We start from the raw sequence: 56,904 nt of genomic DNA on the forward strand, positions 1-56,904 counted from the left end.
GCCGGACCGAGGATCCGGAACCGCCGCGAAAAACACACCCAGACCGCCCATGCAGGATCTCCCGTGCTCCAGGAGACCTCAAAGAATCCAGTTCGCCCTGCGCCGAAAGACCCTCCTGCCAAATGCGATTCCCCTGCCCGTGCGGGAGAGGGTTGGGGTGAGGGACCCTGTTTTTCCGGAAAACTCGCATCCCTCACCCTGTCCCTCTCCCGCACGGGAGAGGGGACCCGCGCCACATTCGGGGATGTGTGAGTCCGATAGCCCGCAGAGGGGGAGGGAGCGCGCGTCAACGGATGGGCCATCCCGTCGCCCACACCCTTCCCATCCCGCAAAAAATCGGGAACGATCCCCGCCGCCTTCCCGCCCCTGGACCGGTGCCCTTGAGTCTGGACGATCCATCGCCGCTCGCCCGCGCCGGCCCGGAGGGTTTTTGGCCGATCGATCCGGACTTGCGCGTCACGAGCCTGCCCGGGCGCCAGCACTGGCGGTTCGCAGGGGGGTGGCCCATCGCGGCCGAGGTTGGGGGAATCGTAGTCCCCGCTGACGATGCCCGGATCGCCCATCTGGGCATCCGGCGAGACCAGCACGGCCGGGCGTTCCCGGCTGCCTTCGCCCGCTCGCCCGAGACCGGCGCCGCCCTGGGCCCTCCGGTCCCGGCCTCGGCCCCGGACATCCTCGATATCGACCCCACAAACGTCGCCGCGGTGCCGCTGCCGAGCGGTGTGCCCGCGCTGGTCCGGGCCGGACATCCGGCGGCGCTCTACCTGTTCCAGGAGAATCTCGGCGCGTTCGAGGAATGGAATGGCCAAAAGTTCGTCGGCCTCGGGCGGCTGCTGCCCGATCCGGTGGGCTCCGGCCTGACGGCGGGCCGCCGGGGCATCGCCTACGCCACTGCCGAGGCGCTGGTCAGCGTGATTCTACCCCAGCTTGGAAGCCGCCTCGTCCATGCCGAGGCCCGGACGCTAGGTCTGCGTTTCCTGTCGGCCCCATGCTGGCGCCGTGGCGACCTCCTCGTCCTCGGCGAGCGGGACGGGCGCCTCGTCCTCTGCCGGACAGACGCCGAGTCGAACGCCCTCGACCTGCGCGATCTCGGCCGCTTCGCTCCGGATGCGGATTTCGCCGGCCCCTGGACCAACCGCCTCGGCGATTGTTTCTGGACCGGCCCGGGCGGGTTCGTCACCTGCCGGACCCTCGGCGACGAGACCAGAATCACCCCCTGGCCCGCGGGCTTCGCGCCGATCATCGCCCAGGCGCCGTGGCGCGACCGCGCCGACCTGCACCACCAGCTCGGCATGATGGAGGGCCGCTATCACCTCGCCGCGCTGGCTGCGGATCCGGCCCTGAACCGCCTCGACGGGCCGCATCTCGCGGCCGGGCCCGGCACCTATTCCGGCGCGGAGCGGTTCGACGTGCCGTGGCAGGCCGCCGAAGAGGTGCTCAACCTCGGCGCCCATGCCGGCAACCTGCTGGTGCCCCGGCTGGCGCTGGCTCGCGACACGATCCTGCTCGCCCTCGACATTCCCGGCCCCCGCGGCGGTTTTTTGCGCGGCGAGAGCCTGCCGGCGCCGGTGACCGGACACGTCCTCCACCACGCCCACGGCGCCGGCCTGCGTCGGCTGCCGGTGGGTCTCGCGGTGTCACGGATCGGCGACGCGCGGGCGCTGCTGCACGACGGTGTCCTCTACCTGTGGAGCCGGTCGGAATGCCGCTGCCACGCCCTGCGGCTGCGCGCGGCATGATGGCGCTCCTTCGGGCCGTGCTGGCCCTCGTTCTCCTGCTCGGCGGCCGCGCCTGGGCCGAGGCGCCGGTGCGGCAGGTGTTTCTGGTGCAGGATTCCGGCTGGATGGAGCCGTTCCTCACCGCCGAGGGCTCGCAGTTCCGGCCGCTGGTGGAGGCCCTGGCTGCGGCGGCCCGGATCCCGGGGGCCGACATCGCCGTGGCGACCTTCGACCAGGACGGGCAGGTCCCGGGCCGGCCCTCGCCGCGCATCCTGTACGAGGGCACCTACGACGCCGCGCGGGTCCGGGCGGCGATCGCGGCGATCGACCTGCCGCGCAAGGCCGGCAGCGCCGCCTATGCGGACGCCGATTTCAACGGTGCGCTGCTCGGCGCGATCCGCACCGGCCTGCGCGGCCGGGACGGGGTGATCTGGATGGTCACCAACAACAAGAACAGCCCGGGCAACAGCGCCGAGGTGGAGCGCAACACCGCCGCCTTCTACGCGGCCCTGCGCGAGTCCGACGCGATCAGCCGGATCGTCGCCTACCCGGTGCGAATGCCCTTGAAGGGTCGCAACTTTTCCGAGGGCGGCTTCGTCATCTACGGCATCGGCTACGGCGCGGCCGGCGGCCGGGCCCTCGAAGCCGCCGTGACCGCGCCCGGCCTGAAGGCCCTGTTCAGCCATCCGCCCGTGAGCTTGAAGCCGGTTCTGGCCGGCGGCCTGAATCTGCGCTTCGACCGGCTCGACACCGGCGGCTTGCAGGCCGGCCTGGAGAACGGCGTGCTGGTGGTGAGCGGGGCGGACGCCACCGCCGGCACCGCCCTGCGGCTCACCGCGCATCTGCAGAACGGCCTCTACCCGCAGCGGGTCGCTGCGGCCCGGCTGGCCCTGAGCTGGAGCGAGGTCGGCACCGAGGCCGGGCTGGCGCAGGCGGCGGTCTCGCCCGCGGAAATCGCCGACCTGGCGCCCCAGGCCGAGAGCGGCCCGCTCGCCGTGGTGCTGACCCTCCCGCCGATCCCGCGCCCCACCGGCCTCGCCGGCCTGTTCTCCGATGGGCGCACCGTGGATGGAACGCTCACCCTGCGGCTGGCGGACTTGCGCCTGGCACTGGATCCGGCCTTCCTGGAACGGGTGCGGCCGATCTTCGGCAGCGGGTTGTTGTCCGGGGACCAGATGGGCGGGCCGGTTGGGGATGCGCGCGCGGTGGAGGGCCGGTTGCCCGGCCTGTTCCGCGACTATCGCGGCGTCTCGGAAGCCGCGGTGAGCCTGCCGGTGCGGATCGAGGCGGCGTTCTCGCCCTGGCCGCTGATCGCCGCCGCCTCCGGCGCCCTGGCACTAGCCGGCGCAGCCGGTCTCGGGGCTCTCGCGCTCGCCCGGGCGCGGGTCCAGACCGTGATGCTCGGCACCGTCCCGAAGCGGGTCAGCCTGCGGTCCTACCGCACCCAGACCCTGCGCGCCCCCGACGGCAGCCGCTGGCAGGTGCGGGCGGGGCTGTGGGGGCCGGCCCGCGCCACCCGCCTTCAGGAGCCCGGACCCGGCGCATGATTGTTTTGTACATTGACCGCGTGGGGACTGCCGGACTCGTGCGCGCCCAGGCCCGGACCGGGCAGGATTTCACCATCCCCGCCCCGCAGAATCCGGCCCCGCAGGCGGATCCGCTCCAGGCCGCGCCGCCATCCTCCGGGACGAGCACCGGGGCGAACCCGTTCAGCACCCTCGAACGGGGGCCGACCACAACGGAATTCGCGCTGGGCGCCGCAGCCCTGGTGGTGCTGGCGGTGCTGTTCCTGTTCGTCCGCCAGGGCGTGCGCGCCCACCTGATCAACCGCCGCGCCACGCTCGACGCCGCCGACGGCGCCAGCTGGATGCTGTTCTCGGCGCTGATGCTCACCGCGTCGATCCTGGTCAGCGCCACGGTCGGCCGGCTGTGGCAGGCCTGGGCGGGGCTGGCGGCCGGCTTCGCCCTCTGCCTCGTGCTGTTCGGCGCCGCCCTGGCGCTGTTCCTGCGCGCACCCGACCGGAGGCGCTGAGACCATGGCTGATGCCCGGCCCGCCGAGACCGAGACGCTCCTGAAGGTGCGTCCGACCGTGTTCGTGGCCCTCGGCGGCACCGGCATGGAGGTGCTGCTGCGCCTGCGCCGCCGGATCCTCCAGGCCGACTGGAACGGGACGCGGATCAGCGCCCTCGACCAGTTCCCGGCCGCGTCCTTCCTGTATTTCGACACCGACACCCTGGAGGCCCGCGAGGCCGGCCGGGCGGCGGCCACCGACGCGCTCTCGGCCAAGGTCGCGTTCCGCGAGGGCGAGACCCTGCAGAAGGCGGTCAATCTCGCGCGCTACCAAGCCGAGCGGCGCAGCTACCCGCATATCGATTCCTGGCTTCCGGCCCGGGACCTGTCCCGCATCGACGCCTCCAAGGGCGCCGCGCAGATCCGAGCCATCGCGCGGCTGCTGTTCTTCGACGAGGTCCGCAACTTTCAGGACCGGCTCACCGCCAAGGCCGGCTCGGTGCTGGCCAACGTCTCGAACGAGGCGCAGCTGCGCGCGCTGGGCCTCGACACCTCCACGGACCTGCGCGTCGTCGTGGTGGCGTCGGTGGCCGGCGGCACCGGCTCGGGGGCGGTGATCGATGCCGGCTACGCAATCTCCTCGCTCGAGACGCCCAAGCGCCCGGACGCGGTCGACCTCTTCCTGGTCCTGCCCTCGGGCTATGTCGGCGCCAACAAGGACAGGGTCTTCGCCAACGGCGTCGCGACCCTGTCCGAGCTCGAATACGCCATGCGCGGCAATCCGGAGCCGCCCTATGTCGAGAGCTGGGGCGACCACGCCCGGGTCGCCCGCGGAGTCGAGCGGCCGTTCAGCGACGTCTACCTGTTCGACACCCAGAACCTCGCCGACCAGCGCACCGGCGCGATCGGCGACCTCTACGACATGATGGCCGACGTGCTGTTCGAGGATTTCGGCAATTCCGAATTCTCCGGCCGCAAGCGCTCGACGGGGGTCAACCAGACCCAGCACAAGATGCGCAAATGGGCGCCGCCGAGCCCGGACCGCGCCGGCCGCGCCGCCCTGTTCTCGCTGAACTACTCGGCGCTCGGCCAAGCGGTGCTCGCCACCCGCGGCAGCCTCGAATTCGAGGAGCACGCCGCCCGGGCCGGTCTCGGCATGGTCGAGGCGTTCTTCGGCGTCGCCCGGGGCCAGGGAGAGCGCCACATCCCCACGGTCGAGGAGCGCGACCGCTTCGCCGCCGACCGCCTCGCCCTGCGCTTCTCCGCCTTCGAGGCCTTCCCGAAGGTGCTGCGGCCGGCCCCGCCCGGGATTTCCGAATACGACCTCGTCGGCACGCTGCTGCAGCGGGCGGACGGCTCGTCGATCCAGGAATCGGTGGCGCTCGGCGTCGAGGAGGCGGTGGACGCGATCAAGACCGAGATCGCCAGCCCGCGGGACTGGGCCCCGAACCTGCGCAAGGAGGCGGAGCGCCTGCGCGACGACATCCTGGGCCGCACCGGCTCGGGCGCGGCCTACGGCCCCCGCGGCGCCGAGGTGCTGGACGTGCGCGCCAAGCTCGAGGCGGCCTGGCTGTCCGACCGGGACGGCGCGCTGCCGGCCGCCCTCTACCGCCTGCTCGACGACCAGGAGCGCGGCGGCCTCGACTACGCCCGGGCGCTGATCGAGGGCGTGAAGGACCTGATCGAGGCCGATGGCGGCGCGCTGGCCCGTCTCACCGCCGCCGCCGACACCTATGCGAGGCTCGCCGACGAGATGCTGGCCGAGCATTTTTCCGCGTCGCTCAGCCGGCTCGATCAGGTCCGCCCCGGCCTGATCTTCTCCCATCGCCGCGACGCCGAGCGCTATTTGGAGCAGGCAAGGGAGGATCTGCGCGGCTCCTGCGTCCTGCGCATCCGCTCGGTGGCCGCCCGCGAGGCGGCCGAGCTGCTGCGCCGGGTCTCGGCCAGGCTCGGCACCCGGACCGGGCGCGACCCGGAGACCGGCGCCGCCCGCTACGACGGCCTGCTCGGCGCCCTGAACCAGGGCCACGAGGATGTCGGCCGGCTGATGCGCGAGCTGCGCCTCGACATCGCCGAGATCCGCAACGCCATCGAGCGCCCCTCGGGCGGCACCTTCCTGGTCCTGCCCTCGGGCGACCTGCCCGAAAAAATCGCCGTCGCCCCCGCCGAGCAGCTCGCCTGGGCCCGCGAGGCGTTCCGGGCCTATGGCGGGTCGCGGGCGATCTTCGCCCTGCTGCGCGAGGAGGAGACCCGGGCCGACCTGCTCAACGCCGTGCGCGACATGGCCCGACGCCGGCTCGGGCCGTACCGCGCCCGCATCCCCTCGGCGCTCGATGCGCTCCGCGAATTGCCCCCCGCCAAACAGCGCGAGACCCTGGAGCTGATGCTGCTGCGCTGCATGCCCTGGATCTACGCGCGGTTCGACGCTTTCAGCCCGGGCGGCGACCAGTTCAAGACGATCCTGGCGGTGGAGGGCTCGCGCGCCTTCCAGGCCGAGTTCGGCCCGATCCTCCGGGCGAGCCTGCCGCCAGTGCTCGGAGCGGGCGAGATCGGCTTTCTCGAATCGAGCCAACGCGGCCGCATCGTCTGCTACTGCGAGCTGTCCGGTGTGCCGCTCGACGTGCTCGGCCCCCTGCGGCGCGACTGGCGCAATGCCTACGCGCAGGAGCTCGACCGCCTCGACGCGATCCCGCTCCACAACCACAAGGACTATCTCCGCTTCCCGGACCCGGTCGCCCCCTCGGCCGAGGAATCCGATGCTTTGCGCGAGACCCTGTCGCTGTTCCTGCGCGCCGGCTGCCTCGGTCTGCTCCAGCGCGCGCCCGAGACCGGCCTGTGGCGCTTCGCCTTCGAGCCCGGCGACTGGCGCAGCGTCGGCTCGGAGCGGACCCTGCGGCGCAAGCTGTTCGACCGGGTCCAGCGTGCGGCGATCGCGGCCCAGCTCGCCGAGGCCGAGGCGGCCCTGTCGCCGGTCCAGAACCTGGCGATGGCGGCCCTGTTCGCCTGGACCGCCAAGCGCGCCTACGCGCCCCGGCGGGAGACGGTGAATTTCGACGCCGAGGCAAGGGTCGGCGGCATCGGCCACGCGGTGGCGGATGCGCTCAGCCGGCGCTGGCGCCAGGGCGCTGTCGAGGCCGGCGGCCTGCCGGGCGATCCGGACCGGCTGTTCGACGCGCTGCTCGCCCACATCGAGGCCTGGACCAAGCCGATCCCCGGCAGCCTCGCCGACGTGCCCGCCGAGGAGGCCAACCGCGATCCGTCCGACCCGCCGGCCCTGCGAGCCGTCGACAAGCGCGTGATCGAACCCGCCGCCTTCACCACCGAGGCCCTGCTCCGCCTGACCAACCCGGCCGCCCCAGCCCCGCCGCCACCGCCGCCGGCGGCTCTGTTCTACGTCTACCGGGACACGGTCGAAGGCCCGTTCTCGCTCGCCGAACTCGTGGCCCAGGCTCGCGCCGGCACCCTGAGCGCGGCCACCCAGATCCACCCGCAGGGCGGAGCCTGGATCGCCGCCGGCGACCACCCGGCGCTCGCTCCGCTGCTGGCGCCACCGCCTCCGCCGCCGGTTCGCTGAGAGCGTTTTCGGTTGGCGAGGGTGGTTGGTCGAAGGGTTCACACCAGCCACCACCGTCATTGCGAGCGCAGCGAAGCAACCCAGGGACGCGCCACATCCTGGGATCGCGCGCTGCCCTAGGTTGCTTCGCTGCGCTCGCAATGACGGGAGAGGCGCTCAGTTACGCATCGCCACAACCTGCGCCCGCGCCGCCCGGATCGCCGAACGGGCGAAGCGGCCGTTCGCCAAGGCGGGATCGGGCTCACCGCCGGCCAGCACCATGCGCCGGAGCGCGGTGAGCGCCGGATCGCCCCAGGCATCGAGGAGGCGCCCGAAGGCGGCGTGGCGGGCGGCGTCGAAGCCGGCCCGGCGGCCCGCCGCGTCCTTGGCGGGGTGGGCCGGATGCAGGGCCGCGCAGGGCACGAGGCCGGGCGGGATCGGCGCGGTCGCGGCATGGGTCCGGCCGAGGCGCAGGAGTTTGGGCAGGATGTGGGTGTGCGGCCCGGGGGCGCTCGCGCGCCCTTCCGGCGGGATCGGCGTGTACACTTCGATCCGGCCGAACCGGGCCAGGAACACCCGGTGGGGGCCCGCCGCGAACAGGATGGGGCCGACCGGATTGCCGGGGGCGAAGATCGGCCGGCCGGCGGCGGCCCGCAGATCATCGATCAGGCCGGGATCGGCCACGCGCACGCAAGCCTGAACCGCCCGGAGCCCGAGCCCGAGATCGAACAGGATCGCTCCGCGATCCTGCGCCCGCACAGCCGCGGCGTCCGGCCCGAGTTCGGTCAGCACGGCGCGCCCGCCCATGGCGCAGGCCGCTTCCGGCAAGCACAGGGCGACGGCCTGGCTCCAGCCGCCGGTGAAGCCGGTCTCGTAGGCGAAGGGCACCAAGTCCGGCGTTGCGGCGAGCAAGATCGCGCCCCGTGCCGTCGCCAACCCGATCCGCCCGTCATCGCGGAATGTGACCGGCTCGGCCGGGTCCCGGGAGAAGGCGGCTACCGCCCCGTAGGCGCCGAGGCTCCAGGCGCAGGCCGGGTCGGCGAGATGGTCGCGCAGCAGGGACTCCACCGATCCGCCCGTCATCGGCGCCCCATAACCCAAGACCAATCCTCGCGAAAACCGCGCAGGCGCGCATCCCCGCAGGTCGCACGCCTTGACACGGCCGGCGAATGACCGGAAGTCGCGGGTCGATCATCGAGGTCGTTCTCGGCGCGGCGGGCGCGATGCCCGGGACGACCGGGGCGGAGATATCCGCGGGGAGGGACGCGCTGGCATGGACGTGATCGACACCGAGATTCCGGACGTCAAGCGCATCAAGCTAAAGCGCTTCGGCGACAGCCGCGGCTGGTTCTCCGAGACGTTCCGGGCCGACACGATGGCCCGGGCCGGGATCACCACCCCGTTCGTGCAGGACAACCAGTCGTTCTCGGCCCCCCAGGGCACGATCCGCGGCCTGCATTTCCAGATCGCCCCGCAGGCCCAGGCCAAGCTGATCCGCGTGCTCCAGGGCGCGATCCTCGACGTCGCGGTGGATATCCGCAGCGGCTCGCCGACCTTCGGCAAGTTCGTCGCCGTGACCCTCGACGCCGAGAACGGCGAGCAGCTCTACATCCCGCACGGCTTCGCCCACGGCTTCTGCACCCTGACCCCGGACGTCATGGTCGCCTACAAGGTCGATGCCTATTACAGCCCCGAGCACGACCGGGCCTTGGCCTGGGACGATCCCGAGATCGGGATCCCGTGGCCGGTCTCCGGCGAGGCCGCGATCCTGTCCGACAAGGACCGCCGCGCCCCCCGGCTCGCCGCGCTCGGCCAGGTGTTCTGAACAGCGTTCTGAAGCGATGTTTCCGGCCGCCAAGCGGCCGGGCCGTATTTTCGTCACGCCGGGCGGTCTTTAGCTGCCGGCAGCCCATGTCTTTACGCGAACGATCCGAGGGGGACACGCCATGCGCATTCTGGTGACCGGAGGCTGCGGCTTCATCGGCTCGGCGCTGGTGCTGCACCTCGTCAACGATCTCGGCCACGAGGTCTGCACCCTCGACGCGATGACCTACGCGGCCAACCCGATTTCCTTGGCGCCCCTGGCCGACAACCCGCGCCACCGTCTCGTCGAGGCCGATATCTGCGACCGCGCCGCAGTGCAGGCCGCCATCGCCGATTTCAAGCCGCAGGCGGTGATGCACTTGGCCGCCGAGAGCCATGTCGACCGCTCGATCACCGATCCGGGTGCGTTCGTGCGCACCAACGTCATCGGCACCCAGACCATGCTGGACGGCGCCCGGGGCTATTACGAAGCCCTGCCGGAGGCGGAGAAGAAGACCTTCCGGTTCCTGCACGTCTCCACCGATGAGGTCTACGGCTCCCTGCCCCCGGGCGCGTTCTTCACCGAGGAGAGCCGCTACGATCCGCGCTCGCCCTACTCGGCCTCGAAGGCCGCCTCCGACCACCTGGCGCGGGCCTGGCATGAGACCTACGGGCTGCCGGTGCTGGTGACCAACTGCTCGAACAATTACGGGCCGCGGCACTTCCCGGAAAAGCTGATCCCGCTGATGATCCTCAATGCCCTCGAGGGCAAAAAGCTGCCGGTCTACGGCGATGGCTTGAACGAGCGCGACTGGATCCATGTCGAGGACCACGCCAAGGGCCTCGTCGCCGTGCTGGAGCGCGGGCGGGTCGGCAACACCTACCTGCTCGGCGGCCGGGCGGTGCGCAACAACCTCGCGGTGGTGAAGGCGCTCTGCGCGGCCTTCGACCGGCTGCGGCCGGAGCATGGCCCCCACGAGAAACTGATCAGCTTCGTCACCGACCGGCCGGGCCATGACCGGCGCTACGCGATCGATTGCACCAAGGCCGAGACCGAGCTCGGCTGGCGGCCGCAGAAGACCTTCGAGCAGGCGCTGGAGGAGACCGTGGCCTGGTATCTCGACAACGAGAGCTGGTGGCGTCCGATCCGCGAGGGCCGCTACACCGGCGAGCGCCTCGGGCTGACCGGCTGATGGACATCCTGGTCCTCGGCGGCGCCGGACAGGTCGGCACCGAGCTGCAGGCCCTGGCCTGGCCCGCCGGCGTGTCGGTGCACGCGCCAAGCCGGGCGGAGCTCGACATCACCGACCCGGGCGCCGTCGCCAAGACATTGGACGCGCGGGATTATCGGGCGGTGATCAACACCGCCGCCTACACCGCCGTGGACAAGGCCGAGTCCGACGTGGTCGAGGCCTGGCGCCTCAACGCGCTCGCCACGGCGATCCTGGCAGGCGCGACGGCCGCGAGAAAAATCCCACTCGTGCACGTCTCGACCGATTACGTCTTCGCCGGCACCAAGCCCGAGGGCGCCTACGCCCCGGACGAGCCGATCGACCCGCAGAGCGTCTACGGCGCCAGCAAGGCCGCGGGGGAGCTCGCCGTGCGCACCACCAACCCGCGCCACGCGATCGTGCGCACCGCCTGGGTGGTGAGCCCGCACCGGGGCAACTTCGTCAAGACGATGCTGCGGCTCGCCGGCGAGCGCGACGCCCTGACGGTGGTCAACGACCAGCACGGCTGCCCGACCTCGGCGTCCGACCTCGGCGCCGCCCTGGCGGTGATCGCCCAACGGCTCGCCGAGGACCCGGACGCACCCACCGGCACGTTCCATTGCGTCAATGCCGGCGCCACCACCTGGCACGGCTTCGCCGAGGCGATCGTGGCGGGCGCCGCCCGGCGCGGCGGCCGGTCGATCCCGGTCACCGGCATCCCGACCTCCGCCTATCCGACACCGGCCCGGCGGCCGGCCAATTCGCGCCTGTCCACCGACAGCCTGACGGCGGCCTACGGCATCGCGCCGCGGCCCTGGCAGGCGGCGCTCGACGACATCCTCGACCGGCTCGTGGGGCCGGTCCGAGAGGGAGCTTCCAAGCCATGAAGGGCATCGTTCTGGCCGGCGGATCCGGCACGCGCCTGCATCCGGCGACGCTGTCGATCAACAAGCAGCTGCTGCCGGTCTACGACAAGCCGATGATCTACTACCCGATCTCGGTGCTGATGCTGGCGGGCATCCGCGAGATCCTGATCATCTCCTCGCCGGAGCACCTCGACAACTACAAGCGCCTGTTCGGCACCGGCGAGCAGTTCGGCCTGCAGTTCAGCTACGCGGTGCAGCCGCGGCCGGAGGGTCTCGCCCAGGCCTTCGTGATCGGGCGCGACTTCGTCGGCACCGACGACGTAGCGCTGATCCTCGGCGACAACCTGTTCTTCGGCGCCGGCATGAGGGAGCTGCTGAACCAGGCGCGGGCGCGCAAGGACGGCGCGACGGTGTTCGCCTACCACGTCGACAACCCGCAGGCCTACGGCGTGGTCAATCTCGACAAGACCGGGCGTCCGACCAAGATCGTCGAGAAGCCGCAGAACCCGGAATCGACCTGGGCGGTGACCGGCCTGTACTTCTACGACAACCAAGTGCTCGACATCGCCGCCGCCGTGAAGCCCTCGGCCCGGGGCGAGCTGGAGATCACCAGCGTCAACGAGGCCTATCTCCAACGCGGCCAGCTCTACGTGGAGCGGATGTCGCGCGGCTATGCCTGGCTCGACACCGGGACCCATGACAGCCTGCTGGAGGCCAGCGAGTTCGTCCGCACCCTGCAGAACCGCCAGGGTCTCCAAGTGGCCTGCTTGGAGGAGATCGCCTTCCTCCAGAACTTCATCACCCGCGAGCAGCTGATCGCCCGCGGCGAGATGTTCGCCAAGACCAATTACGGCCAGAACCTGCTGCGGCTGGCCCGCGAGAGCGAGGACGAGCTCGCGCTGCGCTAGGCCGGGGTCGCCGCGCCGAGCCTCTCGGAAGCAGACGGCTCCCGAGAGTCCTGAACCGTGCGGAAAAACCTACTTTGGGCTGCACCCGATGCAGATGCCCTGAGAAATCTTGTCGTCCTGGATCTGCTCCCGGGTGCGGGTGCGGCGATCGTCCGCGGTCGCGGCGCCGGCGCCGGAGGCCGGCGGCATCGTCTGGCCGACCGACGAGGTGTGCGGCGCCGTGATGGTGGAGGTCGGTCCTCCGCCGGTTCCGGTCTGAGCCTGCGCCGAGGCGGCCGTCGCGGCGAGCATCGGCAGCAGGGCCGAGAGGCCGAGAATCGTGATGGTGCGGGTCATCTGTCCGGATCTCCTTGATCCGACCTAACGCGAGCGTGACCGCCCGGTTCGTGCGTCCGCACGAACTCTCCCTTTGTTCGCCTTTGCAGACCGGGCGCGGCGCCGTATCAGGGGCCGCCCAATCCCGATCCCGTGTCGAAACCCCGGAGCCGCCGCGACGATGCGGGACCCCAACGCGATCGACTTCTGGCGCGGCTTCGCCCTGGTGACGATTTTCATCAACCACATCCCGGGCAACACCTTCGAGCGCTACACCTTCTCGCAATACGGCATCTCGGATGCCGCCGAGCTGTTCGTGTTTTTGGCAGGCTGGTCGATCGGCATCGCCACGCGCGGGCGCGACGGGAAGCCGGAGCCGGCCGTCAAGAGCGTGGTCCGGCTGCTCGCCCGCACCGTCGAGGTCTACCGGGCGCAGCTCACCGTGATGCTGCTGGCGCTGGCGCTCATCGCCGGCGCGGCACTGCTGCTCGACAACCCGCTGATCCTCGAATGGCACAATGCCGGCGGCTTCTTCGCGGACCCGATCCAGTCGGTCTGCGGCATGGCGCTGATGACCTACCAGCTCGGCTTCTTCAACATCCTGCCGCTCTACGTGGTGCTGATCGGCATCGCGCCGATCTTCGTGCTGGTCGGCCGCGTCAGCCTGATCGCGTCGGCGGCCCTATCCGGCGGCCTCTATCTCGCCAGCCTCGTGTTCGAGTGGAACGTCCCGTCCTGGCCGGGGGAGGGGGACTGGTTCTTCGATCCGTTCTGCTGGCAGGTGCTGCTGGTGCTGGGCTTCGTGCTCCAGGGCTGGAACCTGCGCTCCGACACCCTGCGCCGTTGGTCGCGGAGACTGATTCCGGCGGGGCTCGCCATCGTCGTCCTCGGGATCGTGCTCGCCGTGACGGGTATCCGCCCGGATCCGCTGATGGTGCCCGAGCCGCGGCTGCTGTTCACCTTCGAGAAGACTTACCTGACACCGGCGCGGCTTCTTCATTTCCTGGGGGTATTGCTCGCCTTCGCGCCGCTCTACGCACTTCTGGCTCCCCGAATCGGAGCTGTCGGGCGTTATCTCAGCCAGCTGGGCCGGAATTCCCTGGCGGTCTTCTCCATGGGCTCGATCCTGAGCCTGATCGGGCAGCTCGTGCGTTTTCAGACCGGCGGCGGCGTGCTGGTCGATATGCTGGTCGCCGGAAGCGGCCTGGTCGGTCTGGGGTTCACCGCATGGTTCGTCGAATGGCGCACCCGCAACAAGTCCTCGCGGCCTCGGCCGTGACGCGCGTCCGTCGCTCCGGGACCCGCTGGGCGCTGGCCGCCCTGATCCTGGCCGCGCTGGAGCCGGCGGCGGCCGCGGAGCAGCCGGTGGATACGGGTGACCAACCCAGCCTGTCGCAGGAATGCCGGGTCCCGGGCGCGCAGCTCTACACCATGGCCAAGCTGGGCGCGGTCCGGTCCGCCCTGGGCGAGAACCGCCCGCTCAAGATCCTGGCGATCGGCGGCAGCGCCGCGCCGGGCGCCTCGGCCTCCTATCCCGCCAAGCTCGAAGCGGCCCTGGAACGGGCGCTGCCCAAGACCGACGTGACCATCGACCATCGCGGCCTGCCGGGGGAGATCGCCTCCGGGGCCTCCGAGCGCCTGCGCACCATGGTGGCGGAGGCCGAACCCGACCTCGTGGTCTGGCAGGTCGGCACCCACGACGCCATCGCCCGGGTCGATGCCGACGCCTTCGCCAGCTCGCTGAGCGAGGCCGTGGCCTGGATCCGCTCCCACGGGATCGACGTGGTGCTGGTCGACCCGATCTACACCGCCAGTATGGCCGCGGACGTCGATTACAACCGGATCGTCGACGCGGTCCGGACCGTGGCGGCCCAACAGGAGGTGCCGCTGGTGCGGCGCTACGAGGCCCTGCACTACCTGTCGAGCCGTACCGAGAAGGGCGAGGGGCACATGCTCGGCCGCCAGTTCCGGCTCAACGATCTCGGCCTGCGCTGCATGGCCGAGCACGTGGCGCTGACCATCGCCACCTCGCTCGCGCGGACCGAGGCGGAGCCGGCCCCGAAGATCGCGCCGGCCGCGCCGCCCTTAACCGAGCCGCAACGCGCCCCGGGCTAGACCGTAGAACCCGAGACCGTTCTCCTGCGGTCACTGGAACATCGCCCAAGATATTGGTTCTCGGACGATGTTTCGGCGGGTTTGACGGGTCATCATCTGTTTCCGATCCGGCAGCCGCCGTTCGGGATGATGCTCCAAAGCCTGGCGCGGAGCGCGTGGTGTCAGCGACAGCCCTCCCGGCCCTCAGCAAGCTCGCCGCCGCTGGCCAGCGCCTCCATGCCCTGCGGGAAGGCCCGGCGCGGGCCGCACTCACGGTCTTCGCCATCCGGGTCGGCGCGGCGGGCTTCGCCTACGCGGCGCAGGTTTTAGCCGCTCGGCTGATGGGCTGGGACGCCTACGGGGTCTTCGCCTCCGTCTGGGTCTGGACCGCGATGCTCGGCCACACGCTGACGCTGGGGCTGTCGCAGGGCGCCTGCCGGTTCGTGCCCGGCGACCAAGCGCGGGGCGATCTCGACCTCGCCCGCGGCTATCTCCGAGCCGGCACCCTGGTGACCGGCGGGGTGGCGCTCGGCGTCGCCGGCCTCGGCGCGGCCCTGCTGTGGCTGGAGCCCGGCCTGTTCGCGCCGGCCTACCGGGCACCGATCGCCGTCGCCGTGTGCGTGATGCCGCTCTTCGCCCTTCAGGATTATCTCGAGGGGGTGGCGCGCAGCCAGAACTGGGTCGGTCTCGCCATCGCGCCGCCCTACCTGCTGCGCCAGAGCCTGATGATGGCCTGCATGATCGGCGCCGTCCTGCTCGGGGCGCCGCCCCGGGCGGAGGTCGCGATGGCCTGCATGCTGGTCGCCGCCGCGATCGCCACCGCGCTGCAGGCCGGCCTGCTCCTGGCGCGTCTGCGGGCGGATCTGCCGGCCGGACCACAGCGCTATCAGTGGCGGACCTGGCTCGGCACCAGCCTGCCGATCGCCGGAATCGATCTCGCCAATGCCGGCTTCACCTTCGTCGACGTGATCGTGCTCGGCGCCCTGGTGAGCCCGGCCGAGCTCGGCCTGTATTTCGCCGCGACCCGGATCCAGCAATTCGTGGTGTTCGTGCACTTCGCCGCCAGCGCGGCGACGCTCCAGCGCTACAGCGCCGCCCACGCCCAAGCCGACCGGCCCATGCTCGCCGACCTCGTGCGCCGCCAAGCCCGGCTCACCGCGGGGGCCACCGCCCTGGTCGGCGGTGCGATTGTCGCGCTTAGCCCCCTGCTGCTGGCGATGTTCGGCCCCGGGCTCGGCTCCAGCGTGCCGATCCTCGCCGTGCTGGTCGCCGGCAGCGTCGCGGCGAGTCTGTTCGGGCCGGGCGAGGATCTGCTGACCATGCTGGGCGGCGAACGCCGCTGCGCCGGCATCACCGCCGCCATGCTGATCGTCGCCACGCTCCTGTGCCTTTCGCTGATCCCACCCTTCGGAACGCTCGGCGCCGCATTCGCCGTAGCGCTGGCGACGATCGTGCGCGCTGGGCTCCTCGCCCGCGCCGCCGGCCGCCTGCACGGGCTGCCGACCCCGATCTGGTCCGCGGGAGCGATCCGATGAGTGTTCTCGCTTACGCGCCGCCCGAAACGGTCGGCGGCCTGTCGGTCACCGTCGGCCCGGCGCCTGATCCGGCGGCCTGGGATGCGCTGTTCGCCTCCGCCGCCGCGCCGCATCCGGATTACACGCATCACGTCCTCGCGGCGCACCGGGAGGCCGGGCTGCTGCCCGAGGGCCTGCACTTCGTCACGATCCGCCGCGGCGGCGCTTGCGTCGCGCTCCTGCCCTTCACGCTGCGGCGCGACCTCACCGGTCTCGGGAGCCGGGTGGCACGGCCGTTCCTGTCGCCGCTGGTGACCGCCACCGCGCCGCTGGTGATCGATGGCCCTGGGCGCGAAGCGGCGGTGGACGCCCTGGTCGCCGGCCTGGCGGAAGCCGGCCGGGCCTGGCGCTGGCCGCTCCTGCCCACGGAAGACGGCGCCGTCCCGGACATGCTGGCGGCGATGCGGGCGCGCGGCTGGGCGATCGGCGTCGTGACGTCCTTCGAGCGGCCGATGATGGTGCGCCGGGCCGATCACGACGCGTTCCTGGCCGGGCACCCGAACCGGTCCCGGTTCAAGGATCTGCGCCGCCGCACCCGGCGGCTCACGGAACTCGGTACGGTCGCCCATGTCAGCGCCGCGGGCGGTCCGGAACTGGCCGGGCTCGTGGCCGACTTCCTCGTCCTCGAGCGGAAGGGCTGGAAGGGGCAGGCCGGCACCGCGATGGCCTGCCGGCCGGACATGGCCGCGCTCGCCCGCGCGCTGTTCGCCGAGGCGCCGGGCCCAATCGGCATCCGGGCGGATGCCTTGACCCTCGACGGGCGGCCGATCGCGATCAGCCTCGCCCTGGTGGGCGGCGGCACCGCGACGCTCCTGAAGACCGCCTACGACGAGGAGCTGCGCAGCCACGCCCCCGGCCTGCTGCTGGAGGCCGAGATCGTGCGCGCCTGCCACGAGACCGGTTTTGCGCAACAACTGGATTCGGCGACCCTCGACGGCTCGGCCCTGGAGAGCCTCTATCGCGACCGGACTCCCGTGGCCGAGATCATCGCCCTGCCGCCGGGGGATCGCAGCCTCTCCCTGGAACGGCGCCTGCGGCTGGCCCGGTTTGAGCACGAAGCCCGCGCCGCTGCCAAGCGGGCGCTGCGGCGGCGCTGACCACCGATCGGCCGCACGGTTTTCGACGGAGATCCAGATCACCCCCTTATCCTGAGGTGGCGGCGCGGAGCGTCGCCCTCGAAGGAGTCTTCCAGCCGGCCGCGCGATCCCTGGAAGCCTCCTTCGAGGTCCACTGACGCGGCCGTCTCAGGATGAGGGGAGGGCGGGACGCCTCCCGGCAGATCCGTGTCTATCGGTTGCGGTACGGCCCCTCGCCCTGGACCTGGTCGTAGACGCCGTGCCCGGTCCGGGCCCGGTAGGCGCGGCCGGCGATCTGGCCGGGGGTCGGCGGCGTGCCGGGCTGGGCGAAGCTCGTCTCCGGGCGATAGGCCGGGCCCCAGCCGATCTCCTCGTCGCCCGCCGGGTCCTTGCCGGGGAAGCCGGTGGCGTAGCCGACGCTCTGGGCGAAGGCCGGGGCGGCGGAGAGCCCAAGCAGGGCCGCGAGGGTGAGGCGGAGGGTGGTCCTGGAGCGCATGGATCGTCTCGTCGAAGGTCGATCCGCCGTGCGGATCCTCTGACGGGGAAACGCCGATCGGGGACGCGCGTTCTCGGGGGAGGACGCCGTCGCTTGGCGACAGCCTCTTCTCCCACAACTTATCGCGTGCGCCACAGACTGGCATCTCTGGCACGGAGGACGTTTTCCGGCGTAAAGACCCATATACGGCAGAAGCTGGAGACGCTCCATGAAAGCCAAGGTGATGCCTGATGGGCGGATGAGTCTGCCCGCCGACCTTCGCAAGCGGCACGGGCTCGGCAACGGCGGCGAGGTCATCGTCGAAGACATCGGGGACGCCATCGTGCTCCGGACGCTGGATCAGGTTGTGGCACGCGCGCAGGACCTGAGCCGCAGGCTGATCGGCGGCAAAGTCGGCGCCTCCGTCGAGGACTTCCTGGCCGACCGCGCCAGCGAGGCCGAGCGCGAATGACACGCTTCGTCCTCGATGCTTCCGCTCTCCTGGCGCTCCTGCTCGGAGAGCGGGGGGCTGATAAGGTCAAGGCTGGGCTCGACGGTTCTGTCATGACGACCGTCAACCTCGCTGAGGTCGTCAGCCACTACGCCAAGCTTGGCGCTGTGCGCGACGATATCGAGATGCTGCTGCGGCCCCTGCCGATCCGCCTGTTTCCCGTCGATGCGACGTTGTCCTACGATGCGGGCCTGTTACGTGCGATTACGCTCGAAGGCGGCCTGTCGCTGGGGGACCGATATTGCTTGGCTCTGGCGAAGCGTGAAGGCGTGCCGGCTCTCACCGCGGAGCGGCGCTGGCCAGACATTGCCGGGGCCGCCGGTGTCACGATCGAGCTGATCCGCTGAGGCGGAACTCCTTGGATTTGACGCTTGATCGGGCTGTGTCCGTTGTAGGATCCCCTTCGCGGATGCAGCGCGGGGATGATCGCTCGCCGGTATGGGCCTGAGCCGTCGGGCGGGCTCGATCCGCGGCAGTGAGAGACGATCTCAAGCGGCGACCGACCGGCGCCCGGTTAGGCTCACGGCATCCCGCGGCGCGGCGACGGCACGGACGGGCCGCTCCGTCTGCTCGGGCGCCGGGGCCGGCAGGCGCACCAGGACGACGGTGCCGACCGTTTCCTCGGAGCGGATCCGCAGGGAGCCACCATGCAGCTCGACCATCGAACGGGTGATCGCGAGCCCCAGCCCCGAGCCTTTGTGGCTGCGGGTCATTTGTGCCTCGACCTGAGTGAAGGGCCGGCCGAGGCGGGCGAGGTCGGCGCGGGGAATGCCGATGCCGCTATCCTCGACGAACAGGTGGGTGCTGGCGCCCGCCCGACGGACGCGGACCGCGACGCGGCCACCGGCCGGCGTGAACTTCACGGCGTTCTGGACGAGGTTGGCCAGGATCTGCTGCATCGCGCTCGGGTCGGCCAGCAGGTCGATCCCGGGCTGCACGTCGAGACCGAGGGTTATCCCCTTTTCGCGGGCGGCCGCCTCGACCAGCCCGAGCGCGGACGTCACGGCGGCCTCGGCCGGGATCGCCCGCGGGTTCAGCCGGACCCGGCGCGCCTCGAGCCGGGCCATGTTGAGGATGTCGTCGATCATCGAGAGCAGGTGCGAGCCGCTCTCGCGGATGTCGCGGCAATACTCGGTGTAGCGTGGGGTGCCGAGGGGGCCGAGAACCGCGTTCTCCATCACGTCGGCGAAGCCGATGATCGCGTTGAGCGGCGTGCGCAGCTCGTGGCTCATATTGGCCAGGAACTCGGACTTGGCCTGGCTGGCGGCCTCGGCGGCAGCCTTCTGGTCGAGATAGCGCTCGGCTAGGTCGGCGAGCTGCTGGGTCTGGAGTTCGAGGGTGCGGCGGGAGCGCTTGAGGTCCTTGACGGTCTCGATCAGCTCGCGCTCGGACGCCTGGAGCTGCTCCTGGTGGCGCTTCAGGCTGGTGATGTCGGTCCCGACCGAGACGTAGCCGCCGTCCTTGGTGCGGCGCTCGCTGATCTGGAGCCAGCGGCCGTCGGTGAGCTCGGCCTCGAAGGTCCGGGATGCCATGCCCGGGAGGGCGAGGCCGGCCTCGGGGGATTCGCGTCGCACCTGGGGCAGCACGCCCCGGCCCATCACGTCGGTGTAGCTCCGGCCGGATTGCGCGTCCTCGGGGCTGAGGGCGTGGAGGTGGCGGAACTTGGAATTGCACAGCACCAGCCGGTTGCCGGTGTCCCACAGGACGAACGCCTCAGAGATCGCCTCGACGGCGTCGCGCAGGCGCATGTCGGAGGCCGCGTTGGTCTCTTCCAGGGCGCGCTGCTCGGTGATGTCGGTGGCGATGCCGACGAGGTGGCGCCCGCCATCGTGGGCGTCGGGCATGACCTCGGCCCGGGCGCGCAGCCAGACATAGGCGCCGTCGGCCCCGCGCATCCGGAAGGCGTGGTCGACGCAGGTCTGGGCGGCGGCGAGTCCGCGGGCGAGGCTGTAGAGGTCGCCGTCGTCGGGATGGACCAGGGCGTTCACCGCCCCGAAGGAGAGGTATTCGTGCTGCCGCTGGTAGCCGAGCAGGGCGTACATGGAATCGGACCAGTAGATCCGGCCCCGGGCGATGTCCCAGTCCCACAGCCCGCAGGCGCCGCGGCGCAGGGCCGTCTCCAGCCGGCCGCGGATCTGCTCGCGGGCGCGGTCGGCCCGGGTCGCCTGCCGGCTCTGCAGCCCGTAGGCGAGGCCGACGCCGACGATCACCAGGATCGCGGCCGCGACCAGGACGATCTGGTCCCGGGCCCGGGCGCTCCAGCCGCGCATCAACGGCTCGATCGGCTGCAGCACGGCGACCTGTCCGGCGCCGTCGGGCAGGCTGTGGATGGCGGCGAGCACGCTCTCGCCGCCGGGCAGGTCGAGGGCCATGGCGCCGGCGCGCTCGCCGAGGCCCGAGAGCGGCTCGCTCTCGCCCAGCACCTGGGCCAGGGTCGTCGTATCGGCGGGAAGGGGCGGGTGAGCGGCGGCGATGCGGGTATCAGGCCGGACCAGGAGGAGGCGGCGGCCCGGATGGCGCTCGCTCTCCGGCATCAGGCTGCGCAGGTCGGAGGCCCGGCCGCCGGCCGGCGCGATCGCCCGGGCGGCCAGCCGGGCGAAGCCCTCGACCTCGGCCTTGGCGCCGGCCAGGATCTCGGCCCGCTGCCCTTGGATGTGGAGCGCAGCGAGGCCCACCAGGCAAGCGAGGAACACCGCGAGGATGCCCGGCACGGCGTAGCGCAGCCACCGCTCGACCAGACCGAGCCGCGGATCCCGGACGCGCATCGGCCAGGAAACGGCGAGACTCGATTCCGCACGCGCGGAGAAGGAAGCGGAAGCCGCCTCCGGCATGGCCGAACCTCACCCGTGGGAGTTGCGATCCGTTCGCCGCGTCTCGCGCCCCCCGAATCTGATTGAATACAACCATCTTCGGGGGGCGCTTGTCCACGGATTTTTTACCATTCGGGCTTGACGCAACCCCTGCGTTACGACTCGGCCACAGAATCGTTTTCTACCGCAGGTTCAATATCTTAGCCGCCTCCAAGGGTGCGCGCGACGATGTCGGCGGAGTCCCGCGAGAGGGCCGGGATCGCCTTGATCCGATTAAGCATTTCGCCGGCTTTGCCGGCCCGCGATTTTTCCAGCCGCCGCCAGGATCCGAAGGCCGTCAGGAGCCGCGCAGCAACCTGTGGGTTGGTCGAATCGAGGGCGGCGACCGTGTCGGCGACGAGCGAAAAACCCGCTCCGTCGGGCCGCGCGAACTGAGTCGGGTTTCCGAATGCGAAACTTCCGACCAGGGCTCGCACCCGATTCGGGTTGGTCATCGTGAAGGCCGGGTGAGCCTTGAGGCGGTTGATTCGCTCCAGGGTCCCGGGTTCGGGGATCTGCGCCTGGATGGCGAACCACTTGTCGAGGACGAGCGGTTCGTCGGCGAAGCGTTCGGCGAAGGCCGCGAGCGCGTCCTCCCGGGCTTGGCCCGGGATCAGCGCCAGGGTGCCGAGCGCCGCCAGCCGGTCGGTCATGTTGGTGGCGTTCGCCAGGCGCTCCCCGGCGCGCTTGGCGCCGGCCTCGGGATCGCCGGCGGCGATCAGGTCGAGGGCGGCGTTGCGCAGGGACCGGCGCCCGGCCGAGGCCGCGTCCGGGCTGTAGGCCGCGCCGTCGGCCGGGGCGAGGGCGGCGTCGAGGTGCTCCAGGCGCGGCCGCAGGGCACGGCCGAGGCGTGCCCGCAGGTCGAACCGCGCCCGGTGGATCGCGTCGGGATCGACGTCCGCTTGCAGGGCGTCGGCGGCCTCGCCCTCGCTGGGCAGGGCCAGGACCAGCGCCGCAAAGGCCGGGTCGGAGAGTGCCTCGCCGTCCAGGAAACGCCCGAGCGCCTCCGCGAAGGCGTCGGCCCGGGCGGGATCGGGATCGAGGATCAGCCGCAGGGCGACGTCCTGCGCCGCCTGCCAGCGGTTGAACGGGTCGCTGTCCTGCGCCAGCAGGCGCATGCGCTGGGCGTCGGTGAGGTCGAAGTCGAGCCGCACCGGGGCCGAGAAGTCGCGCAGCAGCGAGGGCACCGGTTCCTCGGTGACCTGCGCGAACACGATCTCGGCTTCCGCACGGTCGAGGACGAAGACCCCGTCCCGCACATTCGGGCAGGTGGCGCCCGCGAGCGGTCCCGCGGCACCGACGAGGCCGAGGGCCACCGGGATCACCAGGGGCGGCGCGTCCTGGCCGCCCTCGCCGGGCAGGCTCTGGGCGAAGCGCAGGGTGCAGCGGGCGGCACCCGGATCGTAGGCCATGGTGACGGACAGGCGCGGCGTGCCGGGCCGCTCGTACCAGCGGGCGAAATCCGAGAGGTCGCGCCCGGTCACCGCCGCGAAGGCGGCCAGAAAGTCCTCGACGGTGGCGGCGCGGCCGTCATTGTCGGCGAAGTACCGGTCCATGCCGGCCCGGAACGCCTCCGGGCCGATCAGCGTGCGCAGCATCCGGACGATCTCGGCGCCCTTGTCGTAGACGGTCGCCGTGTAGAAGTTGTTGATCTCGGCATAGGCCCGCGGCCGCACCGGGTGGCGCAGGGGGCCGGCATCCTCGGGGAACTGGCGCGCCCGCAGGGACCGGACCTCGGCGATCCGGTGGACCGGCCGGGAGCGCATGTCGGAGGAGAATTCCTGGTCGCGAAAGACCGTCAGCCCCTCCTTGAGGCAGAGCTGGAACCAGTCCCGGCAGGTGACCCGGTTGCCCGACCAGTTATGGAAATACTCGTGGGCGATGATCGCCTCGATCGCGGCGTAATCGCCGTCGGTGGCGGTCTCCGGGCTTGCAAGCACATATTTGTCGTTGAAGATGTTGAGGCCCTTGTTCTCCATGGCGCCCATGTTGAAGTCGGACACTGCGACGACGTTGAACACGTCGAGGTCGTAGGGGCGGCCGAAGGCGGTCTCGTCCCACTTCATCGAGCGGATCACGGCATCGAGGGCGTAGTCTGCGCGGGCCTCCTTGCCGGGCTCGACATAGACCGCGCAGGTGACGACGCACCCCTCCATCGTGGTGAAGCGGGTCTCGACCTGGCCGAGCCGGCCGCCGACCAGGGCGAACAGGTAGGCGGGCTTCGGGTGCGGGTCGTGCCAGACCGCGAAATGCCGGTCCGCGCCGACGGCACCGGACTCGACGAGATTGCCGTTGCCGAGCAGCACCGGCGCCTCGGTCCGATCGGCCTCGATGCGGGTGGTGTAGACCGCCATCACGTCGGGGCGGTCGAGGAAATAGGTGATCCGGCGGAAGCCGTCGGCCTCGCACTGGGTGCAATAGACCCCGCTGGAGCGGTAGAGGCCCATCAGCTTGGTGTTGGCGGTCGGGTCGACCTCGGTGACGAGACGTAAGGTGAACGGCTGCTGCGGCGGGGCGTGCAGGCTGAGGCCGGAGGGCGTTGCCGTGTAGGATTCCGCCGCGAGCGCCGCGCCGTCGAGGGCCACCGAGACCAGCCGGAGGTCGTCGCCGTCGAGATGGAGCGGCGCGCCCGCGCGGCCAGCCGGGTTCGGACGCAGAGCCAGGGTCGCGTCGATCCGGGTGGCGTGCGGGTCGAGGCGGATGTCGAGATCGACGCGGTCGATCAGGTAGTCGCTCGGCCGGTATTCCTCCAGGCGGATCAGCGGCGGCGTCTCGGTACGCATTCGGCTCTCTCTCCGGATCGGGTTCGGCCCCGTTCTGGTCCCTCGCGGGGCCGGGCGCAACGCGGTCCGGGAGCCGAGCCGGGGCGCGTCAGGGCGGCAGGCGCGCGGCTAGGCCGTGCCGCTCCATCAGCGCGACGGCCTTCCTGTCGAACGAGACGAAGGTCTCGCCGCCGAGCCAGCGGCCGTCGAAGGCGATCACGCCGTCGGCAAAGTCGCCGCCGGCATCGAGCACGGCCAGTCCGGCTTCGACCGCGGGCCTGTTAGCGACCACGTTGCGCATGTCGAGGATGCGCCGAATCGCGGCGGCGACATCGGGTCGTCGCACCCCGTAATGCCGCTCCAGCACCCAGACGAACTCGCAGAGCGCATGGACGCTGACGGCGACCAGCTCCGCCCGCTCCAAAGTCTCGACCGCTTTGTCCCGCTGCGCCACGTCGTCCCCGACGATCAGACGCAGGAGGACATTGGTGTCGAGGCTGATCTTCACGGGCGCTCAAGCCCACGCATCCCGGCCGCCGCACCCGCTTCGGCGATGGCCTCGTTCAGCTCGTCGATCGTGAGCCGCGCGCCGTTCGTCCGATCCTTCAGGAAATCCTGCAGGTCATGCCACGAGCCCTCGGCCTGATCGGCCTTCAGCTCCGCCCGTCCGTCGGGGAGGAGGTCGAGCCGGATCTTGCCGCCGGGCTTGATGCCCAGATGCTGCAGGATCTCCTTGCGAAACGTGACTTGGCCCCGCGCCGTGACAGTCAGTGTCGGCATGATGCGATCTCCCGTCGGTGTCAGGGTAATGCGGCGGTGCCTTATGGTCGAGCGTCGGGTAACGGCTCGCCGCTTGCCGCTGCACGGGCTTTCTTCAGGCGCCAGAGACCGCCGATCAGCCCGAGATTGATGACGGCGAGCAGCGCCAGCAGGCCCCACAGGGCGTCGGGCCCGATCCGGACCAGCAGGAAGGCGCCGAGCGGGGGCGCCAGGGCCTGGGCCACCAGACCGGGCCGAGCCAGGCGGCCGACCAGCCCAGCGTAATGCTCGGGTCCGAACAGGACCAGGGGCACGGTCCCGCGCGCGATCGAGTAGACCCCGTTGCCGGCGCCGTAGATTGCGAGGGCCAGGCCGATCACCGGCCCGTGCAAGGCCAGCAGGAGCAGACCAAGGGCGACCAGCGTGAAGGCGGCGGTCAGGGTCCAGAGCGGGTGGTGCCGGCCGCGGTTGGCGATCTCGATCAGCCGGGCGCCGACCTGCGACGGCCCGATCAGGCCGCCATAGGCCACCGCGGCGGCCAGCGTCTCGCCCCGGGCCTGGATCAGGGTCAGCAGGTGCACCGAGACCAGCGCCATGATGGTGCCGCCGAGCACCAGCACACCGGCCATCAGCAGGAAGGCCCGGGCCTGCCACGGCGCCAGGGGCACGACCGGCCGCGCCCGACCGGTCTCCGCCGCGGCCCGGGGCAGGGCCGGCGGGATCAGGGCGAGGACCAGCGGCAGCGTCACCGCCAGATGCAGGCCGGCATAGGCGAAGCACGTCCCCCGCCAGCCGAGATGGGCGACCAGGAAGGCCGAGAGCGGCCAGCAGACGGTGCTGGCGAAGCCACCGATCAACGTCAGGGCCGTAATCGCGGAGCGCGCCTCGGCCCCGTAGAGCCGGCCGAGGGTGGCGTAGGCGGGATCGTACAGGCCGCAGCCCATGCCGAGGCCGAGGATCAGCCAGCCGGCCAGGAAGACCGGAAGCGTCGGGGCGAGGCCCAGCACCGCGAGGCCTGTGGCGAGCAGAAGGGCCGCGGCCGCCAGGACCGGCCGCCCCCCGCGCCGCTGGATGACGGCGCCGACCCGCGGCGAGGCGAAGGCCGCCACCAGCAGGCTGAGGGACAGGCCGCCGACGATCCAGGTGAGCGGCCAGCCGGTATCCCGGGCGATCGGCTCGGCCAGCACCGCCGGAATATAGAAGGAGGAGCCCCAGGCGAGGATCTGCACCACGCCGAGCGCTGAGATCACCGGCCAGCGCCGGGTCCGGGCGGCCATTGCCTTATCGGGGCCCGGCCGGGGATGGCCGGGAGGCACGTGCGAGCATCCGCCGATCAGGCGAGACCGACGCGGCGACCGATCTCGTCCACCACCGGCTCGCCGTCTTCCTTGATGAACGCGCCCTGCTGCGGCGGCAGCAGATCGAGCACGAGCTCCGAGGGCCGGCACAGCCGGACGCCTCTGGGGCTGACCACGAGCGGCCGGTTCAGCAAGATCGGGTGGGCGGCGATGGCGTCGAGCAGTTGGTCATCGCTCAGGGCCGGATCGGCGAGGCCGAGCTCGGCGTAGGGCGTGCCCTTCTCGCGCAGAACGTCGCGCACCGACAGGCCGGCCCGGGCCAGGAGCTGCTTGAGTAGCGCCCGCGCCGGCGGGGTCTTCAGATATTCGATCACGTGCGGCTCGATGCCGGCGTTGCGGATCATCGCCAGGGTGTTGCGCGAGGTGCCGCAGGCGGGGTTGTGGTAGATCACCACGTCGATGGCGTGATCAGGCATGGTCCACCTCTTTCGTGTTCGGGCCGCAGGTCGACAGGGCGGCGAGCGCCGGCGCGCAGACCTCCGGATGCCCCTGGCAGCAATCCGTCATGAGAAATTCGACCAGCCCGGATAGCACCGGGTAGGCGACGCTGTAGATGATCGAGCGCCCCGCCCGGCGGGACCCGATCAGCCCGGCCTGCTGCAGCTCCTTTAGGTGGAAGGAGATAGTCGAGGCGGACACGCCGATGGCGGTAGCCAGGGCGCCCGAGGCCATGCCGTCCGGCCCGCCCTTCACCAGCGCCCGGAGCGCCCGCAGCCGGTGCTCCTGACCCAGCGCCACGAAGGCCGCGAGGGCTTGCGGTTCATCCATTTTCGTTTCAACATTCAAACAATCCTTTGAATATACGAGACAGCGCCCCCGTGGACAAGCCCGAGCAGCCCTCCGCCGACGGAATCCCGAATCTCAGCCGGCCGCATTTCGTGGTGCCGGATGCGGCGCAGCTCGACGTCGTGCAGCCCTTCGCGCACGCCCCGCGCTTCCTGATCCTGTACGGTTCGCTGCGCGAGCGCTCGTTCAGCCGCTTCCTCGCCTACGAGGCGGCGCGCCTCCTCGAAGCCCTGGGCGGCGAGGTCCGGATCTACGACGCGCACGGCCTGCCGCTGCCCGACGACACCACCGCCGACCACCCGAAGGTGCAGGAGCTGCGCGCGCTCTCGCTCTGGTCGGAGGGCCAAGTCTGGGTCTCGCCGGAGCGGCACGGCACCCTCACCGGCGTGATGAAGAGCCAGATCGACTGGCTGCCGCTGAGCGAGGGGAGCCTGCGCCCAACCCAGGGGCGTACGCTCGCGGTGATGCAGGTCTCGGGTGGCTCGCAGAGCTTCAACGCGGTCAACAGCCTGCGCCTGCTCGGCCGCTGGATGCGGATGATCACCATCCCGAACCAATCCTCGGTGCCGATGGCCTACAAGGAATTCGACGCGGCGGGCCGGATGAATCCGGGCTCACTCTACGAGCGCGTGGTCGATGTCTGCGAAGAGCTGATGAAGTTCACCCTGCTGACCCGCGAGCGCGCCGATTATCTCGTCGACCGCTACAGCGAGCGGAAGGAGCGGGTGCCGGAGCGGCTCCGCGACGTGGCGGCCGATATCGGCATCGGGAAGCCATGACCGGGCCGGGCGGCCTACTCGCCCGAGGGCCGGCGCTCTAGCTAGGACAGCGACCGGCCCGGCCGGCCATGTCGGTTTCAGTTTCCGTTTCTGCCGAGGGCGCCGCGACGGCCCTCGCCCCAACCCAAGGGATAGCCGCCTGATGGAATACCTGCACACAATATTGTGAAAGTTTTATTTCGAGTCTTTGCGGTTTTACTTAGTTCTATCTCGGATTGAGCGGGGCCAAACAGCCTCAGGCGGTTGCACGAGGTCGCTTGCGAGTTGATTGCGAGCCGGCACCGCCTCGCGGACACGGATGGGCCGATTTAGAGTTACACTTGGCAGGGCGGAGCAGCCATCGTGCGTGCCGGCGGGGCCCGCTGGACATCCTTCCGTCAAGCACTGGTCCCAGTGAGCAAAATGGGCCGGCATTGAATGTTAGTCGAACACAGGGGCGGCACCTCTGAGCTCTGGAAAATCCGACAGTGCGACCCGAACGGACTCAGCGATGCGGTCGGGATCTTCGCCGTGAAACGAGGCGTGGAGATAGATGTTACCATCTGGACGGGCAGCATAGATGAGGTGCTCGCCGGTTAAACCGCCACGCCATGTTTTTTCGCGACTGTCTGCGCGACGTTCGATGACATCTCTAGAGAAGGCTTCCGCTATCAGTTTGACGTCGGTTTCTTTAAGCGGCTTGCCCATATAATTTCCCTTGCCATAATATTCTGCAAGTTTCCGAGAGATGATGCCGGAGCCGTGTTTTTCTATTTCAATAATAATATTCTCTATCAGGAAGCTGGATTGAAAAAAATGCTTTTTATAGAGCCCTTTAAGCGGTCCTTTTCGAATTGAAAAGGGCCGCGCGTTATGTCTTTAATCTCGTGTCCTTCTAATACTTTAATTGTTTGACAAATGCCTTCTGGGTCGAACAGGTGGTTTTTGCCTTGTGCAAGTTGTGGAATTTTTGCAGCGTAGATGAGCATAAAATTGCGAAGCAATTTCGCGCACCTACCCGTTCTTAGCGACGAGGCTAGCAGAAAATCGACAAAGCGACATTCTGGTCGCAAATCTTTTTCGATGTCTATTTGAACTCTGCCGCGGGTTTCGGTCTGTCCCTGAGCTCTCGCCAGAGCTTGAACGCGTTCTCTATCCATAAGCGTCCCTCCAATTGATTCAGTTGCATGTTATGGCGAACAGCCGCCATAATAGCAGCCCGCATCGCCTCAATTTCGTGACGACTCACGGCAAGGTGCTTCCCGCCTTCGCCTACGCCCTTGGACGTTTGCGTTCCGGTAAGCGTTGCGATCTACTCTTGAGCCTGGAGGCGATCGGCGTCATGAACCGGTCCGCCAGTGGGCAGATTCTGTCCCGCCGGTTGCCCGGACGCCGTGGGCCTCCTGCAAGTTTTGTCGTTAAGCCCGATGCCCAGCCTACGTCCTTGATAATGCAGCGCTTGACGGGGCGAGAACATCACCCAAGCATCCGTTGCCGGCCATCGGGCCGAGGGCGGGCCGCCGCAGAGATGTGGAGGCGGCCTGTGCCGGGTCCGGACGCTGAGGGCCCCCGCGTTGCGCGACTGCGCCACGAACTCGTGACCGAACTCGGTGGCGATCTCGATCCGCAGCGCCAAAGTCTCGGCTACCTGATCCATCGCTACCTCGTACGAACCCGCCGGCTGATTCCGATCGCCAAGCGTCACGTCTTCTTCGTCCGCCGGTTCTGGGATAGTGGCCTCGTGACCCGCCACCTCAACAAGGTGTTCGAATTGGCACGGCTAGTCGAGGAAGGGGCTGACCTGACGCCATACCTGTCAGGCCGAGCGCATCGGCCAGGCAAGCATCCGCGCGATGATCAGCACGACGGCGACTTCGCGCTAGCCGCCTACGATGTGCACCACCTGCACTTCGATCCCGTCGACCCTGCTGGCCCGCGCAAGGTGCGGCAGCAAGATAAAGAGGACGTGCTGCTGTTCGCGACCTTTGATCGGGAGCTCGCGGCGTTCATCATGGTCGGCACGCACAAGAGCTTCTACGACGGGACGCTCGAGAGCGCCGTCGTTCAAGCGCGCGCCGATGCGGGCCACATGGTGCTGAACGGGATCAAGGGGGAATCGGGCTTCACCGCACTCCAGCGGACGCGGATGGGGCTGCGAGGACTGAACACTGCGGTCGCGATCGGCGGCCAAGCCGTCATCAGCTCGATGTTGATGGGCAACGGCAGCTCGATGCGAACGCTCCGCATGGCTGATTTCGCCGCGTGGCGGATCGAGGATGTCGACCCGATCCTCGACGACATCGAGCGGGCGAGGGCGCTCCTCGGCCCGCGTGTACCGGACGATCCCGACTTCTCTTGGGGCTTCGATCAGACCCGCCTAGTGCTGGTCGAGGCCAAAAGCCGCACCGGGTTTAACTTCGCCGATCAGCCGAACTAAACCTTGGAGCTGTCCGCTTGTGCCCGTCCATTAGTGTACTCGTTGATTCAACCCAGCGCCTTCATCATTCCTACATTAGCCGTCAATCTGCGGCTCGAAAGCGTCCAACCCATGCTCAGTCGCACGCGACGGTCGTTCTCCGTTGAGATCAAATCAGCCGGCCGCGGTCAGGCCGCCGTCATCCCGAGTCGCGTCGCGCCTCCCGCCGCCAAGGCGCCGCGCCTGTTCCGCGATCCATTCGCCGAGCCAACAGCGCCACCCTCCGAACCCCGTCGTATCCTGCCGAGCCTAATCGCGCCTGAACTGCGCCAGTTCGAGCCGGAGCCCGCCGCCAAGGATCGCCCGCAGGAGCGCCGCGGGCGGCCGCGCAAGGCCTCTGCCGCGATGGTCGCGACCGCCGCCGTCGAGCCGGTCTCCGCGCCACCTGCGCCTGCTGCCGCGACTGCTGAGCCGGTGGCCCGGTCCCAGCCGACAATCGCGCCGACGCTCACCAAACGCACCGCAAAATCTAACGCCGCTATCCCGCCTGGCGAACGATGGAAGCGCCGCCTGGGCCGCTGGGCACGGTAGCAGCGCCTTATAGACTACATGACTCATCCCGGGTGTGCTTCACTGCCGCTGTTGGATGAACCGACGCGTCGGCGCTCGATCTCCGCCTGCGCTGACGCAATGATAGCGTTGCAAGCCTCCAGATCAATGAAGCAGTTCAATGGTATGAAGGCATCCTTGCGCGAAAGAAGTCCTCCGTCGGACGCATTCCATATTTGCAATTCGCCGTTTAGTCCGTAGTCTCGAATGAACCGCTGACAATCCGCATTGTGCTCTGCAGCAGTCACTGAACCATCGTCGTTTAAAAAAAGTCCATCTTCCATATCGAATATTATCCGCTCATCACCAAAATCCAGGACAAACTTGAAAAAAAATAGCCCGCTTTTAGACCGGTAGACAAGATAAACTTTTCGATCTTGTACTGTGGCGCTCGAAGGTGACATGCCTTCGAACGCCCCGTAAGGAGGGGATTTGCGCAGGCGCACATGAATTTCAGGCAGGTCGACTTCTTCAGCTGACCGAACGTCCTTGCCACTTACTAAGCGTTGGATTAAATCAGCGCCGAGAAGTCCCTTCCACCCACGAAGCTCGTAAAGATGCTTGCGGTACTCAGTTTGAGGGGTTGAGATACCGAAACGCTCTTCAATGGCGAGCACTGCCATTTCTCGCACTAGCGGCAACTCTCGATACAGTCGTCGCGCGTCGCTTGGATCGTCGGGATTCACGATCGGTTTTTGACCCGCGTGCGCCACCGCGCAACGACCAGATTCAAAAAGATGGCGGCTTACGTCCTGCTTCCCATCCACTCTGATGCTGTCGAGCGCCTCGGCCACTTCGTGACCCGTTAGCCGAGGTAAAGCCTTCTCCATCCACGCCACTCGCCGCTTTGGCACTGGAAATGCCAGCTCAAGCACTCGCCAAAAAGACAGAAAGGCATAGCCGTAATGGTTGAGACTCCTTGCTTCTCGCATTAGCGCAAGGGCAATGCGTGTATCTTCATCCTCCGGACAAATAAGCTCGGTGAAATCGAAGCTTTCACAAATTGAGAAGCCGTATTTTCGGTTTAGCCCAACCATGTGAGGCCGCCCGCCACCAGATTGGTGAGCGACAGCAATTCCATGCTGCTCCCGCCAGGCGAGCACACTCAAGAAGCGGTACAGCAGCCTTGCTGCCTCATCTCGATTGAGGCTTAGCGAGCACCGCACAGCTACTCCTGGATGCTCCTCAAGCGTCAGCGGGATCACCCAAATGCGGTGCCCTCCAAAGTCGGCAGATTGAGGACGCACTGGCCATGGACAAGAAGTGTCAACATTCAAGCACACCCAATTCCCTGGCTGAAGAAGTTCAGGAGCCGCAGCGTATTTGCTCTCGCGGCTCGCGATCTCGACCGGCAGAGGCCTTCCTATTTCGTCGCGCATGCCTCCAGCTTATCGTGGTAGGCAGTCAGCGGAAGAGGCAGCGCGAGTTGAGGGCAGCGCTGCGCGCCATTCTTGTGCACTCGCTGGCGTCTGCTGCTTGCTCGGCTTTCAGGCGGCCCTGGTCTACGCAGATCGACGAGGCCCCGCCGACCCTGCCTCCCGCACGTACTTGTTGATCACGATATTGTGATGATGTTTATTGCCGTGCATTCGGCTTTAATCCAAGCCATTCCGCATCGAGTGAGTGCATCTGGGTCCAACTGGGTGCACGAGGTTGCTTACTAGTTGTTTTACACTGACTTTCCGTCTGTAGAGATCCGTAGGGGAGAGTATTACAAGCCGGGACGAGGTTGCTTCCGCTGCGGTTTAGACCGTGGGCAGCCCTTAACACCCGAAGGATCACGCCGTGACGCGAATCGTTGTCTATGCTGACGGAGGCTGCTCACCCAATCCTGGCCCTGGTGGCTGGGGGGTGGTCATCTCGGGCCCGGACGGGCCTTTGGATCTATGTGGGGGTGAGACTAATAGTACGAACAACCGCATGGAGCTGACGGCAGCCATCCGGGCGCTGGAGCACTTCCCCGAGGGCGCGCAGATTGAGATGCGCTGCGACAGCCAGTACGTGGTCAAATCCGTAACCGAGTGGATGGGCGGCTGGAAGGCCAAAGGTTGGCAAAACTCGAAGGGCCCGGTGAAGAATTTCGACTTGATGCAACGTCTGGACGAGCTCGCCAGCCAGCGCGATGTGAAGTGGACGTGGGTTCAGGGCCACTCCGGAGATCCGCTCAACGAACGGGCGGATTGCCTCGCGACGCAGGGCAGGCACAAGGCGCGCAGCCCTTCAGCTCAGCCCTCTTCGTCGCCAAGTCCTGCCGTGAAGGTTCCTGTTGCAACTTTACCCCCAGTAATGAGCAGGCTGGCAATGGCGGCATTCCGACCACTGTCCATTCTGGTTGACGTCCCGCTAGCGCGTGAAATTTCGCGTGCTGCCAAGCAATCTGGCACCCGGGAAGCAGTTTTCATCGAGGATTGCATCAGGCTCGTCCTCGCGCTCGGCCCAGAGGAGACAGCCCGCCTACGCGCGAGTATGGGGGCCGCTTCGGGCTCGGCCGGATAAGCGATCGAAGCTTCAGTCATTCGCGGGACGGCATCTCCCCATCGATTTTTGCTCGGGTCAATACGCTACCGAATTTGACCCTTCTCTGACTTTCGGAACGTCTGCTTGCCGGCAGTCTAAGGGGCCGCGGATGACCTGATCTGGCCGAAAGCGGCCTGTCCGCTCCGGAGAAAGTCGGTTGGAAAAGCGGACAGGCCCCAACCGACGTATATCGGCCACGCGGACGGGCCTATCTCACAGGCCTACTTGCGGTGACAGTCGGAATTCCAACTACGCCGGGCGCGCACTGAGGCATGAGCTAAGCCCTACCCGCTACGGCTGATAAGTGCGCCCGTGAGCGTCGGGCATCGATCAGGTTGAGGCCGCACTCTTCAGCGGTGCCCGTGTGGGAACTCCTTGAGGGATGATCGAGATCTTACCCGTTTTGGCGTACCGTGGCCGCACAGGGGGCGCGGCTGCATGCCTGCCCTGGCAGGATCTACGGCGCAGGCAGAACCTCATAGGGTCGCTGGACGCCGGTAAAGTGCACATGAGTAGAACGGTTCGACCATTTGACCGGTGTAAGCTCCGCTGTGGACGGCCACGATCTTGCAGGCAGGCACGGGTGACGCCTGAGAGCGGTAGCCTGAGAGATCAACATGCGCGCTTCTGTGTTGGCCGGCATTCTCGGCTTCCTGATGGCCGGCTCAGCGCAGGCTCAGGTCAAGATCGGCATCGTCGGTGCGATTACTGGGCCTAACGCGGCGTTCGGCGCTCAGATCAAGAACGGCGCCAGCCAAGCAGTTGACGACATCAACAAAGCTGGCGGGATCAACGGCCAGAAGCTCGTGGCCGTCATCGGTGACGATGCAGGCGATCCCAAGCAAGGCGTTTCAGTGGCCAACAAGTTCGCCAGCGAGGGCGTCAAGATGGTCGTCGGTCACTTCAACTCCGGTGTGTCGATCCCGGCCTCCGACGTCTACCTCGACGCTGGCATCGTCCAAGTCACGCCCGCCTCCACGAACGTGAAGTTCACCGAGCGCGGCATGTGGAACACGTTCCGCACCTGCGGCCGCGACGACCAGCAGGGCGCGGTGGCGGGCACCTACCTGGCCGAGCACTTCAAGGGCAAGAAGATCGCCTTCGTCCACGATAAGACGCCTTACGGCAAGGGGCTCGCTGACGAGACCCTGAAGGCGCTCAAGGCCAAGGGCGGCAAGGAGGTGATGTTCGAGGGCATCAATCCTGGTGAGAAGGACTACTCGGCGCTCGCCTCCAAGCTAAAGTCGGCCGACATCGACATTGTATACTTTGGCGGTCTGCACACCGAAGCTGGGCTCATAATCCGGCAGATGCGCGACCAGGGCCTGAAAGCGCCGATGATGAGCGGTGATGGCATCACCGACAAGGAGTTCGTCCAGATCGCCGGCCCGGGCGCAGCGGGGACGCTGATGACCTTCTCGCCGGACGCGCGCAAGAACCTGAACGCCAAGGATGTGGTGGCGGCCTTCAAGGTTAGGGGCATCGATCCCGAGGCCTACACGCTCTACTCGTACGCGGCCGTGCAGGTTCTGGCGAAGGCGATGGCCGAGACCGGCTCCAGCGACGGCAAGACGCTCGCGGACTGGCTGCACCAAGGCAGGCCGACGCAGACGGTGATCGGCGAGATCGCCTACGACAAGAAGGGCGACATCACCCGACCCGACTACATCCTGTACGAGTGGGCGAAGGGCGCCGACGGCAAGATCGATTACACAGGGCACGAATTGACTCAATGATCACACTGCGCGCTGCGTGGCGGAGATCGAGGGCAAACTCATGGACGAGCGGGATCTGCGTGGCTTCATTGAGCAGGTGAAGGACGGCCGCTTGTCGCGACGCGTCTTCGTGCAGCGGATGCTGGCGGTCGGCCTCTCCGCGCCGATGGCCGGGCTGATGCTGGCCGGGAACGGGGTGGCGATGGCCGCCGACATCCGGAGCGGCTACAAGGCGGCGAAGGCCGGCGGCGGGGGGGCGCTCCGCCTGCTCTGGTGGCAGGCGCCGACCCTGATCAACCCGCATTTCGCCATCGGCACCAAGGACCAGGAGGCGTCGCGGATCTTCTACGAGCCGCTCGCCGCCTGGGACCCGGACGGCAATCTCGTGCCGGTGCTCGCCGCCACGATTCCCTCCGAGGAAAACGGGGCGCTCGCCGCCGACGGCCGCTCGGTGGTCTGGAAGATCAAGCCGGGCGTCACCTGGCACGACGGCAAGCCGCTCACCGCCGACGACCTCGTCTTCACCTGGGACTACGCCCGCGACCCCGCCACCGCGGCGGTGACGATCGGCTCCTACAAGGATTGCAAAGTCGAGAAGATCGACGACCTCAGCGTCCGGGTCCTGTTCGACAAGCCGACGCCGTACTGGTGCGATGCCTTTGTGGGCATCGTCGGCATGGTGATCCCCAAGCACCTGTTCGCCGCCTATACCGGCGCCAAATCTCGGGATGCGCCGCAGAACCTCGCCCCCGTGGGCACCGGGCCGTACCGGTTCCTCGAGTTCCGGCCCGGCGATATCGTCCGCGGCGAGCGCAACCCGAACTACCACCTGCCCAACCGGCCCTATTTCGACGCCATCGAGATGAAGGGCGGCGGCGACGCGGTCTCGGCGGCGCGCGCGGTGCTCCAGACCGGCGAGTACGATTACGCCTGGAACCTTCAAGTCGAGGACGAGGTGCTCAAGCGCCTGGAGACCGGCGGCAAGGGCCGGGTCGACGTCGTCTACGGCGGCAATCTCGAGTTCCTGCTGCTCAACACAACGGACCCGAACGTCGAGGTCGACGGTGAACGGTCCTCGCTCAAAACCAAGCACCCCGCCTTCTCCGACCCGAAGGTCTGCCAGGCGATGAACCTGCTAGTCGACCGTAAGTCGATCGAGACGTACATCTACGGCCGCACCGGCAAACCCACCGCCAACACGGTCAACGGCCCGGAGCGCTTCGTCTCGAAGAACACCAGCTTCGCCTTCGACTTGGCCAAGGCCAACGCGCTCCTCGACGAGGCCGGCTGGGCGAGGGGCTCGGACGGCGTGCGGGTCAAGAACGGCAAGCGCCTGAAGCTGCTGTTCCAGACCTCGATCAACGCCCCGCGCCAAAAGACCCAGGCGATCATCAAGCAGGCGGCGGCCAAGGCCGGCATCGAGATCGAGCTGAAATCGGTCACCGGCTCGGTGTTCTTCTCCTCCGACCCGGCCAACCCCGACACCTACCCGCATTTCTACGCAGACATGGAGATGTACACGAACAACATGACCCAGGCGGATCCGGCGATCTGGCTGCTCCAGTACGTCTCGTGGGAGATCGCCACCAAGGAGAACAAGTGGCAGGGCCGCAACGTCGTGCGCTGGCGCAACGACACCTACGACGCGGCCTACAACGCCGCTCAGAGCGAGCTCGACCCGGTCAAGCGGGCAGCGCTTCTGATCAAGTGCAACGACCTTGCGGTCTCGGAGAATGTGCTGCCACTGATCCACCGAGCGAAGGTATCGGCGGTGGGCGCACGACTCGCTGCCTTGCAAAGCGGTTGGGACAACGACCTGTCGTTCCTACCCGACTGGTACAGGGAGGCCTGAGCGGTAGGCGAGCGCCATGGGCACCTACATCCCGCGACGGCTTTTGATCCCGCTTCCCAGCGCAATCCGTCGTCGCTCCACGTTTCCCGGGCTTGGACCGCTGCTTGTCATGAGCGGCTGGCGATGAGTGCCGCATGAGTGTCGGAAGCGATCCGGCGTGAGCCGCCTCGTAGCCTTCGGCGTCATGTCGCTGATCTGGGGTGTGACGTGGTTGCCCACGAAGATCGCCACGCAGGCCGTCCCGCCGATCTTCCTCGCCACGGCACGCTTCCTTCTCTCCGGCGTCCTGTTCCTCATCATCGTACGCGTACGGCGCCTACCACTGCGCATCCAGGGGTTCGGCCGGATCGTCGGCGCTTCGCTCCTCATCACGACGGGCTGCTATAGCTTCGTGTTCTGGGGTGTCGCTCACGCCCCCAGCGGCCTATCGGCGATCGTCAATCTGTCGCTGATGCCGATCTTCCTCGCGTTCATCGGTTTCCTCTACGGCCAAGAGCGCCTCAGCGCGCGTCGGGTCGGCGCGATCGTTCTTGGTATCAGCGGGCTCGTGCTCCTGTTCTCCGGCCGCGCCGAAGCCGCGCAAGATGGCGCCACGATGGTGCTCGCTCTCGCTTCGGTGGCACTCGGCACGGTCTGCTACGCCTGGGGCTCCGTGATCAGCCGGCCCTTGACGCAGTCGATGCCGCCGCTGGTTCTCGCCTTCTGGGAGACGATCATCGGCGCGATCGGGCTCGTGCCCGTGTCGTTGCTTATAGAGGGCTACGACCCAGGCCGATTCGCCGCCCTGTGGGATGGGCGGGTGCTATTCTGCCTCGGCGTGATGGTCATCGGCGGCTCGCTCACCGGCTTCTCGATCTTTCTCTGGCTGGTGCGGGACTGGGGCGCCTTCCGCGCCGGCCTGTATGCCTTCGTCAGCCCGGTGATCGCAGTTGCGATCGGCGCTATCTACGCGCACGAGCCGTTCGGATGGGCGGAGGCATCGGGTATGGGGATCATGCTCGCAGCGACCGCGTTGGCGCTCACCGATCGGCCACGTGTGCAGGTCGACCGAGACACATCTTGAACCGTTCATGACGTAAGGCGCACTCCATTACTCCGAAGTTCGATCGCGCCGCCATCACGGCTTGTGCCGCAAGAACACATTTGACTGCAGTGAGTCGGGAGCGGTTGACCGGGTCTGGCCGAAAGCAGAAGGGCTGCTTTAGAGCGCCTGGAATTAACATCCGGACATGCCGCAGCCGCAGCGCAAATCCAGGCGCTTACAAAAAATGTCCGCAGTCTCGTGCGAAGCAAAACACAGAGCTGAACGCTGGCTGCGCGAGGCGGTGTCCGCCACGCGGGTTCGCCGATGCTGGCACATGTAAAAATTTCGGAACCGAAGCGTCAAAGCCGGTCCGCTTCTTGCTCCTCCTGCGCTCGCTGGATGCACTCATGGCTGCCGAATCCGGAGATTCTGCATGCGTCGATCCCTGCATACGGATCAGGAAATTGCTTTCCTGCTGGACGAGGCCGCGCGGGGCATCCCCATCGCCGACATCTGCGCGAGCGCCCATGTCTCGCTCGGCACCTTCTATCGCTGGCGTCGTCGGCTCGGCGGGCTGATGCCTGCGGGCCTGGTCCGGCTCGATCAGGTCGAGCGGGAGAATGCAGGCCTCCGGGCCGAGGTGCAGCAACTCCGCGCTGCCCTGCTCATGCAGCCGTTGCGCGCGGAGCCGACGCAACCGACCCCGACGGAGCGCGTGGCCCTGCATCAAGGCCCGCGCCACCGCGGCGCCCACGCCTGTGTCGGCCGGTTTGCCTTCGTTCGAAGCGCGAACTGAACGCCGGAATCCCGTAGTCAGGGTCGGCGTGTCGCGGTCCCGTGTTTCCAGCCTCAGACCAATCCGGACGGTGCCGACTCGAGGGCCGATTTGGGCATCATCATGTGCACGCCCTTGTTGCCGTCGACAGTCTGGGTGATCCGCAGGTTCCCGGCGAGCGAGCAAAGCATATAGGCTTGGTTGCGGGTGAGGCGCGTACGCGCGCAGACGAGGCGGACCATCTCCCGCACGGCTTGGCGCATGGCCTCGTCGAGGCTCTCGTGCAGGCCGATCGACATCAGGTCGGCGGGCGTCTCGGCGAAGGGCCACGCGCCCGGAAGGTCCTTGCGCACAGTGAGCCGGAAGGTGCCGCTTAGCCCCGTCTCCAGGGCGGTGATGCAGACCTCGCCGTCGCCCTGCACGCCGTGGCCGTCGCCCGCGTAGAAGCCGCCGCCGGGGTTGAACACCGGGAGGTAGAGGCTCGTACCGACCCGCATCTCCTTGTTATCCATGTTGCCGCCGAACGCGCGGGGCACCGGCGTCCCGACCCGACCCCAGGCGGCAGGTGGGGCGGTACCCATGATGCCGAAGAACGGGTCGAGGGGCAGTTCCGTGCCCCAGGGCAGGCGGCACACACCGCGCGCCGTGTCGATGTCGGCGTGGATTGTCTCGTAGTCGGTGAACTCGTCCGGCAAGGTGCCGAGCAGCGGCAGGATCGCCACGAAGCCCCAGTCGAGGCGGAACTTCAGGTCGAGGATGTCGATCTGCAGCATGTCTCCGGGCTCGGCGCCCTGCACGTGGACCGGGCCGGTGACGAAGTGCGGGCCGGGGCCGCGCTCCAGCGTGTCGAGGGCCTGCAGCAGGTCGGGCGGCACGCGCGCCGGGTCGGGGTGGAGCGACTCACGTCCACCCGCCGGATGCGAGTGCAGCGTGACGGTGTCGCCCGAGGCGACCGTCAGCACGGGCGGCAAGGCGGCGTCGAAGTAGCCGAGCACCATCGTTTCGGGAGTGGCGGGGATCTCGTGATGGGCGGACACGGCGTCTCCTGGGTTGTCCGTCAGATGGCGATGTGACGGGTAAGGATCTCGTGGTTCAGCGTGGCGGGGTCGCCGCGCACGACGACGCTACCCCGGGACAACACCACCACGGCGTCGCCGACCCGAAGGGCGAAATCGAGATACTGCTCCACGAGCAGCACGGTGATCCGCCCTCTGAGCCCGGCGATCACCGCCTCGATGGCGGCGACGATCGAGGGCTGGATGCCTTCCGTCGGCTCGTCGAGCAGCAAGGCGCGGGGCCGTGTGGCGAGCGCTCGGGCGATGGCGAGCTGCTGCTGCTGGCCACCCGAGAGGTTGCCCCCCGGACGGTGCCAGAGGTCGCGAAGCGCCGGGAACAGGGTGACCGCCTCGTCCACCGCGTCGGTCCGCCCGAGGCCGTGGGCCCGGGCCGCGACCCGCAGGTTCTCGGCGACGGTCAGGTCGGGGAAGATCTCGCGCCCCTGCGGCACGTAGGCGAGGCCTGTCCGGGCGCGCCGGTCCGAGGACAGGCGCGTCAGTTCGGTCCCGTCGAGGGCGATCCGGCCTTGGCTCGCCGGGATCAGGCCGGTGAGGCAGCGCAGAAGCGTGGTCTTGCCGGCGCCGTTGCGGCCGAGAACGGCAAGGCAGCGCCCCGGCTCGACCGCGAAGCCGACCCCGCGCAGCACCTGCGCGCTGCCGTAATGCTGATTGAGCCCCTCGACGGCGAGGCGTGCGGGTGCCTGCGTCATCGGCCGAGGAAGACCTCGATCACGCGGGCATCGCCGCGGGCACCCTGCATGCTGCCCTCGTAGAGCGTGCGGCCCTCGTGCAGCACCGTCACCCGGTCGGCGATGGCCTCGACGAAGGCCATGTCGTGCTCGATCACCAGGATCGCGCGGTCCGGCCGGCGCAGGTCCCGGATCAGCGCGGCGGTCTGGGCCGTCTCGGCGTCGGAGAGGCCGGCCACGGGCTCGTCGAGGAGGAGGAGCGCGGGCTCGGCGGCGAGCACCATGCCGATTTCCAACCACTGCTTCTCGCCATGCGCGAGGGCGCCGGCCTGCACGGCGGCCCGTGGGGCAAGGCTGATCTCGTCGAGAACGGCGGCCACGCGGGCGACGCGGGCGCGCGCCTTCAAGGCGGGTCCGCAGCCCATCTCGATGTTCTCGCGTACGGTGAGTGCCGGGAAGACACTGGGCTTCTGGAACTTCCGCCGCACGCCGGCCCGGGCGATCTCGGCCTCCGAGCACTTCGTGAGGTCGATAGAATCGCCCAGCATCACCCGGCCGGAAACCGGTTTGGTGATCCCGGAAATCACATCGAGCAACGTGGTTTTGCCAGCGCCGTTCGGGCCGATCACAGCCCGCACCTCGCCCTGATCGACCGCGAGCGAGACGGCGTCGAGCGCTGTGAAGCGGCCGAAGGCGACGGTCAAGGCGTCGACCACGAGTGCGCTCATCGCCCCCTCCGCAACCAAATCGGGCGCGGGCGCAGGGCCGCCAGGTCGAGGAGGCCGTTCGGCAGGACCAACACCACGAGGAGCACCAGCCCGGACAGGATGAAGGGCCACGCTTCCGGCATCGCTGCGCTGAGCCAGAACTTGAGGCCGTTGACGAGAACGGCGCCGATCACCGCCCCGCCGAGCCGCCCCAGCCCGCCAACCGCCACCCAGACGGCGATCTCGATGGAAAGGTCGGGGGCCAGAACGCGCGGGTTGATGATGCCGACCTGCGGCACGTACAGGATGCCCGCGAGCGCGGCGATCATGGCTGAGAGGCACCAGATCCCGAGCTTCAGCCGCGTGGTGCTGTAACCGAGGGTGCGCAGGCGGATCTCGTCGTCTCGGCAGGCGAGCATTCGCCGCCCGACGGCGCCGCCGACGAGAAGCCGCGTTCCGGCGAGCACCGCCGCCAGCGTCAGGAGGGCGGCGACGGCCAGCCCGGTGCCCACGCGCGGCGAGCCCATCGGCCAGCCGAACAGCAGCGGGAACCCGGTCATGCCGTTGTTGCCGCCGAGCCCGGTATCGTTGCGGTACATCAACAGCATCGCGACGTAGACGAGAGCTTGGCTGATGATCGAGAAGTAGACGCCGTTGACCCGCGAGCGGAACGAGGCAAGCCCGAATACGAAGGCGACGAGGCCGGCGAGCGCAAGGGCGAGGACGAACGCGTAGGCGGCGAGGTCGAGGCCCGCCCAATAGGTCGGCAGGGTCTTCCAGCCCATGAACTGCACGAAGTCCGGCAGGACGCCGGTCACGGATGCGCCGTGGGCCAGCAGGTGCATGGCGCAGACGTAGCCGCCGATGGCGAAGAACAACCCATGCCCAAGGCTCAGGATGCCGAGATAGCCCCAGACCAGGTCGAGGGACACGGCGAGGATCGCGAAGGCGGCGAGTTGGCCCAGAGCGTTGACGAGATACGGGGTGGGGGGCGCTGCGAGGAGCGCTGCGGCGGCCACGAGGCAGAGGACCACAAGCCCGGCAACCAGGGGATCGCGTACGGCGCGCGGCGCCGGTCCGGCGGGGCGCGCCCGGATGGTCTGCATCGCGCCGCTCATCGCCGCCGCCGGACGGCGAACAGGCCCTTGGGCCGTCGCTGCAGGAACAGGATGATGCCGACGAGCACGATCACCTTGGCGGCGACCGCACCGGAAATCGGTTCGATCAGCACGTTGGCGCCGCCGACCGCGACTGCCGCCACGAGGGTCCCGATGAGGCTTCCGACGCCGCCCAGCACCACGACCATGAAGCTGTCGACGATGAAGCCCGAACCCATACCGGGATTGACGCTGTAGATCGGGCAGAGTGCCACTCCGGCGAGCCCAGCCAGGCCCGAGCCGAGGCCGAAGGCAAGGCGGTCGATCCGGCGGGTCGGCAGGCCGAGGCAGGCGGCCATGTCGCGGTTCTGTGTCACGGCGCGGATGTCGAGCCCGAGCGGCGTGCGGCGCAGGATCAGCAGCGTCAGAAAGAGGGTGGCCACCGCAAAGCCGATCGCGAAGAGCCGGTTCCAGGTCATGACGAAGTCAGCGTAGACCGGCACGCCACCGCTGACGTAGGCGGGCATCGAAAACTGAAGGTTCTGCGTGCCGACGGTGACGCGCACGAGGTTGACCAGAAACAGGCTCACCGCCCAGGTTGCGAGCAAGCTCATCAGCGGTCGCCGGTAGAGGTGGCGTAGGACCAGCGCCTCGACGCCGATGCCCACCAGGGCGACCGCCAGGAAAGCCACCGGGACTGCCGCCACGAGGTAGAGGTCAAGCAGTCCCGGGACAAACCGGCGGAAGGCCTCCTGAACGCCATAAGTGGTGTAGGCACCGAGCATGATGAACTCGCCCTGGGCGAGATTGATCACGCCCATGAGCCCGAAGATGATGGCGAGCCCGGCCGCCGCCATGAACAGGATGCTTGCGAAGCTCAGCCCGTTATAGACGATTGCGAGACCATCGCCGATCGCGACCGCGCGCCGGACCTGGGCCAGACCCGCATCGAGGGCGACCCGGAAGGCCGGGTCGGCACGGTAGGCAGGGTCGCTCTTCAAAGCGTCAAGCCGCGCCGCGGCAGCCCCGGACGGGCTCGCGGCCACGGCGGCGATCGCCGCCCGGCGCCGGACCGGATCGGGCGAGGACAGGGCGGCCGCCTCGGCGAGGCTGGCGATCGTACCCTTCAGCGCAGCATCACTCTCCGCATCCCGTGCCCGGTCGAGCACCGCTGCCGGAACGATGGTGATGCGCCGTTCCAGGACGGCAAGACCGGCGGCGCGAGCGGCGGGAGTCCCCTCCGTGAGCAGGGCCACGACGCCGCGCGCCGTCTCGACGGCGGCACGCTGGCGTAGGCCGAGGACCGGCGCGCGCGCCTCCGCAGCCGGCCGGCGCGCGTCGGTTACGGCGTCCTGGCCCTCCGGCGCGTTCTGGCCCGCGAGCAGCAAGGCACCGTCCGGCAAGCAGGCGAGGCGACGCTCGACGAGGGCGCCGAGGAGCCGCCCGGCGTAGGCGAGGTCGTCGGCCGGCAGATCGCCGCCGGCGCGGACGAGGCCCTCTGCCGCCCCAACCTGTGCCGCGCCATCCCCGCACAAGGCACCGGCAAGTATCGCCCGGTCGAGCGGCGCTGCAAAGGCCGGCATTGCCGGGAGCTCCAGACACAAGAGCGGCAGGTACCAGAGCGCCAGGTACCAGGGCGCCAGGCCTGCCTGGCGAGGACGCCCCCTCGGATCAGCCATAGGGGCTGAACGGGACCGGCTTCGGCGCGTCGGCAGATTGCCAGAGTACGTCGAAGCCGCGCTTCTCGTTGACCGAGCCGATGAAGACGCCGCGGGAGACGTAGTTGTTCTCGCCCGTCATGGTCAGCGTGTAGCCCGACGGGTCGTCGAAGCTGAGGTTCGCGAAGGCTTGGCGCACCTCCGGTACTGCGAAGGAGCCCGCCTTGGCGGCGGCGAGCGCCCAGAGATGGACGCTGTCGTAGGCCGAGACCATCGGATCGATGACTGTGTCGGCGCTGAACGGGACGTTCTTGGCCTTCACGTAGGCGGCCCAGTCGCCAAGGAATTTCTTGTTCCGTTCGCCCTTGGCGGCCTGGAGATAGGCCCAGCAGTTCAGGTGGCCGACGAGCTTGGCGGTATCGAGCCCTTCGAGATCGGCCTCCACCATGTCGAGGCCGAGGATCGGCACGTCGGTGGCGGTGACGCCCTGGTTGGCGAATTCACGCAGGAAATCGGGGATCGAGGATCCGACGACGGTAAGCACCACAATCGCTTGGCCGCCGGGCTGGCTGGCGAAGCTGCGCACCTGGTTCACGAGCGTCTGGAAATTCGAGAAGCCGAATGGCACGTACTCCTCGCGCCACGCGGTCTCCGGGATGCCCTTGCTCTTCCAGTACCCCTTCAATTGCTTGTTGATCGTGCGCGGCCAGACGTAGTCCGAACCGATCATGAAGAAGCGCTTTGCGCCGACTCCTTCGGGGCCCATCAGGTAATCGACCGCCGGCAGCACGGAACTCGCGGGCGGCGAGTTCATGTAGACGACATTCTTTGAGTTCTCGTCGCCCTCGAAGTGGAGCGGGTAGAACAGCAGCCCGTCGTTCTGCTCGACGACCGGCAGCACCGACTTGCGGGACACGGAGGTCCAGCAGCCGAACAGGGCCGCGACCTTCTCCTGCTGAAGCATTTGCCGGCCGACCTGGGCGTAGAGCGGCCAGTCCGAGGCGGGATCGGAAGTCAGGACCTCGATCTGGCGGCCGTTGACGCCGCCGCGTCCGTTGATCTCGTCGGCGGCCATGCGAACGACGTGGTTCAGCCGGCCCTCGAGATTGGCCATCGTGCCGGAGGACGAGAACAGGCACCCGAGCTTGACCGGATCGGCTGCGAGGGATGGGCGGATGAGGGCTGGTGCCGCGAGCAGCGCCGCTGCGCCGACGAAGCTGCGCCGCGTGAGATGCGTCATCGATCCCGAAGCTCCCGTGGATTGGCCATCCGATTGTCGGCCGCCGTCCGGTCGACGGGAAGGGGAAAGAGGCCGCAGTCCGGCGAGGACTTTGCGCATATTAGCGGCACCTGCGCGCGTGGATGGCGGTATTCATCGGAGAACGTCAAAATTATCGTATTGAATACGGGCTTCTCCGCCGCCTGAACCGGGACGCGACGTCTTCAACATCACGACGGCGGGCGCATCCCGCCCCATCGCCGACGCGCAGGGATGTCTGGGCCTGCCGAAACGCGTCTCATCGGACGTATTCGGTCGCGAATGGCACGCTCCTTGTAAGGATCTCTCCAGCGCAGCGTCGCGTAGAGCGGCGACTACGGGTTGGCGTGCCGTCGATACTGAGAGCTGCCGGGTGACCGGATCTCCTCGACCGCTCTGCCCCCGTCACGACCTCGACATCGTCGCGCGTCCGGCCGGGAGCCGGCGCACCGCCTGAAAGACCCCGACATCCGCCTCCTGAGGAGAGCCGATATGTGCGACCGTCACGGCGATTATCGCGTTCCTGATTTCTCGCAGTTCAAACCCAACCGCAGACGCTTCCTCGGCGGAACCGCCGCGGCGCTCACGCTCGCCGTCGGGCCCGGCACGATCGGCCAGGCGATGGCGGCCAACGGCATCCGAGCGACGCACGGGACCGGGTTCTGCAACCTGAACTTCTTCCTGGCCGAGGCGATGCAGCTCGCCAAAGATGACGGGCTGACTATCGACTTCGTCAACACGCCGACCTTCTCCGATCAGGTCACCTTCCTCGGCATGGGTCAGGTCGATGCCGGCGTGATGCCCTATACGAGCTTCATGGCGCTCTACGACGCCGGCGCTCCAGTCAAGATCGTGGCCGGCGGCGGCATCGAGGGTTGCGTGCTCGTGGCCCAGCCCGGCCTCGACAGCCCGGAAAAGCTCAAGGGCAAGACGCTCGGCACCTTCCAGCTCGATACGCTGGAGGTGCTGCCCTACGACTGGCTGAAGAAGAACGGCGTCGCCTTCAAGGACATCACGGTCCGCTACATGGGCTCGACCCCGGAGGCCGTGGAGGCGTTCCGCGCCGGCGCCCTCGATATCATCTCGACGATCGAGCCCTACGGCACCGCGCTCCTCACCGACGTGAAGGGTGCCGTCAAACTCTCCGACGGCACCGACATCTATGGCAAGGGCTACACCGACTGCGTGCTCGCGGTGCGCAACGACCTGATCGACAAGAACCCAGCGGCGGTCAAAGCCCTGATCAAAGGCATGATGAAGGCCCAGGCCGTGGCGGAGGGCGACCCCCAGACCGCCCTGAACAAGCTCGTCGGCTCCTACTACAAGACCTCAATGAGCAACGCCCAGCTCGCCATGGGCCGGCAGCCCTCGGTGGTGGACGCCCGCAACCAGACGCAGTTCATCCTCGACCGGACCGATTCCGTCGCCGAGATGGGCTACATCAAGAAGAAGCCCGGCCGCGACGCGATCGACTGGACCCTGCTGGAACAGGTCATCGCCGAAAACCCGGAGCTCTACGGCAAGCTCAAGCTGAAGTCGGCCTGAGCGGATGGCCATCGATCTCGCCCGCGCCGCCGCCGTCCCGCACGGCCAGCCGCGTCTCCCGTTCGCACAGCGCCTGGCGCTGCCCGACGGGTTCGTCCCACTGCTGCAACGGATCGGCTGGATGCTGGTCTCGGTCGGATGCTTCGCCGGCCTCTGGGAGCTGCTCTGGGCGTTCGGCATCGCCGATGCCAAGCTGCTGCCGCCACCCCACGTCTTCCTCGGCAACCTCGTCGAGCAGGCGCGGTTCTTCAATACCGCGCAGCGCTGGCAGATCGGCACCGGCATGAACGCCGGCCCGAGCCCCGCCATGGCGGTGTTGATCACCGTGCTCGCCTCCACCGGGCGGGTGTTGGCAGGGTTGTTCCTGGCCGCGACCCTGTCGATCCTGGTCGGCGTGGCGATCCGCTACGTCGTGCTGTTCGAGCGGTTGACCCTGCCGACCATCACGCTCCTGGCCCCGGTCTCGCCGATCGCGTGGCTGCCGGTGGCGATCTTCATGTTCGGGATCGGCAACGCGCCGGCGATCTTCATGGTGTTCATCGCCCTGTTCTTCACGATGGTCCTCTCGACCATCCATCAGATCGACGGGGTCAACCGGAACTACATCAACGTCGCCCGGACGATGGGTGCATCGAAGCGCCAGATCTACGCGCGGGTGATCGTGCCGGCGATCCTGCCGGGGCTGCTCGCGGTGCTGCGCCTCAACCTGTTCGGGGCCTGGATGGTGGTGCTCGTCGCCGAGGCGACCGGCGTCGGCTACGGTCTCGGGCAGGTGATCATGCTGGCGCGCAACACCTTCAACCCGTCGCTGGTCTTCTTCACCATTACGCTGATCGGCTTCCTCGGCTTCGCCTTCGACCTGATGTTCCGGCTGGTTCAGCGGCGGATGCTCTATTGGCTGCCACGCGACGCGGGGTCTTCCCTTGGGCTCTGACCGTCTCTCCGTTGCCGATCGCCCGGCCGTGTCCGGCGAGAGCGACGCCGTGTCCTGCCGCGGCGTTTCCAAGGTCTGGGCCGCCGGCACCGCCCGCGCCCACGAGGCCCTGCGCGACATTGATCTCGACGTGCAGCCCGGCGAGTTCGTGGTGTTCCTCGGCCCGTCCGGATGCGGGAAGAGCACGCTGCTCTACCTGATCGCCGGGCTCGAGGCCGCCACGGGGGGGCGGATCCAGTCCTTCGGCGAGCCGGTGGCTGGACCATCCCCCGAACGCAGCCTGATCTTCCAGGAGACCTCGCTCTTCCCTTGGCTCAGCGTCTGGCAGAACGTCAGCTTTGGCCTGTCGCTGAAGGGCGTGCCGGAATTGGAGCGCCGGAGCATCGCGCGGGCCGCACTCCAGCGGGTCGGCCTCGCCGAGGCGTTCGACAAGCGGCCCGACGAGTTGTCGGGCGGCATGCGTCAGCGCGTAGCGGTCGCCCGGGCGCTCGCCATGCGCCCGAAAGTCCTGCTGATGGACGAGCCCTTCGCGGCGCTCGACGTGCAGACCCGCCAGAAGATGCAGGACTTCCTGCTCGATGTCTGGCGCGACAGCGGCGCCTCGGTGCTGTTCGTGACCCACCACATCGACGAGGCGGTGGCGCTCGCCGATCGCGTGGTGGTGTTCACCGCTCGCCCGGGGCGGATCAAGACGATCGTGGTCAACACCCTGCCGCGCCCCCGCGACCCGTTCTCGCCCGACGCCGAAGCGATGCGGCGGCATCTCACCGAACTCCTGCGCGATGAGGTCGACAGGGCCTTCGCCGAGCAGGAAGCCCTCGCCTGACCAATTCCGACCATAACGGACCGAAGCATGGCCACATCGTTGATTCGCAGCCGGCAGATGATCACCCGCACCCTCGACCGTGAGCGCTGGGAGGAGGTCGCCGACGGAGCTGTGCTCCAGAAGGACGGGGTAATCGAGGCGGTCGGCACCTACGCGGAGTTGCATGCGCGCTATCCCGACGCGCCCGTGATCGGCTCCGGCCGCGAGATCCTGCTGCCGGGCTTTGTCAACGGGCATCATCACGTCGGCCTGACGCCGGTCCAGCTCGGCTCCCCCGACATGCCGCTGGAGCTGTGGTTCGTCACCCGCATGGTGGCGCGCAACCTGAACCTCTACCTCGACACCCTGTACTCGGCCTTCGAGATGGTCGGCTCCGGGATCACCACGGTCCAGCACATCCACGGCTGGATGCCTGGAAGCTTGGAAGAGGTCGAAGCGCGCTCGAACGAGGTGCTGCGCGCCTATCGCGACATCGGCATGCGGGTCTCGTACTGCTTCGCAGTGCGCGACCAGAACCGACTCGTCTACCAGGCGGACATGGATTTCGTGGCGAGCCTGCCGACGTCGCTTCAGGACCCGATGAAGCGCTGGTTCGAACGCTTTCAGATGTCGCTGGAGGACAACTTCGCGCTGTTCCGTAGCTTGCATTCAGGCCAAGCCGGAGCTGCCCGGGCCAAGATCCAGCTTGCTCCGGCCAACCTTCACTGGTGCTCCGACGCGGCGCTCGAGGGCCTGTCCGGCCTCTCCGAATCCTACAATGTGCCGATGCACATGCATCTGGTCGAGACCGCCTACCAGAAGGCCTACGCAGAAAAGCGCAGCGGCGGGACGGCGGTGGAACATCTTGACCGGTTCGGCCTGCTCGGGCCGCGCATGACGCTCGGCCATGGCGTCTGGCTGAACGAGGCCGACATCGACCGCGTGGCCGCGACCGGAACCTGCATCTGCCACAACTGCTCCTCAAACTTCCGACTGCGTTCGGGCGTGGCGGCGCTCAACCGCTTCGAGGCGAAGGGCATCAACACCGCGATTGGCCTCGACGAAGCAGGCATCAACGACGATCGCGACATGCTCCAGGAGATGCGGCTCGTGCTGCGCGCCCACCGGGTGCCCGGCATGGACGAGGCCGACGTGCCGGGCATGGCCCAGGTGCTGCGCATGGCGACTGTCGGGGGCGCCCGCACCACCGGATTCGGCGACGGCCTCGGCACGATCGAGGTCGGCAAAGCCGCCGACCTCGTGCTGCTGGACTGGGACCAGATCGCATATCCCTACCTCGACGCCGAGACGCCGCTGCTCGACGCGGTGATCCAGCGCGCCAAGACCGGCGGCGTCACGACGGTGCTGTGCGACGGCGAGGTGCTCTACGCTGATGGCCGTTTCACCCGGGTCGACCGCGACGCCGCCCTGAAGGCCCTGCACGACGACTTGGCACGCGCGCTGTCAGACGATGAGGTCGAGCGTCGTCAGCTCTCAAAGGCCCTCCTTCCCCATGCCCGGCGCTTTTACGCAGACTATATCGACCCCGGTCGGCACGAGCCGTTCTACCGCCCGAGTTCGCGCGTCTGAGGCGTGCGAATCCTCCTCGTCAACCCGAACACCTCGGCGGCCATGACGGCCCGGATGGAGGCTGCCGCCGTCAGCGCGTTGGCCCCGGACGTGCGGCTCACTGCGCTGACGGCGGCGCACGGCCTCCCCTACATCGCGAGCCGAGCGGAGGCGCAGCTCGCCGGCGCAGCGGTGCTGGAGACTCTGGCCGAACATCAATCCGGCTTCGACGCCGCCGTGATCGCGGCTTTTGGCGATCCCGGCCTGATCGCAGCACGCGAGCTGTTCGACCTGCCCGTCGTTGGGATGGCCGAGGCGGCGATGCTCACCGCCTGCATGCTCGGCCAGCGCTTCGGTGTCGTGACGTTCTCGGGCACCCTGCTGCCCTGGTACGAGGATGCGGTGCTGCTGGCCGGACTCTCTGCCCGATGCGCCTGCGTCCGGTCTGTTGCGGCCGGCTTCCGGTCGGTCACGGAGGTGCAGCACGAGCTTGAGGCCGAGATCATCGCCCTCGCGAACCGCGTTGTGACCGAGGATGGTGTCGACGCGGTGATCCTGGCCGGAGCGCCGCTGACCGGCCTGGCCGTTCGGATTGCCGAGGCGGTCCCGGTGCCGCTGATCGATCCGCTCTCTGCCGCGCTCGGGCAGGCGCAGGTCATGGTCCGGCTCGGCGTGAAGCCCCCGCGAGCGGGCCGCTTCGCGCGTCCGCCGGCCAAGCCGGCCGCAGGCTTCGCGCCGTCCCTGCGGCGGTGGATCGAGCGCCGCAACGCCGATGATGGCGCCTGCTGAGGCAGGTCGCTCAGGCGGTCGCGAACACGTCGCCCCATCCAATGAGTGCCTCGGTGCCTGCGCCGGCAAGGTCTATCGCCTTCCACAGGCTGACCGCGACCGAATCGTAGACCGGGATGCCGAGTTCGGCCTCCAGGGTGGCGGCGATCGCTCCGCCCGCGAGGTTGGTGCAGACGATGGCCGCGGCCTGCGCGCCCTCGGCCGCGACGGCGCGCACCATCCCGGCGATCTCGCTTGTGCCGGCCAAAGCGAATTCGAAGTTCTCTGACAGACCGAGATGCCGCTCTGCCGAGCAGTCGAACCCGTCGGAGCGCCAATTCGCCTGGATCCGCGCCTGGACGTCCCCAGTATAGGGGGTCACCAGCCCAATGCGTTCGATGCCGCGTCGCCGAAACATGTCGCGGAAAGCAAGCGCGGAGGTCGAGGCCGGCACGCCAGTTCGCTCGGTCACTGCCGCTGCGAGCGCCACGTCATTGTCGAAGCCAAGCCAGGCACCCGCAGTCCCGTTCCAAAGGATCGAGGCGACCCGCGCATCGGCGAGCAGGTCGGCGGCCGCGAGCATCGGTTCCTGCGCGAATTGGCCCAGTGCGAGGGCTGACAGGCCGATCTGGGTCACGCGCACGCGCGAGAAGTGGGCCGTGACCCCGTCCTGCCCGGCCAGCATGCGCGCCGTCATCGGTTCGAGCACGCTGTTCGACGAAGGGGTGAGCATCCCCAGCCTGATCGTCCGTCCGGATTCGCGCATCGTGACCAAGGGCTCCAAGCACGAGCCAGGGACGGCTCGGCCGCAGCTCATGGCAAGGTTCGTTCCGACGCGAACCTCCGGCATCCGGCATCCGGCCGCCGAGATCAAGATTTCCTCTCAGTTTGCTTTTATGCCGTATTCGAGGCTCGGCACAGATCACCCCCGATCAATCGACATGATACCGGGGTGAATCTACCAATCGGGTGGCACGACCGTTGCTGAGTCCCCCTACAGCTTCAGGGGTCCTTCGGCTTGTCTCGCACACCTCACGTGACTGATCTCTCTCGCCGCACCGTTCTGGCGCTCCCGCTCGGCCTCGCCGCGGCCTCGAACGGCGCAAGCGCCGCCGAACCGCGGCGGGGCGGCACGATGGTGATGATCGTGCATCCAGAGCCTTCGACCTTAGCGCATTACGCCGTATCGGCCGGCAATATCCCGCCGATCGCCACGCAGGTCTATGAAGGGCTGTGCACCTACGACTGGGATTTGAACCCACGGCCCAACCTGGCCAAGTCGTGGGATGTTGCAGCGGACGGAAAGACCATCACATTCACGCTCCAGGAGGGCGTGACTTTCCACAACGGCAAACCGTTCACCAGCGCGGACGTGCAATACTCCTTCATGGAGATCTTGAAGAAGTATAATCCGATCGCCCCAGTAATGCTCGCCGAACTGGTAGCAGTCGACACGCCCGATCCGATGACCGCGGTGCTGCGGCTCGCCAACCCGGCTCCGTACATCATGAAAGCGCTCTCGGGGCGCGACCTGCCGATCTTGTGCCGATCGGTGTTCGAGGGAACTGATGTCCTCCAGAACCCGACCGCCAACAAGCCGATCGGAACCGGCCCGTTCAAGTTCGTGAGCTGGGAGCGTGGTCAGTCCGTGCGGCTCGACCGCAACGAGAATTACTGGAAGCCGGGGCTGCCGTACCTCAACCGTATCGTCGCCCGCTTCATCCCGGATGCCGCAACGCGTTCGGCCGCCATGGAGGCCGGGGAAGCCCATTTCGCCGGCTACAGCGCGGTGAACTATGCCGATCTCGCGCGGATGAAGACCAATCCAGTCCTCGACCTGACCACCAAGGGCTACGAGATGACGCCGGCTCAGAGCGTCCTGGAGCTGAACGGCCGCCATCCGCAGCTTCAGAAGAAGGCGGTGCGCCAAGCCATTGCCTACGCGATCGACCGCAACGTCATCCTCAGGGACGTGATGTTCGGTTACGGCCTGCCCGCCTCGGGTCCACTCAGCCGCAAATTCAAGACGGCCGGCCTCTACACCGACGACGTGCGCCAGTATGACGTGCCGGATCGGCTGGAGATCGCCAACCGGCTGCTCGATGAGGCCGGCGCACCCCGCGGCGCGGGCGGGATGCGCTTCGCCCTCCATCTGGAGGTGAACTCGTTCGGCGAACAGTGGCTGCGGCAGGCCGAATACTTGAAGCAGGCCCTCGCCGCGGTGGGCATCGACGTGACTCTGCGCTCAGAAGACACCGCCACCTGGCTGCGGCGCGTCTACACGAACTATGATTACGACATCAACGAGCCGTTCCTGAGCCAGGGCGTCGATCCGGTCTACGGGTTGAACAAGCAGTTCCTGACCTCGCAGATCCGAAAAGGTGTCACCTTCGTCAACAACACGTTCTATTCGAACCCGGAAGTCGACCGCATGCTCGGCGAGGGCGCGCGCGAGCTGGATCCGGACAAGCGCGGGGCGATCTATAAGAAGGTCCAGCAGATCCTGGCCGAAGACAGCCCGATGATCTGGCTGATCGACGTGCAATACGTGAGCGTCTTCAACCGGCGCCTCAAGGATCACACCACCGGACCGCTGGGCACACAACAGGCGTTCGAGCGAGCCTGGATGGACAAGTAATCCGGTGCGGCTCGCGCGCTTTCTCGGTCATCGGCTTTTGCTGGCGATCCCGGTGGTCCTGGGCATCGTCGTGCTGAATTTTTTCTTGATCCACCTGGCGCCTGGCGACGCCGCGTCGGTTCTTGCTGGCGAAAGCGGCGCGGCCAGTCCGGAATACATGGAGCAGCTGCGCCGCAAGTTCGGCCTCGACCAACCGATGGCGACGCAATTCGGCGTCTACCTGCTCAACATGCTCCACCTCGATCTCGGCTACTCGTTCCGCAACGACAGCCCCGTGGCGAGCCTGATCCTCGACCGATTGTGGCCGACGAGCCTGCTGATGCTGACCGCCTTCGGGACCGCCCTGGTGATCGGTACGCTCCTCGGCCTCGTGGCGGCCACCGGGCGCAACTCGTGGCGCGACGCGGTGATCTCGCTTGTGAGCCTGGTGGCCTATGCCACGCCGGGGTTCTGGCTCGGGCTGATGATGATCGTGATCTTCGCGATCCGGCTCGGCTGGCTTCCCACCAGTGGCTTCGACACGGTGGGGGCCGACAACGAGGGCTGGGACGAGGTCTGGGACGTCGGGCGTCACTTGGTCATGCCGGCCGTCGCCCTCTCGCTCTTCTACCTCGCGGTCTACGCCCGGGTGATGCGCGCTTCCGTGCTGGAACAGGTCGGCATGGACTACGTCACCACGGCCCGGGCCAAGGGCCAGACCGAGGCCCGGGTGATGACCGGCCACGTCCTGCGCAACGCCCTACTGCCGGTGGTCACCATGGCGGGGGTACAGGCCGGCAACCTGATCGGCGGCTCGATCGTGGTCGAGACGGTGTTCGGCTGGCCGGGGGTCGGCACCCTGGCCTTCAACGCGCTCCAGTCGCGCGACCTCAACCTCCTGCTCGGGATCTTCTTCGTCTCGGCCTGCCTCGTCGTCGTGATCAACCTCGCCGTGGACCTCGTCTACGTTTGCCTCGATCCTCGGATGGAGCTGTAGCGATGCGGGCCGCTCTGGCGCGTTTCGCGCGCAACCGTCTGGCGCTCCTCGGTGCAGCCGTATTGCTCGGGCTGCTCGCCCTGGTGGTGCTGACGCCCCTGCTGTTTCCCGGCGACCCGTTCCGCCTGGTCGGGCCCGCGCTCCAGCCGCCGGGCGGCCGCTTCCTGCTTGGCACCGACACGCTCGGGCGGGATGTGGCCGCGGAGATCGCCTACGGCGCGCGCACCTCGCTGATGATCGGGCTCGGCGCGACGCTTGCCGCGATCCTGTTCGGAACCCTCGTCGGAGGGTTGGCCGGCTATTACCGGGGTGGCGTCGAGATCGCGCTGATGCGGCTCACGGAGTTCTTCCAGACGATCCCGGCCTTCGTGCTGGCAATCCTCATCGTGGCGATCCTGTCGCCATCGCTCACCAGCGAGATCGTGGCCATCGCGGCGGTGTCCTGGCCGGGGATCGCCCGTCTGGTGCGGGGTGAGTTCGTGGCGCTCGGCGGGCGCGAATTCGTGCTCGCCTGCGACGGCCTCGGGGCAGGCGACGCCCGCATCATCTTCCGCCACATGCTGCCGAACTGCACCTCGGCGATCATCGCCGTGGGATCGCTGCTCATCGGGACGGCGATCCTGATCGAGGCGGGCCTCGCGTTCCTCGGGCTCGGCGACCCGAACGTGATGAGCTGGGGCCTGATCATCAGTGCGGGACGCGCGGTCCTTCGCTCGGCGTGGTGGATCTGCACCTTCCCGGGCATCGCGATCCTGCTCACCGTCCTCGGCATCAATCTCGTTGGCGATGGCTTGAACGAGGCACTGAACCCGAGGCTCCGCGAGCGATGAGCGACTCCGTCCTCGACATCGAGAAGCTGACGATCGCGTTGCCCCCGGGTGCGGACCGGCCGAACGCGGTCACCGACGTGGACCTCGTGCTGCGGCCGGGCGCCGTCACCTGCCTCATCGGCGAGAGCGGATCGGGCAAGTCGCTGGTGGCGCGGGCGATCCTCGGATTGCTGCCCGGGCCGCACGTGCGCGTCTCCGGCGGGCGTATCGACTTCGAGGGCGAGGACCTCGCGACGATCACGCCGAAGCGGATGCGCCGCATCCGGGGGGCGCGCATCGCGATGATCTTCCAGGAGCCGATGACGGCTCTCAACCCGCTTCACACGATCGGGCGCCAGCTTGACGAGGTCCTGCGAATCCATACGGCGCTCGGCCGCGCCGACCGGAGGGCTCGGGTCGTCGCGCTTCTCGACAGCGTCCACCTGCCTGAGCCCGCTCGGCTCCTGCGCTCCTATCCCCACCAGCTCTCCGGCGGCCAGCGCCAGCGCACGATGATCGCCATGGCGCTGGCGCTGAACCCACGGCTTCTCATCGCCGACGAGCCGACCACCGCGCTGGACGTGACCACCCAGGCGCAGATCCTTCACCTGATCCGGGAATTGCAGCGCGAGCACGGGACCAGCGTCCTGTTCATCACACACGATTTCGGGGTGGTCGCCGACATCGCCGACACGGTCGCGGTGCTTCAGAAGGGCACTCTGGTTGAGCAGGGCCCCGCGGCTTCGGTTCTTGGCGCCCCGAAGCATCCCTATACGCGCGCCTTGATCGCGGCGGTGCCCAGGCTGGCGCCGCCGCCGCAACGACCGCCCAGTACGGCCCCTCGGGTGGTCGAAGCCCGGGCGGTCGAGAAAACCTACGGTGCGCGCGGCCTGTTCGGCGGGCGCATCACCCGCGCGCTCGACGGCGTCGATCTGGAGCTGCGGCGGGGGGAGACCCTGGGGCTCGTCGGCGAGAGCGGCTCGGGCAAGAGCACCCTGGCGCGGGCGATCACCCGGCTGATGCCAGTCGATAGCGGCGAGATCCTTCTCTCCGGGCACAGCGTCGCCGCGCTGAGCCGCCGCCAGATGCGTCCGCACCGCAAGCGGGTGCAGATGGTGTTCCAGGACCCCTACGGATCCCTCGACCCGCGCCAGCGCGTCGTCGACATCGTGGCCGAAGGCCCGATCATACACGGCACCATGCCGGAGGTCGCCAAGGCCCAAGCCCGCGAGATGCTGGCGCTCGTCGGCCTCGACCCCGCGGCGGCGCAGCGCTTCCCACACGAATTCAGCGGCGGCCAGCGCCAGCGGATCGGCATCGCCCGAGCTCTGGCCATGCAGCCCGAGGTGCTGGTGGCCGACGAGCCGGTCTCAGCCCTGGACGTCTCCGTGCAGGCCCAGGTTCTGGCGCTGCTCGCCGACATCAAGGCGCGATTGCACCTCAGCATGGTGTTCGTGACCCACGATCTGCGCGTCGCCCTGCAGGTCTGCGACCGGATCGCCGTGATGCGCGCCGGCCAGGTGGTCGAGGTCGCGCCGACATCCGAGATCTTCTTCGCGCCGAAGCACCCCTACACCCGGGCGCTGTTCGCGGCCGTGCCCGGCGCCCAATGGCAGGAACCGATCTCCGCATGATGCAAGAGCAGCCCATCGTATCCACCGATCCATTCGTGCCGGGTCCGCGCACCCGCGTCGCCGGTTCCGCGACGGGGCCGCTCGCCGGGCTCGGTTTCGCCGTCAAGGACCTGATCGACGTCGCCGGGATCCCCACCGGTGGCGGCAACCCGGATTGGCCGCGCATCGACCCGACTCCGGCGCGACACGCCTGGGTGGTGCAGACGCTTCTCGACGCGGGTGCCTCGGTGGTGGGCAAGACCATCACCGACGAGGTCTCGCTGGGGATCCTCGGCGAGAATGCCCATGACGGCACCCCGCTGAATCCAGCCGCGCCGGACCGGGTGCCCGGGGGTTCATCCAGCGGCTCGGCATCAGCTGTCGCCTCGGGAGCCTGCGATTTCGCGCTGGGCACTGACAGCGGCGGCTCCGTGCGTGTGCCGGCGAGCTTCTGCGGTCTCTACGGGATCCGCCCGACCCACGGGCGC

Annotated in this window: 53 protein-coding genes (1 of these 53 only partly in view); 33 read left to right on the forward strand and 20 right to left on the reverse strand. The window is 68.4% G+C overall.

Annotation, left to right across the window (positions count from 1 at the left end):
* Positions 1-374 precede the first annotated feature (374 nt).
* From MKL20_RS30195 to MKL20_RS30210, 4 genes are read left to right on the forward strand one after another with little or no spacing between them, the layout of a single operon-like run.
* The gene (locus MKL20_RS30195; RefSeq protein ID WP_244039781.1) at positions 375-1,739 is read left to right on the forward strand and encodes a hypothetical protein; all 1,365 of its coding nucleotides are present in this window, start codon (positions 375-377) and stop codon (positions 1,737-1,739) included.
* Entirely contained in the window at positions 1,703-3,265 is a 1,563-nt protein-coding gene (locus MKL20_RS30200) for a hypothetical protein (RefSeq protein WP_244039782.1), read from the forward strand. Before MKL20_RS30195 ends, MKL20_RS30200 begins: the two co-directional genes overlap by 37 nt.
* Positions 3,262-3,750: a hypothetical protein gene (locus tag MKL20_RS30205; RefSeq protein ID WP_244039783.1), complete on the forward strand. Its 489-nt coding sequence runs from the start codon at positions 3,262-3,264 to the stop codon at positions 3,748-3,750. The genes MKL20_RS30200 and MKL20_RS30205 overlap by 4 nt, the downstream gene beginning before the upstream one ends.
* Before the next feature lie 4 nt (positions 3,751-3,754).
* Positions 3,755-7,303 (forward strand): tubulin-like doman-containing protein, encoded by a 3,549-nt coding sequence (locus MKL20_RS30210; protein ID WP_244039784.1) that lies wholly within the window; start codon positions 3,755-3,757, stop codon positions 7,301-7,303.
* A 156-nt stretch (positions 7,304-7,459) separates the two neighbouring features.
* Here the strand turns inward: MKL20_RS30210 and MKL20_RS30215 are convergent, their stop codons facing one another.
* Entirely contained in the window at positions 7,460-8,365 is a 906-nt protein-coding gene (locus MKL20_RS30215) for a DUF6925 family protein (protein ID WP_244039785.1), read from the reverse strand.
* A gap of 190 nt (positions 8,366-8,555) precedes the next feature.
* Here MKL20_RS30215 and rfbC point away from each other — a divergent pair, with 190 nt between their 5' ends.
* The 4 genes from rfbC to rfbA all read left to right on the forward strand — a co-directional run bounded on the left by rfbC (position 8,556) and on the right by rfbA (position 12,070).
* Positions 8,556-9,107, forward strand: a complete 552-nt coding sequence (rfbC, locus tag MKL20_RS30220) for a dTDP-4-dehydrorhamnose 3,5-epimerase (protein ID WP_244039786.1) — start codon at positions 8,556-8,558, stop codon at positions 9,105-9,107.
* A gap of 121 nt (positions 9,108-9,228) precedes the next feature.
* Positions 9,229-10,278: a dTDP-glucose 4,6-dehydratase gene (rfbB, locus tag MKL20_RS30225; RefSeq protein WP_244039787.1), complete on the forward strand. Its 1,050-nt coding sequence runs from the start codon at positions 9,229-9,231 to the stop codon at positions 10,276-10,278.
* A complete protein-coding gene (gene rfbD / locus MKL20_RS30230; protein WP_244039788.1) occupies positions 10,278-11,183 on the forward strand; it encodes a dTDP-4-dehydrorhamnose reductase in 906 nt (301 codons plus the stop codon). The genes rfbB and rfbD overlap by 1 nt, the downstream gene beginning before the upstream one ends.
* Positions 11,180-12,070, forward strand: coding sequence for a glucose-1-phosphate thymidylyltransferase RfbA (gene rfbA / locus MKL20_RS30235; RefSeq protein ID WP_244039789.1), 891 nt, complete (start codon positions 11,180-11,182; stop codon positions 12,068-12,070). Before rfbD ends, rfbA begins: the two co-directional genes overlap by 4 nt.
* Positions 12,071-12,139: 69 nt before the next feature.
* Here rfbA and MKL20_RS30240 read toward each other — a convergent pair whose 3' ends face one another.
* Positions 12,140-12,406 carry a hypothetical protein gene (locus MKL20_RS30240; protein ID WP_243968654.1) on the reverse strand — a complete coding sequence of 89 codons (267 nt, stop codon included), beginning with the start codon at positions 12,404-12,406 and terminating at the stop codon, positions 12,140-12,142.
* A gap of 160 nt (positions 12,407-12,566) precedes the next feature.
* Here MKL20_RS30240 and MKL20_RS30245 point away from each other — a divergent pair, with 160 nt between their 5' ends.
* From MKL20_RS30245 to MKL20_RS30260, 4 genes are all read left to right on the forward strand, one after another.
* Positions 12,567-13,664, forward strand: a complete 1,098-nt coding sequence (locus MKL20_RS30245) for an OpgC family protein (RefSeq protein WP_244039790.1) — start codon at positions 12,567-12,569, stop codon at positions 13,662-13,664.
* Positions 13,625-14,500, forward strand: coding sequence for an SGNH/GDSL hydrolase family protein (locus MKL20_RS30250; protein WP_244039791.1), 876 nt, complete (start codon positions 13,625-13,627; stop codon positions 14,498-14,500). Before MKL20_RS30245 ends, MKL20_RS30250 begins: the two co-directional genes overlap by 40 nt.
* A 158-nt stretch (positions 14,501-14,658) precedes the next feature.
* Positions 14,659-16,014, forward strand: a complete 1,356-nt coding sequence (locus tag MKL20_RS30255; RefSeq protein WP_244039792.1) for a lipopolysaccharide biosynthesis protein — start codon at positions 14,659-14,661, stop codon at positions 16,012-16,014.
* Positions 16,011-17,150, forward strand: coding sequence for a GNAT family N-acetyltransferase (locus MKL20_RS30260; RefSeq protein ID WP_244039793.1), 1,140 nt, complete (start codon positions 16,011-16,013; stop codon positions 17,148-17,150). The genes MKL20_RS30255 and MKL20_RS30260 overlap by 4 nt, the downstream gene beginning before the upstream one ends.
* Before the next feature lie 190 nt (positions 17,151-17,340).
* On the opposite strand, the gene MKL20_RS30265 is transcribed toward MKL20_RS30260, so the two are convergent.
* The gene (locus tag MKL20_RS30265) at positions 17,341-17,625 is read right to left on the reverse strand and encodes a hypothetical protein (protein ID WP_244039794.1); all 285 of its coding nucleotides are present in this window, start codon (positions 17,623-17,625) and stop codon (positions 17,341-17,343) included.
* Between the two features lie 208 nt (positions 17,626-17,833).
* Between MKL20_RS30265 and MKL20_RS30270 the strand changes: the two genes are divergently transcribed.
* Positions 17,834-18,076 (forward strand): AbrB/MazE/SpoVT family DNA-binding domain-containing protein, encoded by a 243-nt coding sequence (locus tag MKL20_RS30270; RefSeq protein ID WP_244039795.1) that lies wholly within the window; start codon positions 17,834-17,836, stop codon positions 18,074-18,076.
* Positions 18,073-18,462, forward strand: a complete 390-nt coding sequence (locus MKL20_RS30275; protein WP_244039796.1) for a PIN domain-containing protein — start codon at positions 18,073-18,075, stop codon at positions 18,460-18,462. The genes MKL20_RS30270 and MKL20_RS30275 overlap by 4 nt, the downstream gene beginning before the upstream one ends.
* A gap of 141 nt (positions 18,463-18,603) precedes the next feature.
* Here MKL20_RS30275 and MKL20_RS30280 read toward each other — a convergent pair whose 3' ends face one another.
* The 7 genes from MKL20_RS30280 to MKL20_RS30310 form a co-directional block, all read right to left on the reverse strand.
* Positions 18,604-20,946: a PAS domain-containing sensor histidine kinase gene (locus MKL20_RS30280; protein ID WP_244039797.1), complete on the reverse strand. Its 2,343-nt coding sequence runs from the start codon at positions 20,944-20,946 to the stop codon at positions 18,604-18,606.
* A 179-nt stretch (positions 20,947-21,125) separates the two neighbouring features.
* The gene (gene pepN, locus MKL20_RS30285) at positions 21,126-23,747 is read right to left on the reverse strand and encodes an aminopeptidase N (protein WP_244039798.1); all 2,622 of its coding nucleotides are present in this window, start codon (positions 23,745-23,747) and stop codon (positions 21,126-21,128) included.
* An 88-nt stretch (positions 23,748-23,835) separates the two neighbouring features.
* Positions 23,836-24,234 (reverse strand): type II toxin-antitoxin system VapC family toxin, encoded by a 399-nt coding sequence (locus MKL20_RS30290; RefSeq protein ID WP_244039799.1) that lies wholly within the window; start codon positions 24,232-24,234, stop codon positions 23,836-23,838.
* Entirely contained in the window at positions 24,231-24,506 is a 276-nt protein-coding gene (locus tag MKL20_RS30295) for an AbrB/MazE/SpoVT family DNA-binding domain-containing protein (RefSeq protein ID WP_244039800.1), read from the reverse strand. The genes MKL20_RS30290 and MKL20_RS30295 overlap by 4 nt, the downstream gene beginning before the upstream one ends.
* Positions 24,507-24,547: 41 nt before the next feature.
* Positions 24,548-25,762 (reverse strand): MFS transporter, encoded by a 1,215-nt coding sequence (locus tag MKL20_RS30300; protein WP_244039801.1) that lies wholly within the window; start codon positions 25,760-25,762, stop codon positions 24,548-24,550.
* A 56-nt stretch (positions 25,763-25,818) separates the two neighbouring features.
* Positions 25,819-26,259 (reverse strand): arsenate reductase (glutaredoxin), encoded by a 441-nt coding sequence (arsC, locus tag MKL20_RS30305; protein WP_244039802.1) that lies wholly within the window; start codon positions 26,257-26,259, stop codon positions 25,819-25,821.
* On the reverse strand, positions 26,252-26,611 hold the full coding sequence (locus tag MKL20_RS30310) for an ArsR/SmtB family transcription factor (protein WP_244039803.1): 360 nt from the start codon (positions 26,609-26,611) through the stop codon (positions 26,252-26,254). Before MKL20_RS30310 ends, arsC begins: the two co-directional genes overlap by 8 nt.
* Before the next feature lie 50 nt (positions 26,612-26,661).
* On the opposite strand from MKL20_RS30310, the gene arsH reads away from it, so the two are divergent.
* Positions 26,662-27,408: an arsenical resistance protein ArsH gene (gene arsH / locus MKL20_RS30315; protein WP_244039804.1), complete on the forward strand. Its 747-nt coding sequence runs from the start codon at positions 26,662-26,664 to the stop codon at positions 27,406-27,408.
* A gap of 420 nt (positions 27,409-27,828) precedes the next feature.
* Here arsH and MKL20_RS30320 read toward each other — a convergent pair whose 3' ends face one another.
* Both MKL20_RS30320 and MKL20_RS30325 read right to left on the reverse strand, forming a co-directional pair.
* Positions 27,829-28,095 (reverse strand): hypothetical protein, encoded by a 267-nt coding sequence (locus tag MKL20_RS30320; RefSeq protein ID WP_244039805.1) that lies wholly within the window; start codon positions 28,093-28,095, stop codon positions 27,829-27,831.
* 86 nt (positions 28,096-28,181) lie between these two features.
* The gene (locus MKL20_RS30325) at positions 28,182-28,547 is read right to left on the reverse strand and encodes a hypothetical protein (RefSeq protein ID WP_244039806.1); all 366 of its coding nucleotides are present in this window, start codon (positions 28,545-28,547) and stop codon (positions 28,182-28,184) included.
* A 437-nt stretch (positions 28,548-28,984) separates the two neighbouring features.
* Between MKL20_RS30325 and MKL20_RS30330 the strand changes: the two genes are divergently transcribed.
* Complete coding sequence (locus MKL20_RS30330; protein ID WP_244039807.1) at positions 28,985-29,824, forward strand: hypothetical protein; 840 nt, start codon at positions 28,985-28,987, stop codon at positions 29,822-29,824.
* A gap of 3 nt (positions 29,825-29,827) precedes the next feature.
* The gene (locus MKL20_RS30335; RefSeq protein WP_244039808.1) at positions 29,828-30,394 is read left to right on the forward strand and encodes a hypothetical protein; all 567 of its coding nucleotides are present in this window, start codon (positions 29,828-29,830) and stop codon (positions 30,392-30,394) included.
* A 23-nt stretch (positions 30,395-30,417) separates the two neighbouring features.
* Here MKL20_RS30335 and mauJ read toward each other — a convergent pair whose 3' ends face one another.
* Entirely contained in the window at positions 30,418-31,791 is a 1,374-nt protein-coding gene (mauJ, locus tag MKL20_RS30340) for a methylamine utilization protein MauJ (protein ID WP_244039809.1), read from the reverse strand.
* Between the two features lie 406 nt (positions 31,792-32,197).
* Between mauJ and rnhA the strand changes: the two genes are divergently transcribed.
* The 5 genes from rnhA (at position 32,198) to MKL20_RS30365 (ending at position 38,316) form a co-directional block, all read left to right on the forward strand.
* The gene (gene rnhA, locus MKL20_RS30345) at positions 32,198-32,908 is read left to right on the forward strand and encodes a ribonuclease HI (protein ID WP_244039810.1); all 711 of its coding nucleotides are present in this window, start codon (positions 32,198-32,200) and stop codon (positions 32,906-32,908) included.
* Between the two features lie 638 nt (positions 32,909-33,546).
* Entirely contained in the window at positions 33,547-34,665 is a 1,119-nt protein-coding gene (locus MKL20_RS30350; protein ID WP_244039811.1) for a branched-chain amino acid ABC transporter substrate-binding protein, read from the forward strand.
* Between the two features lie 40 nt (positions 34,666-34,705).
* Positions 34,706-36,496 carry a peptide ABC transporter substrate-binding protein gene (locus tag MKL20_RS30355; RefSeq protein ID WP_244039812.1) on the forward strand — a complete coding sequence of 597 codons (1,791 nt, stop codon included), beginning with the start codon at positions 34,706-34,708 and terminating at the stop codon, positions 36,494-36,496.
* 157 nt (positions 36,497-36,653) lie between these two features.
* Complete coding sequence (locus tag MKL20_RS30360) at positions 36,654-37,559, forward strand: DMT family transporter (RefSeq protein WP_244039813.1); 906 nt, start codon at positions 36,654-36,656, stop codon at positions 37,557-37,559.
* A 394-nt stretch (positions 37,560-37,953) separates the two neighbouring features.
* On the forward strand, positions 37,954-38,316 hold the full coding sequence (locus tag MKL20_RS30365) for a transposase (protein ID WP_244039814.1): 363 nt from the start codon (positions 37,954-37,956) through the stop codon (positions 38,314-38,316).
* Positions 38,317-38,369: 53 nt separating this feature from the next.
* Here MKL20_RS30365 and MKL20_RS30370 read toward each other — a convergent pair whose 3' ends face one another.
* The 6 genes from MKL20_RS30370 to MKL20_RS30395 all read right to left on the reverse strand — a co-directional run bounded on the left by MKL20_RS30370 (position 38,370) and on the right by MKL20_RS30395 (position 44,741).
* Positions 38,370-39,332 carry an acetamidase/formamidase family protein gene (locus tag MKL20_RS30370; RefSeq protein ID WP_244039815.1) on the reverse strand — a complete coding sequence of 321 codons (963 nt, stop codon included), beginning with the start codon at positions 39,330-39,332 and terminating at the stop codon, positions 38,370-38,372.
* 20 nt (positions 39,333-39,352) lie between these two features.
* Complete coding sequence (urtE, locus tag MKL20_RS30375) at positions 39,353-40,060, reverse strand: urea ABC transporter ATP-binding subunit UrtE (protein ID WP_244039816.1); 708 nt, start codon at positions 40,058-40,060, stop codon at positions 39,353-39,355.
* A complete protein-coding gene (locus tag MKL20_RS30380) occupies positions 40,057-40,767 on the reverse strand; it encodes an ATP-binding cassette domain-containing protein (protein ID WP_244039817.1) in 711 nt (236 codons plus the stop codon). Before MKL20_RS30380 ends, urtE begins: the two co-directional genes overlap by 4 nt.
* Entirely contained in the window at positions 40,764-41,864 is a 1,101-nt protein-coding gene (gene urtC, locus MKL20_RS30385) for an urea ABC transporter permease subunit UrtC (protein ID WP_244039818.1), read from the reverse strand. The genes MKL20_RS30380 and urtC overlap by 4 nt, the downstream gene beginning before the upstream one ends.
* Positions 41,861-43,426, reverse strand: a complete 1,566-nt coding sequence (gene urtB / locus MKL20_RS30390; protein WP_244039819.1) for an urea ABC transporter permease subunit UrtB — start codon at positions 43,424-43,426, stop codon at positions 41,861-41,863. The genes urtC and urtB overlap by 4 nt, the downstream gene beginning before the upstream one ends.
* An 88-nt stretch (positions 43,427-43,514) precedes the next feature.
* Positions 43,515-44,741 (reverse strand): transporter substrate-binding protein, encoded by a 1,227-nt coding sequence (locus MKL20_RS30395; protein ID WP_244039820.1) that lies wholly within the window; start codon positions 44,739-44,741, stop codon positions 43,515-43,517.
* Between the two features lie 510 nt (positions 44,742-45,251).
* Here MKL20_RS30395 and MKL20_RS30400 point away from each other — a divergent pair.
* From MKL20_RS30400 to MKL20_RS30420, 5 genes are read left to right on the forward strand one after another with little or no spacing between them, the layout of a single operon-like run.
* Positions 45,252-46,304: an ABC transporter substrate-binding protein gene (locus MKL20_RS30400; protein ID WP_147855586.1), complete on the forward strand. Its 1,053-nt coding sequence runs from the start codon at positions 45,252-45,254 to the stop codon at positions 46,302-46,304.
* A gap of 4 nt (positions 46,305-46,308) precedes the next feature.
* Positions 46,309-47,238 carry an ABC transporter permease gene (locus MKL20_RS30405; protein ID WP_147855587.1) on the forward strand — a complete coding sequence of 310 codons (930 nt, stop codon included), beginning with the start codon at positions 46,309-46,311 and terminating at the stop codon, positions 47,236-47,238.
* Between the two features lie 28 nt (positions 47,239-47,266).
* The gene (locus MKL20_RS30410) at positions 47,267-48,064 is read left to right on the forward strand and encodes an ABC transporter ATP-binding protein (protein ID WP_147908353.1); all 798 of its coding nucleotides are present in this window, start codon (positions 47,267-47,269) and stop codon (positions 48,062-48,064) included.
* Between the two features lie 27 nt (positions 48,065-48,091).
* Entirely contained in the window at positions 48,092-49,633 is a 1,542-nt protein-coding gene (locus tag MKL20_RS30415) for an amidohydrolase family protein (RefSeq protein WP_244039821.1), read from the forward strand.
* 3 nt (positions 49,634-49,636) lie between these two features.
* The gene (locus MKL20_RS30420) at positions 49,637-50,401 is read left to right on the forward strand and encodes an aspartate/glutamate racemase family protein (RefSeq protein ID WP_244039822.1); all 765 of its coding nucleotides are present in this window, start codon (positions 49,637-49,639) and stop codon (positions 50,399-50,401) included.
* Between the two features lie 10 nt (positions 50,402-50,411).
* Here MKL20_RS30420 and MKL20_RS30425 read toward each other — a convergent pair whose 3' ends face one another.
* Positions 50,412-51,146, reverse strand: coding sequence for an aspartate/glutamate racemase family protein (locus MKL20_RS30425; RefSeq protein ID WP_244039823.1), 735 nt, complete (start codon positions 51,144-51,146; stop codon positions 50,412-50,414).
* On the opposite strand from MKL20_RS30425, the gene MKL20_RS30430 reads away from it, so the two are divergent.
* From MKL20_RS30430 to MKL20_RS30455, 6 genes are all read left to right on the forward strand, one after another.
* Positions 51,064-51,336, forward strand: coding sequence for a hypothetical protein (locus tag MKL20_RS30430; RefSeq protein ID WP_244039873.1), 273 nt, complete (start codon positions 51,064-51,066; stop codon positions 51,334-51,336). The genes MKL20_RS30425 and MKL20_RS30430 overlap by 83 nt on opposite strands.
* A gap of 80 nt (positions 51,337-51,416) precedes the next feature.
* Positions 51,417-53,018, forward strand: a complete 1,602-nt coding sequence (locus tag MKL20_RS30435) for an ABC transporter substrate-binding protein (protein WP_244039824.1) — start codon at positions 51,417-51,419, stop codon at positions 53,016-53,018.
* A 4-nt stretch (positions 53,019-53,022) separates the two neighbouring features.
* Positions 53,023-53,994, forward strand: a complete 972-nt coding sequence (locus tag MKL20_RS30440) for an ABC transporter permease (RefSeq protein WP_244039825.1) — start codon at positions 53,023-53,025, stop codon at positions 53,992-53,994.
* A gap of 2 nt (positions 53,995-53,996) precedes the next feature.
* The gene (locus tag MKL20_RS30445) at positions 53,997-54,824 is read left to right on the forward strand and encodes an ABC transporter permease (protein WP_147854671.1); all 828 of its coding nucleotides are present in this window, start codon (positions 53,997-53,999) and stop codon (positions 54,822-54,824) included.
* Complete coding sequence (locus MKL20_RS30450) at positions 54,821-56,437, forward strand: ABC transporter ATP-binding protein (protein WP_244039826.1); 1,617 nt, start codon at positions 54,821-54,823, stop codon at positions 56,435-56,437. The genes MKL20_RS30445 and MKL20_RS30450 overlap by 4 nt, the downstream gene beginning before the upstream one ends.
* Positions 56,434-56,904, forward strand: partial view of an amidase gene (locus MKL20_RS30455; RefSeq protein WP_244039827.1) — the 5' end (the start) only. The gene runs 714 nt beyond the window's last position; 471 of the gene's 1,185 nt are visible here — the first part of the coding sequence; its start codon is at positions 56,434-56,436; its stop codon lies beyond the right edge, outside the window. The genes MKL20_RS30450 and MKL20_RS30455 overlap by 4 nt, the downstream gene beginning before the upstream one ends.

Origin of the sequence: Methylobacterium sp. E-066, assembly GCF_022829635.1 — a bacterium.
GTDB lineage: Bacteria > Pseudomonadota > Alphaproteobacteria > Rhizobiales > Beijerinckiaceae > Methylobacterium.

Coding starts and splice junctions, on each gene's coding strand:
- MKL20_RS30200 (WP_244039782.1), top strand. CDS start 1,703: ATGCCGCTGCCACGCCCTGCGGCTGCGCGCGGCATGATGGCGCTCCTT.
- MKL20_RS30205 (WP_244039783.1), top strand. CDS start 3,262: ATGATTGTTTTGTACATTGACCGCGTGGGGACTGCCGGACTCGTGCGC.
- MKL20_RS30210 (WP_244039784.1), top strand. CDS start 3,755: ATGGCTGATGCCCGGCCCGCCGAGACCGAGACGCTCCTGAAGGTGCGT.
- MKL20_RS30215 (WP_244039785.1), bottom strand. CDS start 8,365: ATGACGGGCGGATCGGTGGAGTCCCTGCTGCGCGACCATCTCGCCGAC.
- rfbC (WP_244039786.1), top strand. CDS start 8,556: ATGGACGTGATCGACACCGAGATTCCGGACGTCAAGCGCATCAAGCTA.
- rfbB (WP_244039787.1), top strand. CDS start 9,229: ATGCGCATTCTGGTGACCGGAGGCTGCGGCTTCATCGGCTCGGCGCTG.
- rfbD (WP_244039788.1), top strand. CDS start 10,278: ATGGACATCCTGGTCCTCGGCGGCGCCGGACAGGTCGGCACCGAGCTG.
- rfbA (WP_244039789.1), top strand. CDS start 11,180: ATGAAGGGCATCGTTCTGGCCGGCGGATCCGGCACGCGCCTGCATCCG.
- MKL20_RS30240 (WP_243968654.1), bottom strand. CDS start 12,406: ATGACCCGCACCATCACGATTCTCGGCCTCTCGGCCCTGCTGCCGATG.
- MKL20_RS30245 (WP_244039790.1), top strand. CDS start 12,567: ATGCGGGACCCCAACGCGATCGACTTCTGGCGCGGCTTCGCCCTGGTG.
- MKL20_RS30250 (WP_244039791.1), top strand. CDS start 13,625: ATGGCGCACCCGCAACAAGTCCTCGCGGCCTCGGCCGTGACGCGCGTC.
- MKL20_RS30260 (WP_244039793.1), top strand. CDS start 16,011: ATGAGTGTTCTCGCTTACGCGCCGCCCGAAACGGTCGGCGGCCTGTCG.
- MKL20_RS30265 (WP_244039794.1), bottom strand. CDS start 17,625: ATGCGCTCCAGGACCACCCTCCGCCTCACCCTCGCGGCCCTGCTTGGG.
- MKL20_RS30270 (WP_244039795.1), top strand. CDS start 17,834: ATGAAAGCCAAGGTGATGCCTGATGGGCGGATGAGTCTGCCCGCCGAC.
- MKL20_RS30275 (WP_244039796.1), top strand. CDS start 18,073: ATGACACGCTTCGTCCTCGATGCTTCCGCTCTCCTGGCGCTCCTGCTC.
- MKL20_RS30280 (WP_244039797.1), bottom strand. CDS start 20,946: ATGCCGGAGGCGGCTTCCGCTTCCTTCTCCGCGCGTGCGGAATCGAGT.
- pepN (WP_244039798.1), bottom strand. CDS start 23,747: ATGCGTACCGAGACGCCGCCGCTGATCCGCCTGGAGGAATACCGGCCG.
- MKL20_RS30295 (WP_244039800.1), bottom strand. CDS start 24,506: ATGCCGACACTGACTGTCACGGCGCGGGGCCAAGTCACGTTTCGCAAG.
- MKL20_RS30300 (WP_244039801.1), bottom strand. CDS start 25,762: ATGGCCGCCCGGACCCGGCGCTGGCCGGTGATCTCAGCGCTCGGCGTG.
- arsC (WP_244039802.1), bottom strand. CDS start 26,259: ATGCCTGATCACGCCATCGACGTGGTGATCTACCACAACCCCGCCTGC.
- MKL20_RS30310 (WP_244039803.1), bottom strand. CDS start 26,611: ATGGATGAACCGCAAGCCCTCGCGGCCTTCGTGGCGCTGGGTCAGGAG.
- MKL20_RS30320 (WP_244039805.1), bottom strand. CDS start 28,095: ATGGGCAAGCCGCTTAAAGAAACCGACGTCAAACTGATAGCGGAAGCC.
- MKL20_RS30325 (WP_244039806.1), bottom strand. CDS start 28,547: ATGGATAGAGAACGCGTTCAAGCTCTGGCGAGAGCTCAGGGACAGACC.
- mauJ (WP_244039809.1), bottom strand. CDS start 31,791: ATGCGCGACGAAATAGGAAGGCCTCTGCCGGTCGAGATCGCGAGCCGC.
- MKL20_RS30350 (WP_244039811.1), top strand. CDS start 33,547: ATGCGCGCTTCTGTGTTGGCCGGCATTCTCGGCTTCCTGATGGCCGGC.
- MKL20_RS30355 (WP_244039812.1), top strand. CDS start 34,706: ATGGACGAGCGGGATCTGCGTGGCTTCATTGAGCAGGTGAAGGACGGC.
- MKL20_RS30365 (WP_244039814.1), top strand. CDS start 37,954: ATGCGTCGATCCCTGCATACGGATCAGGAAATTGCTTTCCTGCTGGAC.
- urtE (WP_244039816.1), bottom strand. CDS start 40,060: ATGACGCAGGCACCCGCACGCCTCGCCGTCGAGGGGCTCAATCAGCAT.
- MKL20_RS30380 (WP_244039817.1), bottom strand. CDS start 40,767: ATGAGCGCACTCGTGGTCGACGCCTTGACCGTCGCCTTCGGCCGCTTC.
- urtC (WP_244039818.1), bottom strand. CDS start 41,864: ATGAGCGGCGCGATGCAGACCATCCGGGCGCGCCCCGCCGGACCGGCG.
- urtB (WP_244039819.1), bottom strand. CDS start 43,426: ATGCCGGCCTTTGCAGCGCCGCTCGACCGGGCGATACTTGCCGGTGCC.
- MKL20_RS30395 (WP_244039820.1), bottom strand. CDS start 44,741: ATGACGCATCTCACGCGGCGCAGCTTCGTCGGCGCAGCGGCGCTGCTC.
- MKL20_RS30400 (WP_147855586.1), top strand. CDS start 45,252: ATGTGCGACCGTCACGGCGATTATCGCGTTCCTGATTTCTCGCAGTTC.
- MKL20_RS30405 (WP_147855587.1), top strand. CDS start 46,309: ATGGCCATCGATCTCGCCCGCGCCGCCGCCGTCCCGCACGGCCAGCCG.
- MKL20_RS30415 (WP_244039821.1), top strand. CDS start 48,092: ATGGCCACATCGTTGATTCGCAGCCGGCAGATGATCACCCGCACCCTC.
- MKL20_RS30430 (WP_244039873.1), top strand. CDS start 51,064: ATGCGCGCCGTCATCGGTTCGAGCACGCTGTTCGACGAAGGGGTGAGC.
- MKL20_RS30425 (WP_244039823.1), bottom strand. CDS start 51,146: ATGCGCGAATCCGGACGGACGATCAGGCTGGGGATGCTCACCCCTTCG.
- MKL20_RS30445 (WP_147854671.1), top strand. CDS start 53,997: ATGCGGGCCGCTCTGGCGCGTTTCGCGCGCAACCGTCTGGCGCTCCTC.
- MKL20_RS30450 (WP_244039826.1), top strand. CDS start 54,821: ATGAGCGACTCCGTCCTCGACATCGAGAAGCTGACGATCGCGTTGCCC.